This window comes from Stenotrophomonas sp. YJH_SMC_25 (assembly GCF_059369595.1).
In genome coordinates, this window is record NZ_JCAFSV010000002.1 from 1 (window position 1) to 56,172 (window position 56,172).

Genomic DNA, 56,172 nt, shown 5'->3' on the forward strand with positions numbered 1-56,172 from the left:
AAACGTCTGCAAGATGGACAATCATCCTTCCTGCAGGCGCCTTCACAAGATACCTGCGCATACTTTCAAAGATCGAGGGAAGTGGCCTCAGCGCCGTTCCCGTGTGCTGCGAAGTTTCCTTCGTAGCGAGCCGCCCATTATGCCAGACTTTTTCAGTCCGTCAACACCCTCGTTCGATCATCTCGTTCGGCGGTGGTGGGCGCCCTGTTGCCGCTGAAGCCCCTTGGTGGCGACCCCTGCGACGGGGGAGGAGAAGTATGTCCCTATTCCCATCGTTTGTGAAGGGGGTGTGGCGATTTTTTTCACCGGATGTTGCATCCGTTCATCCGTCGCGCTGCGGGAGGACCGCCCGAAGAGCAGCCAAGCGTGGGCTTGGCTCTACAAGAGCATAAGGAAGGGCCGGCTGCGCCGGCCCTTCCTTTGTCTCAGGCAGCGACCAGGCGTACGCGGGCGAAGGTGCGCTTGCCGACCTGCAACAGGCCTTCGAAGCCCGGCTGCAGCACCTGCTGGCCGTCTTCGACCACCTCACCGTCCACCTTGACCGCGCGCTCCTTGAGCTTGCGGTTGGCTTCGGAGTTGCTCGGGGTCAGGCCGGCCGCGGTCAGCAGCGCAGCAATACGCAGGCCTTCGACCGGGATCGCCACGTCCTGCAGCGGCAGCTGAGTGATATCGCCCTGCCCGGTCACCGCCGCTTCCCAGCCGGCGATCGCCTGCTCGGCCGCTGCGGCGTCGTGGAAGCGGGTCGCCAGTTCACGCGCCAGGCGCAGCTTGACCACGCGCGGGTTCAGGCCGCCATTGGCCACCTGCTCGCGCAGCTGCACGGCTTCGGCCTGGCTGATGTCGAAGGACAGCAGCTCGATCCAGCGCCACATCAGGGTGTCGTCCACCTTCATGGTCTTGGTGACGATGTCGATGGCCGGTTCGCTGATGCCAATGTAGTTGCCCAGCGACTTGGACATCTTGTTGACGCCGTCCAGGCCCTCCAGCAGCGGCATGGTCAGCACCACCTGCGGCTTCTGGCCGTGGTGCTCCTGCAGGCCACGGCCCATCAGCAGGTTGAACTTCTGGTCGGTACCGCCCAGCTCCACGTCGGCCTCCAGGGCCACGGAGTCGTAGCCCTGCACCAGCGGGTACAGGAACTCATGGATGGCGATGGACTGCTGGGCGGCGTAGCGCTTGGCGAAGTCGTCGCGCTCGAGCATGCGTGCCACGGTGTGCTGGCCGGCCAGGCGGATCATGTCGGCCGCGCCCATCTTGCCGAACCACTCCGAGTTGAAGCGGACTTCGGTACGGCTGCGGTCCAGCACCTTGAACACCTGCTCCTCATAGGTACGGGCGTTGGCCAGCACGTCCTCGCGGCTGAGCGGCTTGCGGGTGAGGCTCTTGCCGGACGGGTCGCCGATCATGCCGGTGAAGTCGCCGATCAGGAAAATGACCTGGTGGCCGAGGTCCTGGAACTGGCGCATCTTGTTCAGCAGCACCGTGTGGCCCAGGTGCAGGTCGGGCGCGGTGGGGTCGAAGCCGGCCTTGATCCGCAGCGGGCGGCCCTCCTGCAGGCGCGCACGCAGATCCTCGAGCTTGAGGATCTCGTCGGCACCACGGCCGATCTGGGCAAGGGCTTCTTCAATCGAGGACACGTGACTACTCCCGGCAACGCCGATTCTTGTGTGGGGTGTTAAAGCAAAGTTAACCCGATTGGCTTCACAAAAGCCAATGGGCACAAGGGTTTGACGCGGTTTTCTCAGGTGTCTATGGTAACCGGCGATCAGGCCCCCGCTCCCGGGCCACCAGGAAAAAACCGCCGATGCACAATTCCGAACAAGGGCGCGCACGCAAGCAGCGCTTCCAGGAACGCCTCCACGTCCTGCACGACAACGCCCTGCATCGGAAGCTCAGGCAACATCTTCCCGCCGCCTTCAACGAGCGCTGGACCCGGCGCCATTGGATGCATGCCAGCCTGTTCGCGACCATCGGCGCCCTGGTGGCGACGATCGTGCCGGGCTTCTCGCACACCATCGACGCCCCCTTTGCCGACAGCCATACCAGCCTGGCACTGCCGTTGCCGCCGCTGGCCATGGCCCGCCAGCAGCAGGTGCCCGGTGACAGCTGGCAGGTGCTGCGCGTGGAACGCGGCCAGACCCTGAGCGATCTGTTCGACAAGGCCGGTATCCCGGCGACCACCCTGCACCGGGTACTGGACCACCCGGGCGCGCGCGAGGCGCTGACCAAGCTTCGCCCGGGCGCCGAGATCGCCTTCGACATGCCGCTGTCCGGCGACCTGCGCAGCATCCGCTTCGACCGCGATGCCGACAACCGGGTGGAGCTGAGCCTGGCCGGTGACGACATCAAGGAGAAGGTGACCAAGCGCGAGACCTCCACGCGCACGGTGGTCACCAGTGGCGAGATCACCAGCTCGCTGTATGCCGCGGCCCGCCGCGCCGGGCTGTCGCCGTCGGCGATCGCGACGATGACCGACGACATCTTCAAGTACGACATCGACTTCTCGAAGGACCTGCAGCCGGGCGACCGCTTCAGCGTGGTGATGGATGAAACCTGGCGCGAAGGCGAGAAGGTGGACACCAGCAAGATTCTGGCGGCGACGTTCACCACCGGTGGCAAGACCTATTCCGGCTTCCGCTTCGACCGCAACGGCAAGTCCGAGTACTACGACATCAACGGCCGTTCGCTGAAGAAGAGCTTCATCCGCATGCCGATCCCGTTCGCGCGGCTGAGCTCGACCTTCGGTGCGCGCAAGCACCCCGTGCTGGGCAAGATGCGCATGCACAAGGGCGTGGACTACGCCGCGCGCACCGGCACCCCGATCATGGCCGCCGGCGACGCCCGCGTGCAGTTCGCCGGCGTGCAGCGCGGTTACGGCAACGTGGTGATCCTCGACCACGGCCGTGGCCACACCACCCTGTATGGGCACATGTCGCGCTTTGCGAACATCAAGACCGGCCAGCGGGTGGCCCAGGGCACGGTGATCGGTTATGTCGGCTCGACCGGCCTGGCCACCGGCCCGCACCTGCACTACGAATTCCGCGTCAACGGCGAGCACCGCAACCCGCTGACCGTGACCATGCCGCCGCCGGAGCCGCTGAAGGGCGCCGAGCTGGTCGCCTTCCGCGCGCAGACCGCGCCGGCGATGGCCCGCATCCAGGGCATGGAGAAGCTGATCTACGCCGATGCCAGCCCGGCACCGACCAGCCGCGACGAGGCCGCCCCCGAGGTGGCCAGCGCCAAGGACAAGAGCAGCGCCGGCCGCAAGCGCGGCTGAGCCCCTGCGTTGACGAAGAAGGACGCGGCAGCACAAGCTTGCCGCGTCCTTTTTTTATGCCCGCCATGAACACGACTGCCGACACTGACGCCCCCCTGTACCTTGGCCTGATGTCGGGCACCAGTGCCGACGGCATCGATGCCGCGCTGGTGCAGTTTCCTGCCGGCGGAGGCTGCCGTTTCGTGCACGGCCTGACCGCCCGCTGGGAGCCGGTGCTGCGTGCACGGCTGGTGGCGCTGGGCGAAGGTGGTCCACTGGATTCGCTGGAGGAGCTGGGCGAGCTGGACGCCCGGATCGCGATCAGCTTCGCCGGGGCCGCCAACCAGCTGCTGGCCGAGGCTGGCGTGGACCGCAGCCAGGTGCGCGCGATCGGCTCGCATGGGCAGACCGTGCGTCACCGGCCGCTGGCCGACCCCGCCTTCACCGTGCAGCTGGGCGACGGCAACCGCATCGCCGAGTTGACCGGGATCACCACGGTCTCCGACTTCCGCCGCCGCGACGTGGCGGCCGGGGGCCATGGTGCGCCACTGATGCCGGCCTTCCACCTGACCATGCTGGGCACGGCCGACGAAGACCGCGCCGTGCTCAATCTGGGCGGTATCGCCAACCTGACCCTGATTCCGCGCGAAGGTGCGGTACGTGGCTTCGATACCGGCCCGGCCAATGCGCTGATGGATGCCTGGTGCCAGCGCCACACCGGCCGGACCTTTGATGCCGACGGCGCGTACGCCGCCAGCGGCGCGGTGGACGAGGGCCTGCTGGCGGGCTGGCGCTCGGACCCGTGGTTCGCGCTGCCGCCGCCGAAGAGCACCGGCCGTGAGCAGTTCCACCTGGCCTGGGCCGAGGCGCACATGGCCGAGGGCCAGTACGCGGCGGCCGACGTGCAGGCGACCCTGCTGGAACTGACCGTGGCAACGGTGGCCGATGCGCTGCTGGCGCAGCAGCCGCAGACCCGCCGCCTGCTGGTCTGTGGCGGCGGGGTGCGCAACCGGCAGCTGATGAAGCGCCTGGCGGCGCGGCTGCCGGACGTGCAGGTGGAATCCAGCGCCGTGCACGGGCTGGACCCGGAGTACGTGGAGGCAATGGGCTTCGCATGGCTGGCGCAGCGGACGGTGGACGGGCTGGCCGGCAACCTGCCAAGCGTGACCGGAGCTAAGGGCCCGCGGATCCTGGGTGCGATCCACCTGGCGTGAGGTGGCGCCATCCACGCGTGGCGTGGATCTACCGGGCAGCCGGACGTGGACTCGTCTCTACAGCATTGCGGCGCGGCCGCTAATCGAAGCCCTGCCCTGCGGGCAAGGCCTGCAGGGCGGCAATGGCATCGGACAGGGCATCCACTTCCGGATCGCCGAAGCCGGAGCGGACTTCCAGTTCACTGCTGAACAGGCCCTGCTCCAGCAAGGCGGCACAGGTCTGTTCGTGGGTCAAGCCGCGGGCGACCGCGACGCGTTTGATACGTTCCAGCAGCAGCGGGTCCAGATCCCGCAGCACAACGTCGGCCATGCTCACTTCCCCGTTCGCAAGGCACCGCCCCCTCGGCGCGTCGGGGCGATGATCCCGCAGACCGGGCGGGCAGGCAATCAGGTCGAGCCGGCGGCCTGGCGACGGCGCTGCTGCAGGATCAGCAGGGCGCAGAGGATCACCACCGGGATCGCCACCAGCGCGGTACCGACGAAGAACAGCGCGTAGCCTTCCAGCAGCGTCCGGCCCTGTGCGAGCGTCTGTACCGACCACCCCGAGAGCCCCTTGAGCGCCTTGCCGGGCATCGCGTAGAACGAGCTGAGCAGCGCGTACTGGGTGGCGGTGTATCCGATGCTGGTCAGGCTCGACATATAGGCGATCAGCGCCGTTCCGGCGAAGCCGCTGGCGAAGTTGTCGATCGCCATGGCGACGGCGAAATGGGTTGTGTCCGGGCCGGAATAGGCCAGCCAGGCAAACGCCAGGTTGGAGGCCGGCCCCAGCACAGCGCCTACCATCAGCGCCGCCAGCACCCCCCAGCGGACCGAGACCAGGCCCGCTGCGGCAATACCGACGAAGGTCGCGACCAGCCCGACCGAGCCACGCACCGCGCCCACGGTGTCCTCGTCCAGGCCGAGATCGACGTAGAACGGGTTGGCCATCGGTCCCATGACGAAGTCGGCCATGCGATAGACGCTGATGGCCACCAGGATCAGGATCGCGCCGCTGCGATGCTCGCGGACGAAGGCGATGAACGGTCCCGCTACGGCGTCGAACAATCCGCGCGGTGTCCACAGCGAGGTCGCCTGCGCCTGCACGGCAGCCACTTCCCGCGCGGGTTCGCGGGCCATGACCACGGCCACCACGCCAAGCGCCATCAGCACGGCCATGATCTCGTAGGAAACCTGCCAGCCGACACGGGCCGCGATGATCAGGATCAGCGCATCGGTGACCAGCAATGCAGTGCGGTAGCCCAGTGCCGAGGATGAGGTCAGCAGTCCAAGCTGCTCGCTGTTGTCAGCACTTTCAATGCGCCAGGCATCGATGACGATGTCCTGGGTGGCCGAAGCAAACGCCACGATCACGGCCATCACGCCGAACACGACGATGTGCTGCCAGGCGATACCCAGGAACTGGATCTGGCCCCCCTTGGGCTGGACCAGCGCCATGCCGACCAGGCCCACCACCACAACCAGCTGCGACAGCAGCATCCAGCCACGGCGGCGGCCAAAGCGGCCGAACAGAGGCACGTCGGTCTTGTCGACGATCGGTGCCCACAGGAACTTCATGGTGTAGGCCAGCCCGACCCATGACAGGAAGCCGATCGTACTCAGCTCGATGCCTTCCTTGCGCATCCAGAAGCCGAGCGTGTTGCCCACCAGATAGATCGGCAGGCCGGAACTGAAGCCGAGCAGCAGCATCGCCAGCACCTTGCGCTGGCTCAGGTTGGACAACACCTGCTGCCACGGTCGGCGCGGCTTGGCAGCCTCGGTCACAGGTCGTAGTCCACGGTGAACGGGGCGTGGTCGGAGAAGCGCTCGTCGCGGTAGATCGAGCAGCTTCGCAGGCGGTCACGCAGGCCCGGGGTGATGAACTGGTAGTCGATGCGCCAACCGACATTGTTGGCACGGGCGGCGCCGCGGTTGCTCCACCAGGTGTAGTCCTCTCCGGTGGGGTTGAGCAGGCGGTAGGCATCGGCCCAGCCGCGACCGGCGGCGACATCGGTGGCCTGGCCGTGGTCGGCGCAGAGGGCGTTGAGCCAGTCGCGTTCCTCCGGCAGGCAGCCGGAATTCTTCTGGTTGGACTTCCAGTTCTTGATGTCCAGCGCCGAACGCACGATGTTCCAGTCGCCGCACAGCACGTAGTCGCGGCCGCTGCGCGCCCACTCCTCCAGGATCGGCCGCAGCCATTCCATCACTTCGAACTTGAAGCCCTGGCGCAGGTCGCCCGAGCTGCCGGACGGGATATAGAAGGAGACCACGCTGAGGTTGCCGTAGCGTGCCTCGATGTAGCGGCCTTCGTCGTCGAACGGGGCCCAGCCCAGCGACGTGATGACCTGGTCCGGCTCGCGCTTGCTGTAGATCGCCACGCCGCTGTAGCCCTTCTTGGTAATGGCGTCGCGGTAGAAGCAGTGGTGGCCGTCCGGGCGGAACATCGGGTCGCTCAGCTGGTCTTCCTGGGCCTTGGTTTCCTGGATGCACAGGACATCGGCATCCTGGGCACGGAACCAGTCGAGGAAGCCCTTGGTCGCGGCGGAACGGATGCCATTGGCGTTGAAACTGATGATGCGCATGCGGAAGACCTACGGCGGGAAACCGGGCAAGCATACCGGTTGACTGCAGGGCTGCGCAGTCCGCCGGGTGGGCCCGCCAGCGCCTTCACACGGGGCCGGACGAGCGCGAAACGCCCAGCTGGATTAGGATTTGTGCTCCAAATGAAGATGAATCGAGTTTTGATGAGCGACCACCGCCACCGTTTCCTGCAGTTGGCCCTGACCGCCGACGCCCTTCGCTTCGGCCAGTTCACCCTCAAGTCCGGCCGGCTGAGCCCCTATTTCTTCAACGCCGGGCGCTTCGACTCCGGCTCGCTGCTGTCCCAGCTCGGCGCGTGCTATGCCGATGCCATCGATGCCAGCGGGATCAAGTACGACGTGGTGTTCGGCCCGGCCTACAAGGGCATCCCGCTGGCCACCGCGATGGCCTGCGAGCTGGCCCAGCGCGGCCGCGACCTGCCGCTGTCGTTCAACCGCAAGGAAGCCAAGGACCATGGCGAGGGTGGCCAGCTGATCGGCGCCGACATGCAGGGCAAGCGCGTGCTGATCGTCGACGACGTGATCACCGCCGGTACGGCGATCCGCGAAGCGCTGGGCATCATCCGCGCCGCCGGTGGCACCCCGGCCGGCATCGTGGTGGCACTGGACCGCCAGGAGATCGCTTCGGAGACCGACCGCCGTTCTGCCGCGCAGTCGGTGGCCGAAGAAGCCGGTATCCCGGTGATCGCCGTGGCATCGCTGGCCGATCTGCTTGATTTCGCCTCCGGCAACCCGGAACTTGTGGGTTACCGGCAGCCGCTGGAAGCCTACCGGGCCCAGTACGGCGTTCGTTCGATCCGCTGACCGACCCAGGGGAAAGGTCATGTCCCGAGTTCCTGCTGTCCTCTTCGCCGGCCTGCTGCTGGTCGTGCCGTTCACCGTACCGGCGCAGTCGCGCGACAGCGGCAAGGCGGAAAAGAAGCTGTACTGCTGGAACGAGGGCAAGGAGCGGATCTGCAGTGATTCGCTGCCGGCCGACGCGGTCAACCATGCCCGCGAGGAATTCAATGCGAGCACGGGCCTGCGCAATGCGCAGGTCCAGCGCGCGTTGACCGACGAGGAGCGTGCCGCTGCCAGCACCGCTGCGCAGCAGCAACAGCTGGACCTGATGGCCGAGCAGACCCGCCAGCGCACCGAGCAGGCCATGTTGTCCACCTACGGCAGCGAGGCCGACCTGCGCCGGGTGTTTGCCGAGCGCCAGGAAGTGCTGGACAACAACCTGAAGACAGCCGAGTACAACGTCACCAGCCTGCGTGAGTCGCTGGTGGCGCTGCTGTCGGCGGCGGGAGACCGCGAGCTGGCCGGCGCCAAGGTGGCCGACAAGCAGGCCGAGGCGATCCGCAAGCGGCATGCGCAGCTGCAGGCGCAGCAGCGCCTGCAGGCCGGGCTGGTGCAGCAGCAGCAGGCGTTGAAGGCCGAGATCGACAGCACCCTGCAGCGCTATCGCGAGCTGAAGGGGCTGGTGCCGGCGGACGCTCCGGCGGGCTGACGGCGCTGACTCCGCCGGGCATGGCCCGGCGCTACCCCGGGCCTGGTTACGGGTTGGCCCACGGAATTTATGCACTCTTTACGCGTCGGCCCGGTCCGGCGCGTAGTGCGTTTATGGGGGGTAGGACGACGATGGCGGCCTGAGGTGGAGGGGTTCCACCAGGACGCTATTGCAATGTCCCCCTGGCTGTCGTTGTTGTGTGGCGTGCTGGTGCTGGTTGCCGCCGCCTATCTCCTTTATGTCGTGCTGCGGCCCGAGTCGTTCTGAGCGGAGCCGGCCATGACTGAGATGCTTGTGATTATTGCCGCCAGCCTGCTGCTGGCGTGGCCGCTGGGCCTGTACCTGGCGCGCGTGATGCGCGGCACGCCGATGAAGGTCGACGTGCTGTTCCACTGGATCGAGAAGCCGCTGTACAAGGTGCTTGGCGTCGATCCATCGCGCGCCATGTCCTGGCGCGGCTATGTGCTGGCCTTCGTGCTGAGCAACGTGGTGGTCGCGGTGCTGACCCAGGCGGTGTTCATGACCCAGGCCTGGTTGCCGTTGAACCCGGACCAGATCCCGAACATGCGCTGGGACACCGCGCTGCACACGATGATCTCGTTCCTGACCAACACCAACCAGCAGCACTATTCGGGCCAAGCGCAGCTGTCCTACTTCTCGCAGATGACCGGCATCACCGGCCTGCAGGTGGTGACGCCGATGATGGGCCTGGCGCTGGCGGTGGCGACGCTGCGCGCGTTGTTCTCGCGTGCGCCGCAGGCTGCGGCGGCCACCGGCAGCGGCGATGACCGCCAGGTGGCGGTGGGCAACTACTACGTGGACGTGGTGCGCCTGTGCGTGCGCTTCCTGCTGCCGCTGTGCCTGGTGTGGACGCTGGTGCTGACCAGTCAGGGCGTGCCGTCGACGATGGCCGGTGGGCCACAGGCCACGCCGATCGATGCCAGCGCTGGCATGGCCGAACAGAAACTGCCGTTGGGACCGGTGGCGGCGATGGTCGCGGCCAAGCAGCTGGGCGCCAACGGCGGCGGCTGGTATGGCCCGAACAGCAGCTTCCCGCTGGAGAACCCGACCCCGCTGTCGAACGCGCTGGAGATCGTCGGCATCCTGCTGGTGCCGATGGCGGTGATCTTCATGATCGGCGCGTTCACCGGCCGGCGCCGCTTCGGCGCCCTGGTGTTCAGCTGCATGCTGGGCATGTCGCTGCTGTCCACCGGCGCGATGATGTGGAGCGAAGGGCATAGCGCCAGCGCCGCCACCCCGCTGCTGATGGAAGGCAAGGAAGTGCGCTTCGGCGCCGATGGCACTGCGCTGTGGGCGGCGGTGACCACCCAGGTCTCCAACGGCTCGGTCAACGGCATGCACGATTCGCTGGCGCCGCTGAGTGGCGGCATCGCGATGGTCAACATGCTGGTCAGCGCGATCTGGGGCGGCATCGGTTGTGGCCTGCAGCAGTTCATCGTGTACCTGCTGCTGGGTGTGTTCCTGGCCGGGTTGATGACCGGGCGCACGCCGGAACTGTTCGGCCGCAAGCTGGAGACGCCACAGGTGCGCCTGCTGGCCCTGCTGGTGCTGCTGCAGCCGATCACCCTGCTGGTGTTCACCGCGATCACCCTGGCCGTGCCCGGCCTGGCGGGCACCTCCAATCCCGGCTTCCATGGCATCAGCCAGGTGTTCTACGAGTATGTCTCGGCCTATGCCAACAACGGTTCGGGCTTCGAAGGGCTGGGAGACGCCACGCTGTGGTGGAACCTGAGCTGCTCGCTGGTGCTGCTGCTGGGCCGCTTCCCGCTGCTGATCATCCCGCTGGTGGTGGCTGCACAGCTGGCTGCCAAGCGCCAGGCGCCGGAGTCTGCCGGCAGCCTGCAGATCGAAACGCCGACCTTCGCCCTGACCCTGGTCTCGGTGATCGTCATCCTGACCGTGCTGCAGTTCATGCCGGCGCTGGTACTCGGCCCGATCGCCGACCACCTGAGCCTGGGACTGCACTGAGGACACCGCAATGAGTACCCATGCAAGTTCAACCCGTAGTTCCCTCGCACCGCGCCCTGCCCTGCTGGATGGCGCAGGCCTGCGCCGTGCCCTGGTCGAGGCAGTGCGCAAGCTGTCGCCGATGCATCTGGTGCGCAGCCCGGTGATGGCGGTGGTGATGGCCGGCACGATCGTGGCCGCGATCGTCACCCTGACCGGCAATGCGCCGCTGGGCTTTGGCCTGGCGGTGACCGCGATCCTGCTGGTGACCGTGCTGTTCGGCAATTTCGCCGAAGCCGTGGCCGAAGCACGTGGCCGTGGCCAGGCCGCATCGCTGCGCCGCGCCCGCCAGGACCTGGTGGCGCGCCGCCTGGCCGCACCGCAGCCGGGTGCCGCGGAAACCCAGCTGCCAGCCGCCGAGCTGCGCCCGGGCGACCATGTGATCGTCAGCGCCGGTGAGCTGGTACCGGCCGATGGCGAGATCGTGCAGGGCCTGGCCACCATCAACGAAGCAGCGGTGACCGGCGAATCGGCACCGGTGCTGCGCGAGGCCGGTACCGACCGTTCCGGTGTGATCGGCGGAACCAAGGTGCTGTCCGACCAGATCATCGTGCGGGTGACCGCCGAGCCGGGCCACAGCTTCCTGGACCGGATGATCGCGCTGGTGGAAGGCGCCAACCGGCAGAAGACGCCGAACGAGATCGCACTGACCCTGCTGCTGGCGGCGATGACGCTGACCTTCCTGGTGGTGGTGGCGACGCTGCCGGCCATTGGCGCAGCGGTAGGCGTGCAGGTTGACCCGCTGCTGCTGATCGCGCTTCTGGTCTGCCTGATCCCGACCACCATCGGCGGCCTGCTGCCGGCCATCGGCATCGCCGGCATGAACCGCGCGTTGGCCGCCAACGTGCTGGCCAAGTCGGGCAAGGCGGTGGAAGTCGCGGGAGACGTGGACGTGCTGCTGCTGGACAAGACCGGCACCATCACCTACGGCGACCGCCAGGCCAGCCACTTCCATCCGTTGGCCGGTATCGATGCCAGCCAGCTGCGTGAAGCGGCGCTGTTGTCCTCGCTGGCCGACCCGACCCCGGAAGGCAAGTCGATCGTGCGCCTGGCGCGCGAACAGGGCTGCGCCACCGCCGAACCGGACCACGCCGAGTACCTGGCGTTCAGTGCGCAGACCCGCATGTCCGGCGTGGATCTTGAACATGGGCGGCAGATCCGCAAGGGTGCCGCCGATGCGATCCGTGCCCACGTACAGGCGCTGGGCGGCAATGTACCGGCTGAACTGGCCGGCCGCGTCGAGCAGGTCGCACGCAACGGTGCCACCCCGCTGGTGGTGGCCGAGGGCCGCCACGTGCTGGGCGTGATCGAACTGTCGGACGTGGTCAAGCACGGCATGCGCGAGAAGTTCGCGCAGCTGCGGGCGATGGGCATCCGCACGGTGATGATCACCGGCGACAACCCGCTGACCGCCGCCGCGATCGCTGCCGAAGCCGGTGTCGACGACTACATCGCCGAGGCGCGACCGGAAGACAAGCTGGCGCGCATCCGCCAGGAGCAGGCCGGTGGCCGCCTGGTGGCGATGGTCGGTGACGGTACCAACGACGCCCCGGCACTGGCCCAGGCCGACATCGGCCTGGCGATGAACTCCGGTACGCAGGCGGCGAAAGAGGCCGGCAACATGGTCGACCTCGATTCGGACCCGGCCAAGCTGCTGGCAGTGGTGGAAGTAGGCAAGCAGCAGCTGATCACCCGCGGCGCGCTGACCACCTTCTCGCTGGCAAACGACGTCTCCAAGTACTTCGCGATCCTGCCGGCGCTGTTCGCCGCGGCCGTTCCGACCATGGCTGCCTTGAACGTGATGCAGCTGTCGAGCCCGCGCAATGCGGTGCTGGCGGCGCTGATCTTCAACGCCCTGGTGATTCCCGCCCTGATCCCGCTCGCCCTGCGTGGCGTGCGCTTCCGCCCGGCCACCGCAACGGCGCTGCTGCGCCGGAACATGCTGGTGTACGGCCTCGGCGGCGTGCTGCTGCCGTTCGCAGCGATCAAGGTGATCGACCTCCTTCTTGTCCTGGTATTCGGCGCATGAACCGTTCTGCTTCCACCTCCACTTCCCTGTCCCGCGAACCGAAGGCCGAGGCCCGGGTGGCCAGCCTGCAGGACGGCGCCAGCTGGCGCCCGGCGATCGGCCTGGGCCTGGCCACCCTGCTGCTGGCCGGTGCGGTCTACGCCGGCATCGCCACCGGCTTCGCCGGCCTGGCCTACCCGACCCAGGCCGAGGGCAGCCTGCTGCGCGATGGCAGCGGTCAGGTGCGCGGCTCGGCGTGGCTGTCGCAGCCGTTCGCCGGTGACGGCTACTTCCAGGCACGTCCGTCGGCGGCCAACTACGACCCGATGGCGGCAGCCGGTTCCAACCTGGCGCGCAGCAACCCGGCGCTGGCCGAGCGTGTTGCCGCCAGCACCGCGGCGGTGGCCGCACGCGAAGGCGTTGCCCCGGCGCAGGTTCCTGCGGACCTGGTCACCCAGTCCGCCGGCGGCCTGGATCCTCAGCTGTCACCGGCTGCAGCGCAGTTGCAGGTAGCTCGCGTGGCGCGTGCCCGTGGCCTGCCGGTGGAACGCGTGCAGGCACTGGTGCAGGCGCATACCGAAGGTCGCCAGTGGGGCCTGTTCGGCCAGCCGCGGGTGAACGTGGTGACGCTGAACTTCGCGCTGGACCACGCGGCCAAGGCGCCGTGATGCCGGCCTGCACCGGCTGCGCGCACAATGGCACCCATGACTGATGCGCGTACCCGCCAGGCCGATGCCCTGGTCGAAGGCCTGCAACGCGAAGCCGGCGGCAAGCTGACCGTGTTCCTCGGCGCGGCGCCGGGCGTGGGCAAGACCTACGCCATGCTGACCCGCGCGCAGGAACAGCTGCGTCGCGGCGTCGACCTGGTGGTCGGGTTGGTGGAAACCCATGGCCGTGCCGATACCCAGGCGCTGCTGGAGGGGCTGCCACAGCTGCCGCTGAAGGACGTGGCCTACCACGGCCATGCCCTGCAGGAGATGGACCTGGATGCCGTGCTCGCACGGCATCCGGCCTTGGTGCTGGTGGACGAACTGGCCCATCGCAATGCACCCGGCAGCCGCCACGAACGGCGCTGGCAGGATGTGATGGAGCTGCTGGACGCCGGCATCGACGTCTGGACCACGATCAACATCCAGCATCTGGAAAGCCTCAATGACGTGGTGATGCGCATCACCGGCGTACGCGTGAGCGAGACCGTGCCGGATGGGGTGCTCGACCGCCTGCACGACATCGTGCTGGTCGACCTGCCGCCGCGCGAGCTGATCGCGCGCCTGCAGCAGGGCAAGGTCTATGTGCCCGAACAGGCCGCGCAGGCGCTGCAGGCGTTCTTCTCGCCGGCCAACCTCACCGCACTGCGCGAGCTGGCCATGCAGGAGGCCGCCGACCGCGTCGACAGCAGCCTGCGTGAAGCGCGCGCCGCGCGCGGCGAGAGCAACCTGCCACTGCGTCGTGGCGTGCTGGTGGCCATTGATGGCGGCGGTCAGAGCGAGTACCTGGTGCGGGTGGCGCGGCGCATCGCCGAACGCCGCGATGCGCCGTGGACGGTGGTGACCGTGCAGGGCCGACGCCAGGACGAGGCGACCCGGCGCGAGATCGATGCTGCGTTCGCCCTGGCACGCCGCCTCGGCGGCGACGCCGAACTGCTGCATGGATCGAGCATCGCCGATGCCCTGCTCGATCACGCCGCGCACAACGGCGTGTCGACCCTGGTGCTCGGCCGGACCCGCGAACGTCCACTGGCGCGGATGTTCAACCGCACCCTGACCCAGCAGCTGATCCAGCGCGGCGCGCATTACGAGATCACCATCATCAGCACCCCGCAGGCACGTGCGCGCTCGCGCCGCGAGGGCCTGCTGCCGCCGATGCGCGGCATCAGCTACGAACCGGTGCAGGCGCTGATCGCCACCGCGCTGGCCTGTGCGGTGGCATGGCTGGCCGAACGCTGGGTCGGCATGGCCGACCTGTCGATGGTGTTCATCGTGGCGGTGGTGCTGGTGGCCGCACGCACGCGCGCCAGCGTGGCGGTGATGGCGGCGATCCTGTGCTTCCTCGCCTACAACTTCCTGTTCATCGCACCGCGCTTCACCTTCGCCATCGGCGCGCGCCAGGGCGTGATCACCGTGTTCCTGTTCCTGGCCGCCGCGCTGGTGGCCGGACGCCTGGCCTCGCGCCTGCGCATGCAGGTGATTGCGCTGCGTGCGGCGAATCGACATGCGCGTGCGCGCCAGCAGCTGGGACGGCAGCTGGCCAGCGCGGCCGGCAACGGCGAGGTGGCGCAGGCGGGTCGGCATGCACTGGAACAGGCCATGGACGTTCCAGCGTGGCTACGGATCGGCGCCGATACCGCAACCGGTGGCCGCAGCCAGCCGGGCGATACCGACTTGGCCGCCGCCGATTGGGCACTGCGCCACGGCCAGCCGAGCGGGCGCTTCACCGACACCCTGGCCGGTGCGCAATGGTGGTTCCTGCCGCTGCTGGATGGCGAAGACCGCGCCATCGGCGTGGCGGGCCTTTACCTGCCCGGCGCACAGGCGCGCCTGCTGCCCGAGCAGCGGCAGCTGGCCGAGGCGATGGTCGATGACATCGCCCAGGCCGCGCTGCGCACGCGGCTGGTGGCCGAACTGGAGCAGGCCCACGTCAGCAACGAGACCGAGCGGCTGCGCTCGGCCCTGCTCTCTTCGGTGTCACACGACCTGCGCTCGCCGCTGGCGGCGATGATCGGTTCGGCCGACAGCCTGGCCAGCTACGGTGCGGCGATGGATACGGCTGATCGCCGTGCCCTGCTGGACACCATTCTGGTCGAAGGCGAGCGGCTGGACCGCTACATCCAGAACCTGCTGGACATGACCCGGCTCGGCCACGAAGGGTTGAAGATCAACCGCGACTGGATCGGCGTGGACGAGCTGATCGGCTCGGCGGCGCGGCGCCTGCAGCGCTACCAGCCCAAGGTGCGGCTGGAGCTGGATATTCCGGCCACGCTCGCGCCGATCTGGGTACACCCGGCGCTGGTTGAACAGGCGGTGTTCAACGTGATGGAAAACGCGGCCAAGTTCTCGCCACCCGATGCCGCCGTGCAGGTGCAGGCGCGCGAACTGGACGGACAGCTGCGCATCGATGTGATCGATGCCGGCCCCGGCATTCCCGATGACGAGCGCGCGCGCATCTTCGACATGTTCTACAGCGTCGAGCGCGGCGACCGTGGCCGCCACGGCACCGGCCTGGGCCTGACCATCTGCCAGGGCATGGTCGGTGCGCATGGCGGCAGCGTGCAGGCGCTGCCCGGACGCGACGGTCGCGGTACCCTGATCCGCATCACCCTGCCCCTGCTCAAGCCAGCCTCCCACGATGAGCCCGACTCCGATTGACGCCAGCGCGCCGGCCCCGCGCGTGCTGGTGATCGATGATGAAACCCAGATCCGCCGGTTCCTGGACATCAGCCTGCGCGCGCAGGGCTACCAGGTGCGGCAGGCGGCCACCGGCCAGGAAGGCCTGCAGCTGGCGGCCAGCGAGGACATGGACCTGGTGATCCTGGACATCGGCCTGCCGGACATGGAAGGCCATGAGGTGCTGGAGCAACTGCGGCAGTGGAGCCAGGTGCCGGTGATCATGCTGACCGTGCGTGCGGGTGAAGCCGAAAAGGTGCGCGCACTGGATACCGGCGCCAATGACTACGTGACCAAGCCGTTCGGCACCCAGGAGCTGATGGCGCGGGTGCGGGCGCTGCTGCGCACGCGCAGCGTGCCCAGCGACGGCACGCCACCGGTGTTCGACGATGGCCATCTGCATGTGGATCTCGTACGCCGCGAAGTGGCGCTGGATGGCGAGCCGGTGGCGCTGACCCGCAAGGAATACGCGCTGCTGTCGCTGCTGCTGCGCAATGCCGGGCGCGTGGTGACCCAGCCGCAGATCCTGCAGGAGATCTGGGGCCCGACCCACCAGCACGACACCCACTACCTGCGCATCCTGGTCGGCAAGCTGCGGCACAAGCTGGGCGACTCAGCGCTGGATTCGCGCTACCTGTTCACCGAGCCGGGCGTGGGATTGCGGTTCAAGGGGTAGTGCCGGCCGCTGGCCGGCAACTGCAGGGTGTGTGAGGTTCATGGGCTTGCCGGCCAACGGCCGGCACTACCCATTCTGCTGCAGCTTCCAAAGGGGTCAGAACCCCAGCGGGGTGTCGCCCAGCACCGGCTGCAGCTGGCTGCGGAAAAGCGCCTGGATGCGTTCCAGTGCCGCCTCGTCGTTGCCCTCGAAGCGCAGCACCAGCACCGGCGTAGTATTGGAAGCACGCACCAGGCCCCAGCCATCGGGGAAGTCCACGCGCAGGCCGTCGATGGTCGACAGGCGGCCGCCCACATACGGGTTGTCCGGCGACTGTGCCGCCGCCACCAGCAGCGCCACCAGCGCATGAGGCGTGCCTTCGGCCACCGGCACCTTCAGTTCCGGCGTGGCCACCATCTCCGGCAGCTCGGCCAGCACCTCGTCCGGGGTTTCCTCGCGCTGCGCCAGGATCTCCAGCAGTCGTGCGGCGGCATACAGGCCATCGTCGAAACCGAACCAGCGCTCCTTGAAGAAGAAGTGGCCGCTCATCTCGCCGGCCAGCTCGGCATCGGTCTCGCGCATCTTCGCCTTCATCAGCGAGTGCCCGGTCTTCCACATCAACGGGCTGCCACCATTGCGCAGCACGTGATCGGACAGCTTGCCGGTGCACTTCACGTCGTAGATCACCATCGCGCCGGGGTTGCGCATCAGCACGTCGGCGGCGAACAGCATCAGCAGGCGGTCGGCATAGATGATCCTGCCTTCGCCGGTGACCACGCCCAACCGGTCTCCGTCGCCATCGAAGGCGACGCCGAGGTCGGCGCCGAAGCGCTTGACCGTCTGCACCAGGTCTTCCAGGTTGGCCGGCTCGCTCGGGTCGGGATGATGGTTGGGGAAGGTACCGTCGACATCGCAGTACAGCGGGATGACTTCGGCGCCGATGGCTTCCAGCAGCTGTGGTGCAAGCGCACCGGCGACGCCGTTGCCGGCATCGGCCACGACCTTCAACGGGCGGTCCAGCTGCACGTCGTCGGCGATGCGCTGGATGTAGTCGGCACTGACATCGCGCTGCTGGTAATCGCCCGGCTCGGCCGCCTGCGCCAGGCGCCCCTCGACGATGCGCTGGTAGAGATCGGTGATGGCATCGCCTGACAGCGTCTCGCCGCCGATGACCACCTTGAAGCCGTTGTACTCGGGCGGGTTATGACTGCCGGTGACCGCCACGCAGGTGCCGGTGCGCAGGTGGAAGGCGGCGTAATAGACGACCGGGGTCGGTGCCAGGCCAATGTCGATCACCGCGCAACCGGTGCGACGCAAGCCTTCGGCCAATCCCGCAGCCAGTTCCGGGCCGGACAGGCGGCCATCACGGCCGATCACCACCTCGCGCAGACCCTGTTCCAGCGCCACGGTACCGATGGCCTGGCCGATCAGCGCGGCGGTCTTCGGCGTCAGTTCGCTGCCGACCACGCCACGGATGTCGTAGGCGCGGAAGATGCCGGCGGCCAGTTCCCCGGCAGGGACCGGTGGTGGCGGCGGCGCAGTGTCCGCGGCGCTGGCGGCGGCCACCGGTGGCGGCGCCATCTGCAGGCTCTCGCTCAGGGTCGGGCCATGATCCGCTTCCGCCACGGCCGCACGGCGCGGCAAAGGCAGCGACTTCGGCAGCCGGCCGCGACCCACCACCAGCAGCACGGCGATGAACGCCAGCAGCAGCGCGACGATGGCACTGGCCAGCGAACCCAGGCCCAGCGGACCCGCTTCGACATTCGGTACGGCGGCCACCAGCCGCAACGGCGTGCCCGGAACCGGGCGCGCCAGCGCTTCGGCGCTCTCGGCCAGGCCAGCGTCGCCCTGGGCAACGAGGTCATGCGTGCCTTGGCGCAGGCCCAGGAAACCGGTGGACGGGGCGCTCACCTGGTCCAGCGGCGAGGTCAGCCGCAGCAATGGCTGGCGCACGTAGAGCACTGCCGGGCCAAGGCTGCCCAGCTGCACCGGAGCCGCCAGACCCAGGCGATTGCCACCTGCATCGCGGACCACGCGCAGGCCAGGCTTGCCCTCGGCCAGCGCTTGTTCCAGCAGGGCCAGGCGTGCGTAGCCGAAGGTGGCCGGGTCGGCATAGGCCGTGGCCAGATCGGCGGTCAGCACGTCAGCCTGCTCCACGCCGGTCCAGCTCTCGCGCACGGCCAGCGCCGCTGCCGCGGCGTCGCCGGCCTGCAGTGCCTGCTGCACGCGTTCGTTCTTCAACTGCTGCTGCAGCTGCTTCAGCTGGCCGGCTGCGGCCTCCTGCAAGCCCTGCACGGCCTGGTCACGCGCTTCTTCCAGCGCCTGGCCGTTGGCCTCCTGCCGCCATTGCTGCACCGCGCTCCATCCGAACCAGCCGGCCAGCAGGACCAGCAGCACCCCCAGTAGTGGCGCACTGCGTCCCAACGACCGTTCCCGCTGCCCTTCCCCGATGCCGCTCATCAATGTCCCCCGTCAACGCACCCCGGTATGGCCGAATCCACCCGTTCCCCGCACGCTGTCGGTGAAGGTATCCACCACCTGCAGGCTGACGCGGGCAATCGGCACGACCACCAGCTGCGCGATGCGATCGCCCGGCTCGATGGTGAAGGCCTCGCGGCCACGGTTCCAGACGCTGATCAGCAACGGGCCCTGGTAATCGGCGTCGATCAGGCCGGTGCCGTTGCCGAGCACGATGCCGTGGCGATGGCCCAGCCCGGAACGCGGCAGGATCACCGCGCACAGGTGCGGATCAGCGATATGGATGGCCAGGCCGCTGGGCACCAGCGCGGTGTCGCCCGGCTGCAGGGTCAGCGCGGTATCCAGCGCCGCGCGCAGGTCCATGCCGGCGCTGGCTTCGGTGGCGTAGGCGGGCAGCGGCCAGCTGTCGCCGAAACGCGGATCAAGCAGCTTGACCTGCAGCGGTTGGGAAGTGGAAGCCTGGGTCATGCCTGGAGTCTCCGCGCGATCAGCGCCAGCAGTTGTTCGGCCAGCTCGCGCTTGGAGGTGGCCGGGAATATCTGTTCACCGTCCTGCCAGAAGGCCGTGGCGGCATTGTTGTCGCTCTCGAAACCGCCGCCACTGATGCCGACCTGGTTGGCGATCACCAGGTCCAGGCGCTTGTCGACCAGCTTGCCACGCGCATATTTCTCCACGTCGTGGGTCTCGGCGGCGAAGCCGACCACCAGCTTCAGCGACTGCGTCTGTGCAGCGACTTCGGCGAGGATGTCCGGCGTGCGCACCAGCTCGATCACCAGCGACTGGCTGTCGGCGGTCTTCTTCAGCTTCTGCGGCGCGACCTGGCGTGGCGTGTAGTCGGACACTGCGGCAGCACCGATATAGATGTCGGCCGGCAACGACTTCAGCACGGCATCGCGCATCTGCGCGGCCGAGCGCACGTCCACGCGCTGCACGCCGGCTGGCGTCGGCAGCTGTACCGGACCGCTGACCAGCACCACCTGGGCGCCCATCGTCGCGGCGGCCGCGGCCAGGGCAAAGCCCATCTTGCCGCTGCTGCGGTTGCCGACGTAACGCACCGGATCGATGTCTTCATAGGTCGGGCCGGCGCTGATCAGCAGGCGAAGGCCCTGCAGCGCGCGGGTTTCCGGTGCGACAACCGCCGCTGCAGCACTGCCATTGGCAGCCAGCGCGGCAACGATGTCGCCCGGTTCGGCCAGACGGCCGGGACCGGATTCGCCTTCGGCCAGCGGACCGTCGACCGGGCCGATCACCTGCGCGCCGCGCTGGCGCAGCAGGGCGATGTTGGCCTGGGTGGCCGGATGCAGCCACATGCGGTGGTTCATCGCCGGGCAGATCGTCAGCGGCGCGGTACTGGCCAGGCACACGGTGCTGACCAGATCATCGGCGTGGCCCTGGGCCAGCCGGGCCAGCAGATCGGCGGTACCCGGGGCGACCACGATGCGGTCGGCCCAGCGGGCCAGCTCGATGTGGCCCATGGCCTGTTCGGCGGCGCTGTCCCACAGCGTGGTGCGGGTGGGTTGCCCGGACAGGGCCTGGAAACTGAGCGGAGTGACGAACTGCTGTGCTCCGGCGGTCATCGCCACCTGCACCTGGGCACCGGCGTCGCGCAGGCGCCGCACCAGTTCCAGGGCCTTGTAGGCCGCGATCCCGCCTCCGACGCACAACAGCAGTTTCTGACCTTCCAGCGCGCGGGCCGGCGCGGGGGAAGCGTTGGGGGAGTCAGCCACCTGGAATTCCTGTGCAAACGAGGGCGCTAGCTTACCCGATGGTCGGTAATGTCCCGGTGCAGGGCGCACATAGCGGGCGGCTATCAGCAGATGGAGTCCGTCTCCGTTGACCCGGGATTCACCCGGTACCAGTTTCGGACCTTTCCTATACCTCTACGGGTCTGCGCTTTTGCAGAATCAGGCATTGGCTGCCGCCCGCCGTGGCCTGTTCGACCTTCGAGGAGCCGCGTGCATCCGCGCATCATCATCGCCGACGACCATCCCGTGGTCCTGCATGGCATCCGTATCGTGCTGCAGACCTACCTGATGGACATCGTCGGCAGTGCGCGCGACGGCGCCCAGCTGCTGGAGCTGGTGGATCACCACGACTGCGATGCGGTGCTGACCGACCTGTCGATGCCGGGTGCCGGTCCGGACGGTCCGGAGCTGATCGACGCGCTGCGCATGCGCCGCCCTGGCCTGCCGGTGGTGGTGCTGACCGGCGCCCGCCATCCCGGCCTGCTGGACAGCCTGCTGCGGGAGGGTATCAGTGGCCTGGTCGACAAGTGCGCCGATTTCGCCGAACTGCCCCACGCGCTGAACGCCGCGCTGGCCGGGCAGGTATTCGTTTCCCAGCAGCTGCGCCACCACCTGCAGGCGCGCGACCTGCTGTTTCCGCGTCAGCCGGCGCCGTTGTCGGCACGCGAACAGGAAGTGCTGGAGCTGCTGGCAGCCGGCCTCAGCGTGAACGAAGTCGCCGAACGCTGCGGGCGCAGCCCGAAGACCATCAGCCGGCAGAAGGCCGAAGCCAAGCGCAAGCTGGGCCTGCAGAACAACCAGGAACTGTTCGACTACCTGCAGACCCGGCGCGGCTGAGGCAACCTCCGACCCCAGTCCGCGGCATGCCCCGATGGGAGCCACCGCAAGGTCTGGCGATGATGGGCCATGCCCATCCATGACTGGCCCGAACAGGAACGCCCCCGCGAGAAGCTGATCGCGCGCGGGCCCACGGCACTTTCCGACGCCGAACTGCTGGCCCTGTTTCTCGGCTCCGGGTTCGGTGGCCGCGATGCCGTGCAGACCGCGCGCGACCTGCTGCAGGCGCACGGCCCGTTGAGGGTACTGCTCGACCGCCCCGCCGCCGAGCTCGCCCGCCTGCCCGGGCTCGGCCCGGCACGCAGTTGCACGCTTGCTGCCGGGCTGGAACTGGCCCATCGCTACCTGGCGGCCGAGCTGGAGCACGGCGAGGCGGTTGGCAACAATCCGGCGGCGGTCGGCCGCTACCTGCAGCACCGGCTGCGTGGCCAGGCCCGCGAGGTCTTCATGGCCCTGTTCCTGGACAACCGCCACCGCCTGATCGCCTGTGAAGAGCTGTTCCACGGCACCATCAACGCCGCACCGGTCTACCCCCGCGAAGTGGTGCGGCGCGCCCTGCTGCACAACGCGGCGGCGGTGATCCTCAGCCACAACCACCCTTCCGGCGACCCGGAACCCTCCAGTGCCGATACCCGCATCACCGACGAACTGCAGCAGGCGCTGGCGATGGTGGACGTGCGCCTGCTGGACCACTTCGTGGTCGGCGAGGGCCGTCCCGTTTCATTTGCTGAACGGGGCCTGCTATCCCCGCCCCAGCCGCGGCTGTTCGGCTGAGCGCGGCCCTTCAGGCGCCATCTGTCGCCCCCACAGGCATGTTCTGGTCAGCGTGGGCGCGGGTATCTGCGCTAAAATGGGCGATTCCGCCGCTCATTCTCACAGCAGGCCTCGTGAAAAATCTCCTCCGCGCCCTGATCAGCCAAGGCATCGAAGCCTTGCGCGCCAATGGCACCCTGCCCGCCGACTCCCTGCCGCCGGACTTCGTGGTCGAGCGCCCGAAGACCCGCGACCACGGTGACTTCGCCACCAACGCCGCGATGCTGCTGGCCAAGGCCGCGCGCAGCAATCCGCGCGCACTGGCGCAGGCGCTGGTCGAGGCGCTGCCGCGCAGCGAGGACGTGAGCAAGGTCGAGATCGCCGGCCCCGGCTTCATCAACTTCCACCTGGCCCCGGCCGCGTACCAGCGCGAAGCCGCGTCGGTCATCAAGGAAGCCCACGACTACGGCCGCAACCTGTCCGGCAATGGCCGCACGGTGGGCGTGGAGTACGTGTCGGCCAACCCGACCGGCCCGCTGCATGTCGGCCATGGCCGCGCGGCGGCGATCGGCGACTGCGTGGCGCGCGTGCTCGATGCCAACGGCTGGAACGCCAAGCGTGAGTTCTACTACAACGACGCCGGCGTGCAGATCGAGAACCTGGCGCTGTCCACCCAGGCACGGATCAAGGGCATCGCGCCGGACCAGGACGGCTGGCCGGAAGGTGGCTACCGCGGCGAGTACATCGTCGACGTCGCACGCGCCTACATGGCCGGCGCCAGCGTCGACCTGGAAGGCAGCACCGTGGTCGGCGCCAAGGACCCGGACGACATGCAGGCGATCCGCCGCTTCGCCGTGGCCTACCTGCGCAACGAGCAGAACCTGGACCTGGCCGCGTTCGGCGTCGACTTCGACATCTATTTCCTGGAAAGCTCGCTGTACGCCGACGGCAAGGTAGCCGAAGCGGTGGCCAAGCTGCAGGCGTCGGGTCATACCTATGAAGAAGGTGGCGCGCTGTGGCTGCGCAGCACCGACTTCGGTGACGACAAGGACCGCGTGATGCGCAAGTCCGACGGCACCTTCACCTACTTCGTGCCCGACGTGGCCTACCACCTGTCCAAGTGGCAGCGCGGCTACGAGCGCGCGATCACCGAGCTGGGCGCCGACCACCACGGCTCGCTGGCCCGCGTGCGCGCCGGCCTGCAGGCGATGGAAGTGGGCATCCCGCAGGGCTGGCCGGAATACGTGCTGCACCAGATGGTCACCGTCATGCGCGGCGGCGAGGAAGTGAAGCTGTCCAAGCGTGCCGGCAGCTACTTCACCCTGCGCGACCTGATCGAGGAAGCCGGCCGCGATGCCACCCGCTGGTTCCTGATCGCGCGCAAGCCCGATTCGCAGCTGACCTTCGACATCGACCTGGCCCGCCAGCAGAGCAACGACAACCCGGTGTTCTACGTGCAGTACGCGCATGCCCGCGTCTGCAGCCTGCTGCGCCAGGCGCAGGAGAAGGGCCTGGTGTACGAGCAGGGCAACGGCCTGGCCAACCTCGGCCGCCTGGCCGACGACGCCTCGCTGCTGCTGATGAACGAGATCTCGCGCTATCCGGAAGTGGTGGAAGCGGCCGGCGTGGCGCTGGAACCACATCTGGTGGCGCAGTACCTGCGTGAATTGGCGCACGCGTTCCACACGTGGTATCACGGGACGCCGGTGCTGGTGGAAGATGCCGCCGATCGCAACGCCAAACTGACCCTGGCCTGCGCGGCGCGCCAGGTACTGGCCAATGGCCTCGAACTCCTGGGCGTCAGCGCCCCGGAAAAAATGTAAGCATCAGGAGACGCAGTACACATGGCAGCACGACGCGGCAAAAGCCAGGCACGACGCAACAGCGGCAGCCAGGGCACCCCCGGATGGGTGTGGCTGGTGGCCGGTGTAGCGATCGCGGCCGTGGTGTTCCTGGCGGCGCCGAACCTGTTCAAGGGCGAGGGCGATGGCTTCCTGCGCGCCGGTCCGCAGCCGAACCCGAACGCGCAGCCGGCCCCGGTCGCCGATGCCGACAGCGATGTCGGTACCCAGCCGGCCGCGCAGCCGGTTGCGCCGAAGCAGGCCGAACCGGAAAAGCCGGCCGCCACCCAGTACGACTTCTACACCCTGCTGCCGGGCAAGGAAGTCGAGATGTCCGACGCCGAACTGGCCGCCAGTGCGCGTGCCGAAGACCAGCGCCGGGCCAAGGCCGAAGCGCAGCGCGCGCAGGCGGCACTGGAAGGCAAGCCGGTTCCGCCGGCGACCACGACCGCACCGGCACCGGCGGCCACCGCCAGCGTGTCCAGCACCGCGCAGGTGACCGCCACCAGCCGTCCGCTGCCGGCACCGCTGAGTGAACGTCCGGCTGCGGCAACGCCGCCGGCCAGCACGGCCTCGACCAGCACCGCCGCCGCCACGCCGGCGGCGCGCGCGGGAACCGCAACGGCAACGGCGGGTACCCCGGCCACTGCCGCACCGGCGGCCGCCGACAACGCCCGCTATATCCTGCAGGCAGGCGCCTTCGGCGCCTCCGGCGATGCCGAAGCAACCAAGGCCAAGCTGGCGATGATGGGACTTGCGGCGCGCGTGGAGTCAGCACAGATCAACGGCAAGACCGTGTACCGCGTGCGCATGGGGCCGTATGGCAGCGCCGGTGAACTGTCCGAAGCCAAGCAGAAGCTGGATGGCACCGGCCTGCAGGCGATGGCGATCAAGGCCCAGTAAGCCTGCCGCTGTGAATGAAAAAGCCGGGCATTGCCCGGCTTTTTCTTGTTTCTGCAGAGTCGAGCCATGCTCGACTCTACAAACGGCGGTCAGCCTTCGCGGGCGACCTGGAAACCGGCGAAGGACTGGCTCACCGGCATCAGTTCCAGGCGATTGATGTTCAGGTGCGGCGGCAGGCTGGCCACCCAGAAGATCTGTTCGGCGATGTCTTCGGCGGTCATCGGGTTGGCGCCGTTGTAGAGCTTGTCCGACGCCGCCTGGTCGCCGTGGGTACGCACCACGGTGAACTCGGTTTCAGCCATGCCTGGCTCGATCGTGGTCACGCGCACGCCGGTACCGTGCAGGTCCGAACGCAGGCCCAGCGAGAACTGGCTGACGAAAGCCTTGGTGCCACCGTAGGCGTTGCCACCCGGGTACGGATAGACGCCGGCCACCGACGAAATATTGATGATCGCGCCCTTGCGCTCCACCAGCTGCGGCAGCAGGCGGTGGGTCAGGGTCACCAGCGCAGTGATGTTGGTGTCGATCATCGTGGTCCAGTCCGACAACTTGGCGCTCTGTGCCGGCGCGGTGCCCTGCGCCAGGCCGGCGTTGTTGACCAGCAGATCGATCTCGCCAAAGGCCGGCGGCAGTGCCAGCAGCGCCGCTTCCATCGCAACCGGATCGCGGATGTCGAAGGCGGCGGCATGCACCACGTCCTTGCCGTAGCGATCGACCAGCGGCTGCAGGCGTTCGCCGCGGCGGCCCGTGGCGATCACTTTCCAGCCGGCCTGGGCGAAGCGGTGGACGGCGGCGGCGCCGAAGCCGGACGTGGCGCCGGTAATCAGGACAGTGCGGGTCATCAGGCAACTCCAGGGGGAAAAACCGGACGCCCATTCTGGCATTCCCGGCCCGTCCTGAGTTGCCCGCCGTCCTGCCGTCCCCCCGGCTCAGCGCACGCGGAATACCCGGGCCTTGGGCAGGTCTTCGTCGACCTGCAGGAACCAGCGCCCGGCAATTCCTGGAACAACGGCGATCTGCGGCGACTGCAGCACCTTGCGCAGCTTCATCTGCCCCTTCATCACCTGCCATTGCTGGCCGTTATCAAGGGTGAACAGCGTGCCGGGTTGCCAGTCTGCGACCTCTCCGACCACGCGTGCATTGACCGGTCCTTCTTCCAGGCCCAGATGCATTGCTGCCGGTGCCGGCACATTGGCAGGCAGCGGCGCAGCGGCGGGGGCCACCGCTGCCGGCCCGGTGGCCGCGCGCTCTGCCTCGCGCAGTACCCGGTTCAGCGCCTGCAACTGCGTTGGACTGAGCCCGACCTCGGCCAGTTGGGATGCACTCAGGCGGCGCTCGACGGGTACGAAGCGGTCCTGGGCGAAGGCAGCGAAGCTGCTGGCGAGCAGCAGTGCGGAAAACAGATACCGGCGCATGCAAGGGTCTCAGCGAACGAGTGCCCACGATGCTGCAGTTCGATGACAGTCCGGTGACACGCCAGGGGCCGGTACAATGGGCCATGATCAACAACGATGTCCTGCGCAGCGTGCGCTATTCCCTGGACCTGGGCGACCACCACGTGGTGACCCTGTGCCAGATGGCCGACCCGGCCTTCGCCGTGGATCCCGAACAGGTGAAGGCCTGGCTGCGCCGCGAGGACGAAGCCGGTTTCGAAGCGATGAGCGACAGCGCGCTGGCGCACTTCCTCGATGGCCTGATCGTGCACCTACGCGGTCGCGACGAGAGCCAGCCGCAGCGCGCGGTGGAAACCCGCATCGACAACAACCTGGTGCTGAAGAAGCTGCGCGTGGCGTTCCAGCTGCGCGACGTCGATCTGATGGAGATCTTCGCCAGCGCCGGTTTCAACGTCTCCAAGTCGGAAGTCGGTGCGCTGTTCCGCCAGCCCGGGCACACCAACTACCGGCGTTGCCTGGACCAGATGCTGCGCAACTTCCTCAAGGGCCTGAGCCTGCGCCTGCGCGGCTGAGCACGGCCTCGACGAACGCCCGCGCCGCCGGTGTCGGCAGCCGCTGCCAGACCAGGTGCACGCGGCGGGTCGGGGTTGGCTGCAGCGGAATCCGCACCACGCCCTGGAAGCCTTCGGCGATCAGCGCCGGCACGATGCCAACCGCCAGACCATGGCGGACGAAGCGCTCCACCAGTTCCATCAGGTTGACCTCGAAACGCACCGTGTGCGGCAGGCCAGCGGCGACGAAAGCATCGTCGGTCTGCCGCCGTGCACCGGTGCCGCGCGGGAAGTCGACCAGCGCCTCGTCCTGCAATTCGGTCAATGGCAGCCGCTTGCGCCTAGCCAGCCGATGCGAGGGGGCCAGCACCGCCACCAGGTCTTCTTCCTGCAGCATCTGGTGGCAGACCCCGTCCAGGCCGGCCGAGGGCGCCAACCCCACCAGTGCAACATCCAGGTCACGCGACTGCACCTGCGCGATCAGGTCCTCGCTCTTGTCCACCCGCAACTGGAATTCCACCTGCGGGTGCGCCTGCTGGAACGCGGCCAGCATCGCCACCACATCGATATCGGTCAGCGAGGAGATCTGCCCGATCGCCAGCAGCCCGCGCACCTCGCCACTCACCGCGGCCACATCGGCGCGCAGGTGGCGCAGGCTGACCAGCACCTGGCGTGCGTGCACCAGCAGCGCCTCACCCGCTGCCGTCGCCCGCACCTGCCGCGGCAGGCGCTCGAACAGCGGCGTGCCCAGTTCCTGCTCCAGGTAGGCAATCTGATGGCTCAACGCGGACTGCACCACATGGCAGCGTTCGGCGGCACGGGTGAAATTGCCCTCCTCGGCCAGGGCAACGGCAAACTCGAGCTGCTTGAGATTCATCCAACTATCTCGTTTCCAGATGGCATGGATGATGATGATTCATTTCCATCATGGCCGCAGCAGGTGGACACTGTGCCCCCGCTTCCTGGAACACCGCGTGAGCCCGTCCCTCCCCCCCTTGCACCGCTGGCAGGTGCTGCTGATGTCGGTGGCTACCGGCGTGGCCGTGGCCAGCAACTACTATGCGCAGCCACTGCTGCACACCATCGCCGACGCCTTCGGCGTACCGTTCGGCCAGGTCGGCATGGTCGTTACCGCCGCGCAGCTGAGCTATGCCGCCGGCTTGATCCTGCTGGTGCCGCTGGGTGACCTGTTCGAACGCCGCCGCCTGATCGTGGTGATGAGCCTGCTGTCGGCCGGCGGACTGGTGATCAGTGCCTGCGCACCGTCACTGACCTGGTTGCTGGTCGGCACCGCCATCACCGGCCTGTTCTCCGTGGTCGCCCAGGTGCTGGTGCCGTTCGCGGCCACGCTGGCCGCGCCGGAACATCGCGGTCGCGTGGTCGGCACGCTGATGAGTGGCCTGCTGCTGGGCATCCTGCTGGCGCGCACCGTGGCCGGCCTGCTTTCCAGCCTGGGCGACTGGCGCCTGGTGTATGCGATCGCCGCTGCCACCCTGGTGCTGACCGCACTGGCATTGCAGCGCGGTCTGCCGCGATTCCACCACAGCGCCGGCTTGGGCTATTTCGCATTGCTGCGCTCGATCGGCGTGCTGTTCGTGCAGGAACCGGTGCTGCGCCAGCGTACGCTGCTGGGCGCCTGCAGCTTCGCCATGTTCGCAATCTTCTGGACCCCGCTCGCGTTCCTGCTGGCACAGCCGCCGTATGCCTACAGCGACGCCACCATCGGGCTGTTCGGGCTGGTCGGCGCGGCCGGCACGCTGGCGGCCGGCCTGGCTGGCCGCATGTCCGACCGTGGCCAGACCGGGCGCGCCACCGCCATTGCACTGCTGCTGTTGCTGCTGTCGTGGCTGCCATTGGGGCTGTCGGCACACTCGCTGCTGGCGCTGCTGGTGGGCGTGGTGGTGCTGGACCTGGCCGCGCAGCTGTTGCACGTCAGCAACCAGAACCTGATCTACGCACTGCAACCGGCGGCACGCAACCGCCTCAATGCCGGCTACATGACCGGCTATTTCATCGGCGGTTCGCTGGGTTCGCTGCTGTCTGCGCAGGTCTACCAGCGCTTCGGCTGGACCGGCGTCTGCGTGGCCGGCGCTGCCGTGGCTGCGCTGGCCCTGCTGCTGTGGCTGCCCGGCGCGCTGCGCGCGCGCCAGGCGTCGCTGGCCGACTAGAAGCTGCCCTGCAGCGCCAGCTCCCATCGCCCACCGGCGTTGCCGGGGAACAGGCGCTTGGCTGCGTTGTCCGTGTCATGCACGGTGGCGCGCAGTTCCCATGCCGGGGTCAGCGAGGCGATGGCACTGAGCTGCCCATGCAGGTAGTCCGGGCCCTGGGCGGTGGCCAGCCAGTACTGGCCCACCGCTGCTTCCAGGCGGAGGCGTTCGTGCAACGGCACACGCACACCCAGCTGGGCATAGGTACCGCGATGGCCACCGGCCAACGCATCGTTGGAATGGGCGACCTGCAGCCAGGCGCGCTGCTTCCAGGTCACCGTGGTGTTGAGCTCGGTCCAGTCCAGCGCGCGGCCGGTGCCCGGGTACACGTAACGGGTCAGGTTGGCATCCAGGCTCCAGTCCGGTGCCAGTGCGCCGGACCAGCCCGCCACCAGGTCGAACTCGCTGCGCGCGCCATTGTCCGGCTTGAACGAAACGTTGGACCCCCACACGCTGGCGTACCAGCCCGCTGGGATCGAGACCTTCGCGCCGGCCTGCGCCGCCGGGTCGCCGTCGCTCTGCGAGCTGCCGCGCCATACGTAGTCACTGGTCAACGCCGCACTGCCACTGACCTGCACCTGTGCCTGCGCGCTGCCGATCCCGAGCAGCCCTGCCAGGGCGGCCACCAGCGCCGCCATCATCCCCTTGCTGTTCACTGCACTGTGTTCCTCGTCGAAGGCGGTCACGCCGCCGGGAACGCAGTGTCGAGGCGGGGGCCGTAACGGATCGAGGGTGCTGCCGGGCCCGTGGCGCAAATTCGGCGTAAATCCCGTGGACTGCGGCCAATGCCAGCAGCGCGGTATCATGGCGCCCTGTTTCCAGGAACCAACCGCGTGGACGCCATCCTGACTCCGGTATCGATCGGCGAGCTGATCGACAAGATCACCATTCTCGAGATCAAGGCCGAGCGCATCGGCGATGCCGCCAAGCTGGCCAACGTCCGCACCGAGCTGGACGGCCTGCTGCCGTTGCTGCAGCAGCTGCTGCACGCACAACCGGCACTGGCCGCGCTGAAGCAGCAGCTGAAGATGATCAACGAGCGCATGTGGGACATCCAGGACCAGCTGCGCGACAAGGAAGCGGCCCAGGTGTTCGACGATGCCTTCATCCAGCTGGCACGCGGTGTCTATGGCACCAATGGCGAGCGCGTGCAGGTGAAGAACGAGATCAACCGCGTGGCCGGTTCGGCCCTGGTCGAAGAAAAGCAGTACCAGGGCGAGTAACCCCGCCTCAATCAGCGTCGATCAGATGGCGGAAGCGGAACAGCTCGCCATCGTTGCGGATGCCCAGCTTGCGGTAAGCCGCTCGCTTCTGCGTGCTGATGGTGCTGGCCGCACGCCCGCTGCGGCGTGCCATCTCGCCGGTGCTGCAGCCACGCAGCACCCACTGCAGGACAGCGCGCTCGCGCGTACTCAACCGTGGTGAACGCATGGACTGCTGGCGCTGCCGGCGGGACTGGTTCAACTGTGCACGCAGCTCCGGCGGCACGAAGCGCCCGCCGCGGGCAACCACGCTCACCGCGCGCAGCAGCATCTGCGGCGCGCAGGCCTTGGACAGGAATCCGCGCGCACCGGCCTGCAGGGCCAAGGACACAACACCCGCGTTGCAGTGTGCGGACAGCACCAGGATCGGCACTGCCGGCCAATGTCGTGATACGTGCCGCAGCAGTTCCAGGCCTTCCCCGCTGTCACCGATCGGCAAGGCGTCAACCAGCAGCAGATCGATCGCAGCTGCCTGCTGCTGCAGGCGCTGCAGCAGATCACCGCTGTGGCCGTAGCTTCCATCGACCTGCAGGCCCGTCTGCCGGGCCAGCAGTTCCTGCACGCCATGCCGCAACAGTGGATGCGGATCCAGCAGCAACAAGCGGCAGGGAGAATCGCGGGGCGAGGGAAACGCGGGCATCGTTGCATTCCTGCAGGACAGGCCACTCACCCTAGGGCGCAGCCGACGCCTGCGGAATCCAATTCGTTGCAATGCCGCCCGTCCACCTCAACACGGTCAGGTAGCGTTTGCCCAGCCGGAAACGCAACAGGCCCGGCATGGGCCGGGCCTGTCGAGGCATCTTCAGCGCGCAGGCGCGCCGAGGAAGCAATTACCAGCTGAAGCGCGGGCCGACGGTGTATTCCTTGTCGCCGTGGCGGTTCATCTTCAGCTCGCCATTCAGGCCCCAGTTCTGGTTCAGCTTGACCTGACCACCCAGGCGGCCGTACCACTGGCCGTCGATGTCGACGCCGTGCTTCTTGGCGTAGTCTTCGTAGCCGACCATGCCGTAGACCTCGGCGTGGGCACCGAAGGCGGTGCGGATACCGGCTTCAGCGCTGTAGCCGTTGAAGTCCAGGCCGTGCTTGCGATCGAACTTCTGGTAGGCAACGCGGGCAACGAAGTCGGTCGACGGAGCGATTTCGACGTTGTAGCCGGCACCGACCTTCCACTGGTCAACCTTGATGTTGGTGTGGTCGACTTCCTGACGGCTGTATTCACCGAACGCGTGGAAGTTCGGCAGGAAGCCGTAGGAACCCTTGACGCCCCAGCCGTCAGCCTTGATGCCATCGACGTCGGTCTTGGCGTAGTCGGCCTCAGCGTAGTTGTACGACAGGTTCTCAGCAGCCGAAGCGGTGAACGGCAGGGCAGCGGCCAGGGCCAGAGCAATCAGCGAATTCTTCATGGGGGTACACCTTTACTTTCTTATGGTGTGCAGCAGCGCCAGGGCGCCATCGCATCGGGAATGTAAATTCTCCGTTATTCGCCACAACGCTCCCTGAAAACAGTGGTCTTCGCATTGCTGAATTTTTGGGCTTGATTCAGGCTCCGTCTGGCATACGCGCGCGGCGCGCGTGCATCTGTAATCCTTCGACGATTGCAACAGGAGGTTGCCTTGCTCGTTTCCGATCCGCTGCGGACGTGTGTCCGCGCCGCTGTCTTTGCTTGCATTGCCCTCTCGTCGCCACACACTGCACGTGCGCTGCAGGCGACCGACTACCAGCGCGCCGAACGCGTGCATGACAGTCATCTGCGCGGCGCGCTGCGCAATGCTTCGGTCCTGCCCCACTGGCTGGCCGATGGACGATTCTGGTATGAGCGCGAAGACACTCAGGGCCGGCGCCAGGCGGTACTGGTCGATCCGGTCCAGGCGACACGCCAGACCCTGTTCGAACCCACTGCGCTGGACGCTGCGGTTGCGCCGCTCGGTGCCGGCGGGCCACGCCTGCGCCTGGCCAGCGTGCAGCAGGCGGACGATGGCCTGCGCCTGCGGTTCAGCGGAGAAGTGCCCGTCGATTGCCAATGGCCGCGCTGGCAATGCGCACGTTCGCCGGATGCGCGGCCGCCGGCCGATGCACTGCCTTCGCCCGTAGGCGATGCGTGGCTGCAGGTGCGCGACAACAACCTGTGGCTGCAGTCGCCTGGCACGGCGCCACGGGCACTGACCCACGGCGGAGAAGCCGGTAATGGCTATGGCGTGCTGCCGGACTTCGCCCTGCGCGGTATTCCACGCCGTCAGGGCCGGATGCCGGTGCGGCCGTTCGCGGTTGGCTGGTCTGCGGACGGGCGCTACGTGGCCGGCATCCGCTACGACGAACGCGCGCTGCAGGACTACCCCTATCTGGAAAGCAGCCCGACCCACAGCGCGCGGCCGCGCGTGCATGCCGTGAAGCTGGGGGTGCTGGGCGATGCACAGCAGGTGCGCGACACCCTGTTTGTGGTGGATACCCGCAGCGGCAGGCAGCATGACATCGCGCTGCCCGAGGGCTGGAACACGCTCAGTGAGGCCGGCATCCTGGGTTGGGACGGCGATCGGTTGTATGCCGTGATCGCGCACTTCGGCACGCCGCGCAGGCTGCGCCTGGTGGAGATCGATGCCAACAGCGGTGCATTGCGCACGGTTCTGGAAGAAGCCAGCGACACTCGCCTGCAGCTCAACGTGTATTCCTACAACCGGCCAGCGGTGGCCATCCTGCCCGGGCAGGACACCGCCGTGTGGTTCTCGCAGCGCGATGGTTGGGGCCATCTGTACCGGGTGCGCCTGTCCGACGGCAAAGTGCTGCGCCAGCTCACCCGCGGCCACTGGGCGGTGCGCGACCTGCTGGGTGTGGACGCTGCCGGTGGCTGGGCGTACTTCAGCGCCGGTGGCGTCGACGCGGGCGATCCTTACGTGCGCGGCCTGTACCGGGTATCGCTGCAGGGAGGGCCGGTCCAGCGCCTGGCCGCCGATGGCTACGACCACATGGCCGATGCCGGTACCGGCGCGCTGTTCGGCGGGCGCGCACCCCAGGCGCTGTCGCCCAGTGGTGGCTATCTGGTGGATACCGTTTCCCGTCTCGACCAGCCACCACGCACCGTGCTGCGGGCCAGCGATGACGGTCGCGAGCTGCTGTTGCTGGAAGCGGCGGACAACCGGGCAGTGCTTGCTGCGGGGTGGCGCCCACCGCAGCGCGAACGTCTGCTGGCCGCCGACGGGCGCACGCCGATCTTCGCCACCGTCTACCTGCCCCGCGACTATCGCGATGACGGCAGCTTCCCGGTAATCGATGCGATGTACGGCGGCGCCTTCATCAGCAATGCCCCGGTGACCTACGCCGAAGCGGTGTCCGCGCTGAATCCGGTGTCACGCGCCAGCCTGGCCGAGCTTGGCTTCGTGGTGGCCAGCATCGATGCGCGCGGCACCGGCGGCCGCGACAAGGCCTTCCATGACAGCAGCTTCCTGCACGGCGCCGATGTGCAGCTGGATGATCATGTGGCCGCGCTGCGCCAGCTGGGCGAACGCTACCCGGGCATCGACCTGCGGCGGGTCGGCATCTACGGGCATTCGTTCGGCGGTTACAGCGCGGCGCGGGCATTGCTGCGCTACCCGGCGTTCTACAAGGTGGGCGTGGCCTCGGCCGGCAGTCACAATTTCCAGGGCATGTACGGCGGCGCCCTGCACGGCATGGACCGGCTGTTCGGTGGCGTGCTGCCAGCCACGGCCATGACCGATGGCGTGCCGGCGCCCTTTGCCGGGCTCGACAATGCAGCGCTGGCCGACAACCTGCGCGGGCATCTGATGCTGGTCTATGGCGAGCTGGACGAAAACGCACCGCCGGCGCTGACCCTGCAGCTGGCCGCCGCCCTGAACAAGGCCCAGCGCAGCTACGACCTGCTGTACCTGGCCCGGCAGGACCACGAGCTGTTCCGCAACGACGCCACCTACACGACCCGCATGTGGGACTACTTCGTACGCCACCTGGCCGGCCAGCAGCCACCGGATACGGTGCTGGCACCGCTGCCCGGTGGCCCGGGCTGAACGGGCGCCCAGAGGATGTCGATCCCCGACGCTCTGGTTCGTCGTGTACTTGAAGGCCGTGCACGCGGCACGGTCCATCCGGAGGCAGGCAATGAGCTACATCGATGGTTTCGTCCTGGCGGTGCCCACCGCCAACAAAGAGAAGTTCCTCGCCCATGCACGCACAGGGGATCCCGTTTTCATCGAGTACGGCGCGCTGCGCGTGGTCGAGTGCTGGGGTGACGACGTACCGCACGGCAAGACCACCGACTTTTTCGGCGCGGTGAAAGCCACGCCGGATGAGACGGTGGTGTTTTCCTGGATCGAATGGCCGGACAAGCCGACCCGCGACGCGGGCATGAAGAAGATGATGGAAGACCCAAGGTTTGATCCGGCGACGAATCCGATGCCGTTCGACGGCGCGCGGATGATCTACGGTGGCTTCGTGCCGATCTACGAACTGACCCGCTGAACCGGGCGGACGTGCTCAGCGCGCGTCCGTTTCATCGCTGGCGGAGGCATGGCCGGCGCCCAGTGCGGCGCCGGCGCCGAGGCCCACACCGCCCATGCCGGCCCCCATTCCGCCACCGCCGCCACCGCCGCCTCCACCCGCACGACCGCCCTTGGCGTCGCCGTCGTTGCGGCCCTTGCCACTGGCACTGCCCGGCCGGGTCGGCCCCTGCGGCGGTATCTGCAGGTCGGCCGGAATCGGCGCCAGGTCCAGCGCTTCGCGCACGAAGTCGCGCAGCGAGACCACCAGTTCGTGGGTATGCACCGGTCGCCCCTGTGCAAGATCGTTGGCAGCGCGCGCAGCCAACCGCACCTGTTCGTCGGTGCCCAGCAGCAGGATGTCCGACAGCGCCGCTTCAACGGCATCGCGGATGCGGCGCGCGCGATCCGAGCGGGGTTCGGCGATGCCTTCGGCATCTTCGCGCTGGCGCAGGTCGCGGCGATGGCTGGGATCCACGCCCAGTTCGCCGGTGAACGACCCACCCAGGGTCTTGTAGGCCGCCATCAGCGTGCGCAGCCGTTCGTTGATCTGCCGGTTCTCGCGCTCGCGGCGCTGTTGCAGGGTCTGCATCACCAGCAGGCGGATGCCCACGCCCAGCAGGGTGATCAGGACCAGGCCGGCCAAGGTGGACAGCACGCCCTGCCAGGAACTGAAGTCGATACCGCGCATGCCCGGGGCTCCGGCGGAAAGAACCTGCATCTTGCCCCGGACAGTGTCCCGGAAACGCGAAAGGCCCCACCACCCGATGGGTGGCAGGGCCTTCGGTCACGGCGCGATTACTTGCGCTTGGCGGCCTTGCGCACGGCCTTCTTGGCCGGAGCCTTCTTGGCGGCGACCTTCTTCAGCGGGGCAGCCTTCTTGGCAACCGTCTTGCGGGTAGCGGCAACCTTCTTGCCAACTGCCTTCTTGGCAACGGCGGTCTTCTTGCCGACAACCTTCCTGGCAGCAGCGGTCTTCTTGCCGACGGCCTTCTTGGCGACGGCAGCCTTCTTGCCGACAACCTTCTTGGCGGCGGCGGTCTTCTTGGTGGCGACCTTCCTGGTGGCGGCAACCTTCTTGCCGACAACCTTCTTCGCAGCCACGGCCTTCTTGCCAGCGACCTTCTTGGCGGCGACGGTCTTCTTGGCCACAGCCTTCTTGGCGGTGGCGACCTTCTTGCCGACCACCTTCTTGGCGGCCGCGGTCTTCTTGGCAACGGCGGCCTTCTTGGTGGCAGCCTTCTTCACGGTGGCGACCTTCTTGCCGGCAGCCTTGGTGGCGGCCTTGGTGGTCTTCTTGGCAGCGGCGGCCTTCTTGGTCACAGCCTTGCCTGCAGCGGCCTTCTTCTTGGCCACTTCCTTCTTCAGGGCAGCGGCTTCGGCCTTGGCGTTCTTCTTGGCCGCTTCCAGCTTCTTCTTGGCGTTGGCAACAGTCTTGCCGACCGACTTGGCAGCCTTTTCGGCCTTCTTGGCAACGGTCTTCTCGACCTTGGCCACGGCCTTCTTGGCCTTGGCAACGCGGGTACCGGCAGCCTTGGTGGCGCGCTTGACGGTCTTCTTGACCGACTTCACTGCGTCTTCGGCAGCGTGGGCGATGGTCTCGCCAACGTTGGTGGCGGTTTCTTTGACGTTCTCGACAGCGTCGGTCACGACCGACACACCATTACCGTTGCTCATGTTGCCCTCCTGGGGGCCTTAAGTATCAAAACGGGGCGATGCTATACCGACATTGACGATCGTGGAACGGGGCATGCGCCACCAATCGCATCTGCTGCGACGGCGATGGTGTAGTCGACCATCCCTGCAGGCACACCGTGTTTACAGGAAACCCCTTTTTTTCAGTGCTGCGCCGCATGATCCGCGTCGTGACAGGCATTGGTTGTGTGCACCCGCCCGGATGCCGCGGCAGGCATGCAATATGGCGCGTCGCGGCACCGGGATGCGCAGAACTGCGCAAGTATCGTCCTGTATCCGCACGACCTGCGGCTGACGTCCGCACACTGCCGGGCGCCGCCTCCGCTTTCATCACCGGCCCAGCGCCGGTCGTCGCGATCCGCGTTCCCGGCGCGCGGTTTTCATGGCGCATTTATCCAGATCGCGACACACTCATTCAGCTTGTTTTACCGTAGAGCCGAACCGCCCCCATTCCCGCCAGCGAACCGACTCCCATGCGACCGCTACCTACCCTGCTCACGCTCGCAATCGCCGCCGCCTTCGGTGGCTTCGTTGCCACCGGCATCAACGCCCACCTGGACAACCGTGCCGATGCCGCACCGCTTCCAGCGGTGGTGCCGACCATGGCGGCACTGCCAGCCGCAGTGGCCGGGCAGCAGGTTCCGTCACTGGCACCGATGCTGGAGAAGGCGATGCCGGCCGTGGTCAGCGTCAACACCAAGCAGGTGGTGCGCGTACGCAATCCCTTCTTCAACGACCCGTTCTTCCGCCGCCTGTTCCCGGACATCCCGCAGGAACGCATCAACGAATCGCTGGGCTCGGGCGTGATCATCGACGCCAGGGAGGGCCTGGTGCTGACCAACCACCATGTCATCGACAACGCCGATGACGTACAGGTGACACTGGCCGACGGGCGCACGGTCAAGGCCGAATTCCTCGGCTCGGACCGCGATACCGACATCGCGCTGATCCGCATTCCGGCGCAGAACCTGACCGACATCAAGCTCGGCAACAGCGACCAGCTGCGGGTGGGCGACTTCGTGGTGGCCATCGGCAATCCGTTCGGCTTCAGCCAGACGGTCACTTCGGGCATCGTCTCGGCGGTGGGCCGCAGCGGCATCCGCGGGCTGGGCTACCAGAACTTCATCCAGACCGACGCGTCGATCAACCCGGGCAACTCGGGTGGCGCGCTGGTCGACCTGCAGGGCCAACTGGTCGGCATCAACACTGCCAGCTTCAACCCGCAGGGCAGCATGGCCGGCAACATCGGCCTGGGCCTGGCGATTCCCTCGAACCTGGCGCGCAGCGTGGTCGACCAGCTGGTCAAGCACGGCGTGGTGGTGCGCGGCACGCTGGGCGTGGAAAGCCAGAACCTGACCGCGCAGATCGCGCAGGGCCTGGGCCTGGGCGAAACCCGCGGTGCGCTGATCACCCGCGTGCTGGCCGGTTCGGCCGCCGCCGCCGCCGGCCTGAAGCCGGGCGACGTGGTGGTGTCGGCCAATGGCCAGCGCGTGGACAGCGCCGAAGCCCTGCACAACGTGGAAGGCCTGGCGGCGGTCGGCAGCCCGATGACGCTGGACGTACGCCGCGAAGGCAAGCCGCTGCAGATCAAGGCGACGTTGAAGGAACAAGCACGCGCGGTCACCGGCGACAGCCTGGACCCGCGCCTGGGCGGGGCCACCTTCGTCGACCTGCCCGAGTCGCTGCGCCAGTCAGGCGCCAGCGGCGTGCTGGTCAGCGAGGTCAAGCGCGGCAGCCGCGCCGCCAGCAACGGCCTGCAGCAGGGCGACATCATCACCGATGCCACCGTCGGTGAATTCGCCGACCTGGCCAGCTGGCGCGCCAACTTCCAGCAGCGCCCGCCGACGCTGGTGCTGCGCGTGCTGCGCAACAATGGCCAGCAGCAGGGCCAGCTCGTGATGCGCTGATCGCCCTGCCGTAACACCCCCTATACCCCGGCAATGTTATTGCTGTCAGTCCAGGTCGGCACCGCCGACTCCCGTTCCCCCATCGCAACAGGAGTGATTCGATGAGCCCCACCAATACCGAGAACCTGAAGGAACACCTGGGTGAAGCCGGTTCCCACCTGAAGCAGGCCGCTACGGCCGCCGGCGGTGCGATCAAGGGTGCAACCGGTGCAGCGACCGACGAGCTTCGCATCGGCAAGGCCAACGTCAAGGCTGAATTGTCCGACAGTGCACTGTCCGGCCTGGCCGCCGCCGAGTTCGGCGGTGCCGCCGCCAAGGAACAGGTCGATGCGCTGATGGACAAGGGCAAGGACCTGATCGACAGCGCCGCCGAACTGATCCGCGAACGTCCGCTGGCCTCGTTCGGCGTCGCCTTCGCAGCCGGCTGGATCATCGCCAAGCTGGCCCGCGGCAGCAGCGACAAGTAAGCCGCAGCGTGAGCGAAGACAACACGCAAGCGCCTGACCCGGCGGCCACCCCGCCGCTGGATGAGAGCATCCGCCAGGTCGGCGCGGCCGGTCGTGCCGCTGCCGATTCGGCCAAGCACACGCTGCGTTCACTGCGCCGGCTGGCCTCGGCCGACTTCGCGCTGGCGCGCAGCGCATTCGGTCGCGCGCTGGCCTGGGCCGGCGTGGCGATCGTGTTTGGTGCATCGGCGTGGCTGCTGATGGCCGCCACCCTCATCGCGCTGCTGCAGAGCTGGGGCCTGAGTTGGCTGCAGGCCCTGCTGATCACCTCGCTGCTGAGCCTGGCCGTCACCGGCTATGCGATCTGGCGGGTGTCCTACTTCTTCCACCACACCGGCATGCACGCCACCCGGCGTCAGCTGTCACGCCTGGGCCTGTTTGACGAACCCAGCGAAGACGACCCTGATGCCGGCGTGCAGCTGCCCGAGGGCAAGCCATGAAGTTCGGCGCGCTGCAGCGGCGGGTAAAACGCTGCGAACAGGTGGTGACCGTGCGCCTGGGCGAGACACAGGACCACTGGTCCACCCTCGGCCAGGTATGGCGACAGGGCTGGTCGCCGTTGCGCATCGTGGTGGTCGGCCTGGCCGGTGGCTTCATCGCCGGCAAGCTGGAGGTGCCGGGCAAGGTCAACGGTGCCCGCTGGCTGCAGATGGTCGGTTCGGTCTCGAACCTGTTCGCCAGTGCGCAGGCGGCGTTCGCCACGGCGATGGCGGCGCAGGCTGCGGCCACCGCCGACGATGCGGCCGAAGAAGCCGACGATGCCAGCGAGCAGGCACAGGCAGCGGCCTCCGCTGCCGGAGCACGGCCGCCACCGGCACCACGCTCCGTACCGGAGCCAGAACCGGACCTGCGCGGACCGCGTCCGGCCGAAGCGGCCACCGAGCTGTCCGAACGTTGATCCATGGAATCCGCCGCGCCGATCGCGGCCGGCGGATAATGCGCTCCCCTTTCCGGTTGATGCGTCGATGAGCGAGTCCCTCCTGTCCCCACCACCGGCCGGCCCCGACGAGCCAGAGGCCGCGCTGCCACCACCGTCGCGCCCGCGCGGGCCGATGTCGCTGGTGGTGCTGGCGACCCTGGCGGTGGGCTACACGCTGTGGGCCGCGCAGGACATCATCCTGCCGGTGCTGCTGGCGATGTTCTTCGCCCTGGTCGGCAACCCGATCCTGCGCCTGCTGCAGAAGCTGTGGATTCCGCGCGCGCTGGGCGCACTGTTGATCCTCGGCGCCGGCCTGGGCGTGACCGGTTCGCTCGCCGTGCAGCTGATCGGCCCGGCGATGGAATGGGCGCAGGAAGCCCCACAGCAGCTGCGCAAGGTCGCCCGCCAGGTGCAGGACCTGACCAAGCCGGTGCAGCAGGCCAACCAGGCGGCGGAAAACTTCGCCCGTGTGGCCGGTGGTGACAGCAACCACAAGGTGCAGGTGATCCGTACCCAGCTGGACGACCCGTACCGCATGCTGACCCGTGCACCGCGGCTGGCTGCCTCGGTGTTGGCCGTGGTGCTGCTGACGCTGTTCTTCATGATCTACGGGCAGAGCCTGCAGCGCGCGGCGATCGCCCTGTTCCCCAACCGCCAGCAGCAGCGCTTCACCACGGACATCCTGCGTTCGATCGAACGCGAGGTCTCGCGTTACGTGCTGACCATCAGCGTCATCAACACTCTGGTCGGGCTGGTGTTCGCCGGCGTGCTGATGCTGCTCGGTATCGGCCTGCAGGAAGCGCTGCTGTGGGGCACGGTGGCCGCGCTGCTGAATTTTGCGCCGTATGTGGGTCCGTTGATCGGCGTGGCGCTGATGCTGTTGATGGGCTTCGTCGAGTTCCGCGACCCGCTGCAGGCCCTGCTGCCAGCGGCCGCCTACCTGGGCCTGCACACGCTGGAAGGGCAGATGGTGACCCCGATCGTGCTGGGCCGTCGGATGAAGCTGTCGCCGCTGGTGCTGATCCTGGCGCTGATGGTGTTCGGCTGGGCCTGGGGCATGATCGGGCTGCTGCTGGCGGTGCCGCTGCTGGTGTGCATCAAGCTGGTGCTGGCACGCCTGGACGGCATGCAGGGCTGGGCACGCCTGCTGGAGTGACGGCATCAACAACGGATGGACGCAGGTGGCGGAACCAGAAACAGGGACGAAGTGGCAGACTATGGCGCCCTACCCGGATGGATCCGCTCGGATGAACTCTCTCGCCACGCGTTGCCTTGCCTTGGCCTGCATTGCCGCTCCCGCGTTCGCCGCGACACCGCCGACTGCCGATCAGGCGCGCACCCAGCTTGCTGAGGCGGTTACCTGCAAGCGGCACCTCACGCCCATACAGTTCGACGCCATGGCCCGGATGCTGACACCGGCCCCGGCAAGGGTGCAGGACGGCGAATCCAGCGGCGAGTTCCGGCTGACCACGCCCTTGATGGTGCTGGGCCAGCCCGTGAACCGGCTGCAGTCCTATGACGGCGACAGCGGCGAGGATGGCATCGACAGTTTCACCGCGTACTTCAGCTCGGCCAGTGTGGAACAGGTCGCGGCACTGGCGAAGATGTCCGACCCGGTAGCAGGCACCTACACGAAGGAAGTTGGCCGGCACAACCTGGACGTGCAGCAGTTCGACGGCCAGACCACCATCGCCTGCTCGTACAACCTGCGCTGACCCGGCCCAGCCACAGTGCCCACCCGCCCGCCGCGTCGCATGAAAGCCCGCGCGGGCAGGGGTAGAATGGCGGGGTGAATTTCCCCGTCCAAGCCATCACCCTCGACCTTGACGACACGCTCTGGCCGTTCGCTCCGATCGGCGCCCGCATCGAACAGGTCCTGCACGCCTGGATGTGCGAACACAGCCCCGCTACCGCCGCGATGTATCCGGTGGAGGCGATGCGCGAACTGCGCGAGCGGCTGTACCACGCCCATCCGCACCTCCACCACGACCTGAGTGCGCTGCGCCGGCTGACCCTGCACGAAGCACTGCACACCAGCGGTGCCAGCCTCGATCTGCTGGAGCCTGCGTATGAAGTGTTCTACGCCGCGCGCAACCAGGTGGAGTGCTATCCCGATGCGATCGACGCGCTGGCGCGCATTGCCGCACGGGTACCGGTGGCGGCGCTGAGCAACGGCAACGCCGACCTGGAGCGGATCGGACTGGCCCATCATTTCGCCTTCCAGCTGGGTTCGCGCGAACACGGCGCGGCCAAGCCCGAAGCCAGCATCTTCCATGCCGCGTGCACCCGCCTGGGTGTGGCACCGGCACAGGTGCTGCACGTCGGCGATCATGCCGACATGGACGTGGCCGGGGCGATTGCCGCCGGCCTGCGCGGCTGCTGGATCAACCGCGACGCAGCCACCTGGACCCATCCGCAGCTGCAGCCGGACCTGCAGTTCGACACCCTTACCGGCCTGGCCGACTGGTTGGATGCCAACCTCGACGCCGCCGCACCCCGGAGTACCTGACGCATGAGCGAGATCACTGGTTTCACCGCCGACACCGCTGCGGCGCTGCCGTTGTACGTGCTGGACCGCGAGCAGTTCGCCGCCTGGAAGGACAGCCAGCCGGCTGCCACCCAGGCGTGGTTGGCATCGCAGGGCTTCAACGCCGGCGCCCACAGCGTGGCACTGCTGCCGGGCGCCGATGGCCTGGCCGGTGCCTTGATGGGCGTGGGTGATCGTGCCGATGCCTACAGCTATGCGCATGCGCCGCACGCGCTGCCGGAAGGCAGCGTCTGGCAGCTGGCCAATGAACTGCCGGCCGCCGAACTGGCGCTGCTGCAGCTGGGCTGGGGCCTGGGCAGCTACCGCTTTGACCGCTATCGCAAGCGCAACCGCGCACCGGCGCAGCTGGTGGCCTCGCCGACCGGCGAAGTGGCCGACCTGATCGCCGCCAGCCTGCGCGTGCGCGACTGGGTCAACACCCCGACCGAAGACATGGGCCCGCAGCAGCTGGAAGACGCCGCGCGCGCGCTGGCCGATGCACATGGTGCGCAGGTCGAGGCGATTACCGGCGACGAACTGCTGAAGCAGAATTTCCCGGCCATCCACGCCGTGGGCCGCGCTTCGCACCGTGCGCCGCGCCTGGTCGTGCTGCGCTGGGGCAGGGAAACCGACCCGGCGCTGGTGCTGGTGGGCAAGGGCGTGTGCTTCGATACCGGCGGGCTGGACATCAAGCCGGCCGACGGCATGCGCAACATGAAGAAGGACATGGGCGGCGCCGCGCACGCACTGGCCCTGGCCGGCCTGGTGATGGCGCGCGGGCTGCCGGTGCGCCTGACCCTGCTGGTGCCGGCAGTGGAAAACGCGATCGGCCCCGATGCGTTCCGTCCGGGCGAGGTCATCGCCACCCGCAAGGGCCTGAGCGTGGAGATCGACAACACCGACGCCGAGGGCCGCGTGATCCTGTGCGACGCATTGACCTTCGCCGGTGAGCAGAAACCGGACCTGGTGCTGGACTTCGCCACCCTCACCGGTGCCGCGCGCATCGCCCTGGGCCCGGACCTGCCGGCACTGTTCAGCAACGACGACACGGTGGCCCAGCAGTGGCTGCAGGCCGGTGACGCGACCCGCGACCCGGTCTGGCGCATGCCGCTGTGGCGCCCCTACCTGCGCTACCTGAGCAGCGGCATCGCCGACCTGGCCAACGCCGGTTCGCGCATGGCCGGCTCGGTTACCGCCGCGCTGTACCTGGAACGCTTCCTGGAAGACGGCCAGCGCTGGGCGCATCTGGACGTGTATGCCTGGAACGACGGCGAGCGCCCGGGCCGTCCGGCCGGTGGCGAAGCGCTGGCGCTGCGCTCGGCGTGGGCGATGCTGAAGCAGCGCTACAGCTGATCGGGTGGGTGCCGACCGTTGGTCGGCACGCCGTCCCCGGAAAATCTGACGAAAAATTGAATTTCGGCCCCGGCCGGGTTCTGCGAGGATGTGTGGGTCGACCACCCACACGCTCCGTGAAGGCAGGACTCCGGCCATGTCGCTCTTCCGCTACACCCGCGCTGGCCAGACGCCGGGCGCGCCACGCAAGCATTCACCCCTGCTCTGGATCGCACTGATCGCACTCATTCTGGGTGCGGTCGCGCTGGCCTTCGCCTGGCTGGCCGGCTGGATTGGCGGCCGCCTGACCGCGCAGCGCTTTACCGACACCATCGAAGCCACCGGCCCGGCACATCCCGGGTTCCGCCGGGCGCACAGCAAGGGCATCTGCGTGAGCGGCTGGTTCGAACCCAGTGCACAGGCCCCTACCCTGTCCAGTGCACGGGTGTTCTCGCAGCGCCGCGTGCCGGTGATGGGCCGCCTGTCGATCGGCGGTGGTGATCCCTACGGTGCCGACAACACCGCGCGCGTACGCAGCCTGGCGGTGCAGATGGTCAGCGATGATGGCCAGGAATGGCGCATGGCGATGAACAGCTTCCCGTTCTTCGCCGTGCCCGATGCCGAGGCGTTCTACGAGCAGACGCGCGCCTCCATTCCCGACCCGACCACCGGCAAGCCCGACCCGCAGAAGATGGCCGCGGTGCTGGCGAAATACCCCAGTGCACAGGCGTTCCAGCAGTGGGCCAGGACGGCACCTTGGACCAGCAGCTGGGCTGACACCACCTTCAACAGCGTCAACAGCTTCTGGTTCACCAACGCGCAGGGCCAGAAGCGCGCGGTGCGCTGGCGCTGGCAGCCGCAGGCGCCGGTGGTGGAGATGGATGCGGAAACGCGCAAGCAGGCCAGCGTCGATTTCCTCAGCCAGGAACTGCAGCAGCGCCTGGCCAGCGGCCCGGTGCGCTGGAGCCTGGTCGTCACTACCGCCGAGCCTCGCGATGCCATCGATGATCCGTCGGTACCGTGGCCCGAATCGCGTGATCAGGTGGTGGCCGGCGTACTCAGCCTGGCCCGCATGCAGTCGCAGGAAAAAGGCGCGTGCGGCCAGATCAACTTCGATCCGCTGATTCTGCCCAGCGGCGTGCGCGGCAGTGACGATCCGATCCTGGCCGCACGCTCTGCGGTGTACTCGCAATCCTTCAACCGCCGCGAGCGCGAGCGCGCCAGCGGCAACGTCGAGCAACCGAAGGAGGCCGCGCGATGAACACCCATAACGGCCACTTCAACCTGCTGGCGCGGGTGCTGCACTGGACCATGGCGCTGATGATCATCGCCATGCTGTTCATCGGCGTGACCATGGTCGCCTCGCTGCACCTGCGGCCGATGCTGATCGACCTGCACCGACCACTGGGCATCGCGATTCTGCTGCTGGTGCTGCTGCGCCTGTACAACCGGCTGCGCCATCGCCCACCGGCGCTGCCTGCCGACCTGCCGGTCTGGCAGGGGGTGGCGGCCAAGGCCTCGCACTGGATGCTGTACGCGCTGATGCTGGCGATGCCGTTGATCGGCTGGGCGATGCTGTCGGCCGGCGGTTACCCGATCGTGCTGTGGGGTGGCCTGCACCTGCCGCCGATCGTGCCGCACACCCCGGCGTTGTATGCCGCGCTGCGCAATGCGCACAGCTTGTTGGCGTATGTGTTGTTCGCCACGGTGCTGATGCATGTGGGGGCGGCGCTGTTCCATTTGTGGGTGCGGCGGGATGGCGTGTTCCAGGCGATGGCGCGCGGGAAGGATTGATCGGGTTCGCCGGGTGTTCCCGGCGGATTGTTTCCGCGACTGCGGAGGGGTGTCACTTTCTTTGCGCGCAAAGAAAGTAACCAAAGAAACGCTCCGCCGGCCGCGAGCCGGCGTGCTTCGCACGCCGGTGCCCTGCGCTCCTCGGTCCGTCGAGGGACGGCGCGGGAACTCGCTGCGCTCAGACACCCGCACCTCTTCGCCCTCGCCGGACCTCCGGTGCTCGGCTCGCTTGAAGGCGGACTGGAAGGTCAAGATCAAGAGCAACAGCATCCACGCATGGCGTGGATCTACTGGGTGCAGCTGTGGCTTTTGACGTTGGGTCCGCCTTCTAGCGAGCCGAGCATCGCAGGGGAATCAGGGGCGTAGAGGCGCCGGTGTTTGAGCGAAGCGAGTTCGGCGCCGTCCCCTGATTCCCCGAGAAGCGCAGGGAACCGTCGCGTAGCGACGGCTCGCGCTCTGGCGGCGTGTTTCTTTGGTTACTTTCTTTGCACGAGCAAAGAAAGTGACACCTCTCCGCAGGCGCGGTAACAATCCGCCGGGCAGCGCCCGGCGCTACCAGTGCGTCGGCGCACGCCCCTACAACCATCCCTTCTGCCGCGCCAGCCGGTACGCCTCGATCCGGTTGGCCACGCCCAGCTTGCCGATGCACTCGGACAGGTAATTGCGCACCGTGCCATGCGACAACCCCAGCTGCTCGGCAATCTCGCTGGCGGTACGGCCCTCGCCCGCCAGCCGCAGCACGCGGCGTTCGCGGTCGGTCAGCGGGTCGGCCTGCGACCAGGCATCCAGTGCCAGCTGTGGGTCGATCGCGCGGATGCCCTGTTTCACCTTGCGCAGGGCATCGGCCAGGTTCTCGGCCGGTGCGTCCTTCAGCAGGTAGCCCAGCACGCCCGCTTCCAGCGCGCGGCGCAGGAAGCCGGCACGGGCGAAGGTGGTCACGATCACGACCTTGATCGGCAACTCGTGGCGGGCGATGCGCTGGGCCAGTTCCAGCCCGGACAGGCCAGGCATTTCGATGTCAGTGACCAGAATGTCCGGCTGCAGCTGCTGCAGCATGCGCCACGCCGCCTCGCCGTCGGCAGCGCTGCCCAGCACCTCGATGTCCGGCTCCAGGCCCAGCAGCGCCGACAATGCACCGCGCACCATCGCCTGGTCTTCGGCCAGCAGGATGCGGATCATGCGGCACCATCCCGTGCCAATGACGCTGGCGACAGCGGCGTGGTCGCGGCCACCAGTGGCACGCGCACGGTCACTACCGTGCCTTCTCCGCGCGACGACTGCAGTGACAACTGGCCGCCCAGCGCCATCGCCCGTTCGCGCATGCCACACAATCCGTTGCCCTCGGCCTGTACGCCACCGCGGCCGTCATCGCGTATCTGCATCACCAACTGTCGTTCCTCAAGCATGAAATCCACCTGCACCCGGGTCGCCTGTGCGTGGCGCACGATGTTGGTCGCAGCCTCGCGCAGCACCAGCGCCAGCCCACGTTCCACGTCGACCGGCATCGGCGGCGGCGGTGTGTACTGCAGGTGTACCTGCTGGCATTCCAGCAGCAGCCGCGCCGAGGCCAGCTCGCCGGCCAGGTCGCTGGCGCGGATGCCGGTCACCGCACTGCGCACCTGGGCCAGCGCCTCGCGGGCGATCGCTTCGGCTTCGCCGATCTCCTGCCGCGCGCGCGCGCCATCACGGTCGTACAGCTTGCGCGCCAGCTCCAGCTTCAGCGTGATCAGCGACAGCGTGTGGCCCAGCAGGTCATGCAGATCGCGGCCGATGCGCTCGCGCTCGGCGGTAGTGGCCAGCCGCCGCACCTCGTCCTGGGACAGCTGCAGGGCAACGTCCCGTTGATGGCTCAAGGCCTCCACGTTCACCACCAGGCCGACGATGAACGACACGGCCGGCATCCACACCATGGCTTGCCACGGATAACCGACGTAGAGCGCAGCGCCGCAGAACAACAGGTTCAGGCCGGTGAGCTGCAACAGGTACACCCACCAGCCGCCACGGCTGCTCATGCGGATCATCACGCAACCGAACACGAAGTAGCTCAGTCCCGACGGATACCACGGCAGCAGCACCAGGGCCATCAGGATCATGCCCAGCGCATAGCGCCATGCGTGGTGCCGTGGCGCCAGCATCACCTTCGCATAGAGCAGCAGGAACAGCGGATAGCTGGCCACGGTCAGCAGCAGCCAGCGCACCGTGAAGCCATTGCCAAGCACCGGGGTGAGGAAGATCCAGACCGACCACAGCAGGTGGATCGCACCACTCCAGGGCGACTTGCCACGCCTCAGCAGATCGGCCACCGCCGAATCCGGTGCGGGGCGCAGCAGGGACGCAAGCCAGCTCGACGACACGGAAGAATCCAGGCGGGAATGATCGCTGCCGATCATGCCAGTTCAGCCGATCCGGCGCAGGCGGCGGCGCGCCAGCAGCAGCGCCACCACCGTGACCGCCAGCAGCACCAGCAGGTGGCCAGCCATGCTGCCCACCGACGGCAGCCCGACCACCGGCAGCGCCAGCTGCGCCAGATGCCAGGTTGGCCACAGCGGTGCCATCATCGAGAACACCTTGGGCAGCGCCGACAACGGCAGCCACAGGCCCGACAGCAGGGCCAGCGGCAGGTAGACCAGGTTGACCATCGCCGGCGCCGCGCTGGCACTGACATGACTGCCGATCAGCAGGCCGATCGCGCCCAGCGGCAGCGCTGCCAGGCCCGCCACCGCCAGCAGCTGCAGCATCTGCACTGCCTGCAGCTGCACGCCACCCAGCGCGCGCGCCACCCCGATCAACAGGGCGGCTACCAGCAACGCGAACATCACCGCCATCACCAGTCGCGCCAGCAACGGTGCCGCCGCCGGCATCGGCAGCGCTCGCTTGAGGGTCAGCAGGCCGCCTTCACGGTCCAGCGCCAGCTGCACGCCGAAGCCGAACAGGGCCGGGGCCATCGCACCGAACACGCAGTAGGTGGCCAGCAGGTAGAGCGGTGCATGGCCGCGGCCCAACAGCACGCCGAACAACAGGTAGAACAGCACCGGGAACAGCAGCGAAGGCACCGCGAAGGCGGGTGTACGCCAGGCGCGGCGCAGCTCGGCCACCAGTTCAGCGCCGTACGGGCGCAAGGCCTGACGCCACGCCGATACCGGCGCGGGTGTAGTGCCGGTACGGGTCATCGTGTTCATGCGGCCTCCCGGGTCATGTCGAGGAAAGCGTCGGCCAGTGCCGCGCCCTGTACTTCCAGCTCACGCAGCTGTGCATCGGCGGCCAGCAGACGCGCCACCACCGGCTCGGCCGGGCTCGCCAGCAACTGCAGATGCTCGCCGTCACGCTGCACCTGCTGCACGCCCGGCCATTGCTGTACGTCTTCAACAGTCAGCACGCTGCGGCAGCGGATGCGGCGCGGCCGATCGACCAGGCGCAGCTCGCTCAACGGTGCGTCGGCCAGCACCCGGCCCTGCTCCAGCACCAGCACCTGCCGCGCCAGCGCTTCGGCCTCTTCCAGATAGTGGGTGGTCAGCAGCACGCCGCAGCCTTCGGCCACCAGCTGCCGGATCGCCTGCCACATCACCTGCCGCGCCTGGATGTCCAGGCCGGTGGTGGGCTCGTCCAGGAACAGCACGCGCGGGCGGCCACACAGCGCGATGGCGAACTGCACCGCGCGCTGCTGGCCACCGGACAGCTGACCGTAGCGACGGCCTGCCAGTGCCTGCAGGCCTGCGCGCTGCAGCACCTCCTGCAGCGGCATCGGGTCCGGATAGCAGGCGCTGGCCTGCGCCACCAGTTCGTCCACCTGCAGCATCGGCGGCAGGCTGGTGCTCTGCAGCATCACGCCCAGGCCGAGGCGGCTGCTGCGCTGCTGCGGGTCGCCACCGAGCAGCTCGACCTGGCCGGCATCGGCGCGGCGCAGGCCCAACAGCACGCTGATCGCGGTACTCTTGCCGGCACCGTTGCGGCCCAGCAATGCCAGCACCTGGCCAGCGCGGACCTGCAGGTCGATGCCCTGCAGGGCGGTATGGTCGCGGTAGCGCACCTGCACCTGCTGCAGGCGGGCCAGCGACGGGGCGATCGGATCCATGGGCGGTACCGGTAGCGGGGACGTTGCCATCCTGTGCCGCCGTGGTCACATTTCGCAGTTGCCGCCGTCAGTGTCATCGGATGACAGCTGTCACTGCCGTCATCGCTGTGCCTGCCTTCATGCTGTGCCGCACGCTCCACCGCCGGAACCGCCGCCGTCCGCGCTTCCGGCCATACCCGCCCGAACGCCTGTGATGGAACGAATGAACGCTTCTGCCGAGCTGTTGAAGGAACTCCGTATCGACCGCAAGTCGCCGCCGCCCGCCTCCGGTGGTGGCAGCAATGGCGGTGGCCGTCGTTGGCTGTGGATCGCGATCATCGTGGTCGTGCTGCTGATCGCCGCTGCCGTGGCCTTCCTGTTCGGCCGCGCGCCGGCCGTGGAAGTGGAAACCGCGCCCGCAGTGGCCATCCAGCAGGGCAGCGCCAGCAGTTCGGTGCTCGATGCCAGTGGCTACGTGGTCGCCCGGCGCATGGCCACGGTCTCGGCCAAGATCACCGGCAAGGTGCGCGAGGTGATGATCGAGGAAGGCATGCGGGTCGAAGCCGGCCAGGTGATGGCCACCCTGGATCCGATCGATGCCGATGCGCAGCGCAGCCTGTATGCCTCGCAGTTGCAGGCCGCGCGCAGCCAGGTGGCCGGGCTGGAGGCACAGCAGAAGCAGGCCGCCGCCGAAGCCAGCCGCCTGCAGGCGCTGGTCGGCCAGCAACTGGTGTCACGTTCGCAGTACGACCAGGCCGTGGCCCAGCGCGACAGCCTGCGTGCGCAGCTGGAAACGGCCCAGCGCAACGTCAAGGTCGCCAACGACCAGCTGGCCATTGCCGATCTGGGCGTGGACAACAACATCGTGCGCGCGCCGTTCTCCGGCGTGGTCACCGCCAAGGCCGCGCAGCCGGGCGAAATCGTTTCGCCGCTGTCGGCGGGCGGTGGTTTCACCCGCACCGGCATCGGCACCATCGTCGACATGGACTCGCTGGAGATCGAAGTCGAGGTCGGCGAGGCCTTCATCGGCCGCGTGCAACCGAAGATGCCGGTGGAAGCCACGCTCAACGCCTATCCGGAGTGGAAGATTCCGGGCGAGGTCATCGCCATCATCCCCACTGCCGACCGCGGCAAGGCCACGGTGAAGGTGCGCGTGGCGCTGAAGGTGAAGGACCCGCGCATCGTGCCGGAGATGGGCGTGCGGGTCAGCTTCCTGGAGCAGGCGCAGCCGCAGGCGGCCGCCAAACCGCAGGGCGTGCGCGTGCCGGCTGGCGCGGTGGTCCAGCGCGAGGGCGCCTCGGTGACCTTCGTACTGGGCGACCAGAGCCGCGTGCAGCAGCGCACGGTCGAGGCCGGCCAGGCGATGGGCAAGGACCGCCAGATCCTCAAGGGCGTCAGCGCGGGTGAGTCGGTGGTGGTGAACCCGCCGGACACCCTGCGCGATGGCGCCAAGGTGCAACAGAAACAAGCGCAGTAACGGCCTGGCGCCCATGGGCGCCGCCGGCAACACCGCTCGACGCACGCCTGCGGCCACCGCTGGTGCGCTTCCCCGTTTCCCGCCTTCCGTGGAGAACCACCCATGTCGACCCTGGTTTCACTGCGCAACATCACCAAGACCTACCAGCGTGGCCCCGAGAAAGTGCAGGTGCTGCACGGCATCGACCTGGACATCGCCAGCGGCGACTTCGTCGCGCTGATGGGCCCGTCCGGCTCGGGCAAGACCACCCTGCTCAACCTGATCGGCGGCCTGGACAACCCCAGCGGCGGCGAGATCAGCATCGAAGGCGAGCGCATCGACCAGATGAGCGGCGGCCAGCTGTCGACCTGGCGCAGCCACCACGTCGGCTTCGTGTTCCAGTTCTACAACCTGATGCCGATGCTGACCGCGCAGAAGAACGTGGAGCTGCCGCTGCTGCTGACCCATCTCAATGCCGCGCAGCGCCGCCGCAATGCCGAGATCGCGCTGACCCTGGTCGGCCTGGCCGACCGCCGCAGCCATCGCCCCAATGAACTGTCCGGCGGCCAGCAGCAGCGCGTGGCGATCGCGCGGGCGATCGTCTCCGACCCGACCTTCCTGATCTGCGACGAACCCACCGGCGACCTCGACCGCCAGTCCGCCGAGGAGATCCTCGGCCTGCTGCAGCAGCTCAACCGCGAACACGGCAAGACCATCATCATGGTCACCCATGACCCGAAGGCCGCCGAGTACGCCACGCACACGGTGCACCTGGACAAGGGCGAGCTGGCCGACGCGCCGCTGGCCCACTGACGGAGGCCACGGCGATGAAATACTTCTCGTTGGTGTGGGCGCAGCTGTTCCGCAGCCGCACGCGCACCCTGTTGACCCTGCTGTCGGTGGTGGCCGCGTTCCTGCTGTTCGGCATGCTCGACTCGGTGCGCGTGGCGTTCTCGTCCGGCGGCAGCGTGGAAGGCGCCAACCGCCTGGTGGTGGCCTCGCGGCTGTCGATCACCCAGTCGCTGCCGATCCGCCTGGAAACCCAGATCCGCCAGGTGGCCGGCGTGCGCGACGTGGCCTACGGCATGTGGTTCGGCGGCATCTACCAGGATCCAAAGAACTTCTTCCCGAACTTCTCGGTGTCGCCCAACTACTTCGATGTCTACCGCGAACTGCAGATCGATCCGGCCCAGCTGGAGGACTGGAAGCAGACCCGCACCGGCGCCATCGTCGGCGAATCGCTGGCCAAGCAGTTCGGCTGGAAGATCGGCGACACCATCCCGTTACAGGCCACGATCTTCCCGCGCGGCGGCAGCAACGACTGGCCGCTGGAACTGAAGGGCATCTACCGTTCCAAGGACCGAGCGCTGGCGGCCAACGAAGAACGCCAGTTGATGATGAACTGGAAGTACTTCGATGAATCCAACGACTACATCAAGAACCAGGTGAGCTGGTACACGGTGACGCTGGACAACCCGGATCATTCCTCGCGGGTAGCGCAGGCCATTGATGCAATCTCGGCCAACTCCGACCACGAGACCAAGACCCAGACCGAGTCGGCGTTCCAGCAGGCCTTCGTCAAGCAGTTCGCCGACATCGGCATGATCGTCACTTCAATCATGGGCGCGGTGTTCTTCACCCTGCTGCTGCTGACCGGCAACACCATGGCGCAGGCGGTGCGCGAGCGCGTGCCGGAGCTGGCCACGCTGAAGACGCTGGGCTTCAAGGACAGCACCGTGCTGACCCTGGTGATGGTGGAGTCGGTGCTGCTGATCGGCCTGGGCGGCCTGATCGGCATGGGCCTGGCCGCACTGATCCTGCCGGCGATCGGCCCGAAGAGCATGGGCATGCTGCCGCCACACGTACCGACGCCGACCTGGCTGATGGGGCTGGGCCTGATCGTGGTGATCGGCATCATCGTCGGGTTGTTGCCGGCGCTGCGTGCCAAGCGCCTGAAGATCGTCGACGCACTGGCCGGCCGCTGAGGAGGACACCGACATGTTCAAGAGCAAACTCAAGAAATGGCTGGGCAACGGCCTGACGGTGCTGCTGCTGGTGATCGGCCTGGTGCTGTGGATCAGCCTGCCGTGGGTCGGCGTGCTGGCCGTGGCCGTGCTGGTGGCACTGTGGCTGCTGCTGACCCGTGGCGGACGGTTGGCGCTGGCCGCCACCCGCATCGGCGTGGCCAGCCTGCCGCAGCGCTGGGGCGCGTCCTCGGTGATCGTGGTCGGCATCGCCGGCGTGGTCGGCGTGCTGGTGGCGATGCTGGCGATGGGCGAAGGCTTCCAGGCCACGCTCAACAACACCGGCGACGACACCACCGCCATCGTGCTGCGCGGCGGCTCGCAGGCCGAGACCAACTCGGTGATCACCCGCGAGCAGGTGCCGACGTTGTCCACCCTGCCCGGCATCAGCCGCGATGGCGAAGGCCGGCCGCTGCTGTCGCCGGAGCTGTCGCAGGTGGTCAACCTGGTGTCGAAGTCCGACGGCACCGACGTCAACGCGCAGTTCCGCGGCGTTGGTCCGCAGGCCTGGGCCGTGCATGACAAGGTCAAGATCATCGAAGGCCGCAAGTTCGCAGCCGGCCTGCGCGAGATCGTGGTCGGCCAGGGTGCCAAGGGCCAGTTCCGCGACATGGACGTGGGCAGGACGCTGACCCTGGGCAACCAGACCTGGACCGTGGTCGGCGTGTTCGCCACCGGCGATGCGCACGATTCGGAGCTGTGGACCGACGCCGATACGCTGGCCACCACCTACCAGCGCAGCGCCTGGCAGTCGATCAGCGTGCGTACCGATGGCAAGGCCGGCTTCGAGCAGTTCAAGGCAGCGGTCGCCGCCGACCCGCGCCTGAAACTGGACGTGGAAACCACCCGTGTCTACTACAGCAAGCAGGGCGGCGGGCTGACCAAGCTGATCGACATCCTCGGCAAGGTGATCGGCACGATCATGGCGGTGGGTGCAGTGTTCGGCGCACTCAACACCATGTACGCGGCCGTGGCCACCCGTGCGCGCGAGATCGCCACCATGCGCGCGATCGGCTTCCGCGGCCTGCCGGTGGTGACGGCGGTGATGCTGGAGACCATGCTGCTGGCGTTGCTGGGTGGCCTTCTGGGGTGTGCGGTGGCGTGGCTGCTGTTCAATGGCTACAGCGTGTCCACCATAGGCAGCAACTTCAGCGCGGTAGTGTTCAAGTTCCATGTGTCGCCGGAACTGCTGTGGACCGGACTGAAATGGGCGCTGGGCATCGGCCTGGTCGGCGGCCTGTTCCCGGCGCTGCGCGCGGCCCGTTTGCCGATCACCACGGCGTTGCGAGAAACCTGAGCATCACGCAGCGGTGGACTGCGCATCACGCAGGGGACGGAGCGAAGGCTCCGTCCCTTTTATTTTGCGCGTCATCCACGCTTGGTGGTGAGCCAGGACGTCCAGTAGATCCACGCCATGCGTGGATGGATGCCGGCGCACGCGCACGGCTACAGATTGCGGGAAATACGCCGCTATCGATGCCTCTGCCCATCGAAAGCGCAACGCGCGTGACGTTGCGCACATCCCATCTGTGGATTGTTGGTTGCGATTCATTTTCGCGCACATCCGCAGCGCAGAGGCAAACAGTTACGAATGGAAACATTCTAGAATCGCCCCCCCACGTTGGTTTGCAGCACCCCACGCGTCCATAGAACGGGCGCTTGTTTTTCCTGAAACACGAGATTTCACGGATGTCCCTGAAAACCAATCCGCTGCGCAACGCGATCGTCATCGCGCTGGCCGCCAGCTGCACCACCCCCGCCTTCGCACAGAGCGCCGGCGATACCCCGACCAACCTCGATCGCATCGAGATCACCGGCTCGCGCATCCGCCAGGCCAGTGTCGAGACCGCACAGCCGGTCGTCGCGCTCAGCCGCGCCGAGATCGAGAAGAAGGGTTACATCAACGTCGCCGACATCCTGCAGGACGTCACCGCCGCCGGCGCACCGAGCCTGAGCCGCTCGTCGTCGCTGAGTTCTTCGCGCGACTTCGGCGGCACGTACGTCAGCCTGCGCAACCTCGGCCCGGAGCGCAGCCTGGTGCTGATCGACGGCCGCCGCATGGGCGTCAGCGCCGGTGGCTACTCCGACCTGGCTTCGATTCCCTCGGCGATTGTCGAGCGCGTGGAAGTGCTCACCGATGGCGCGTCCGCGCTGTACGGCTCGGACGCCATCGCCGGTGTGGTCAACATCATCACCCGCAAGAACTTCGACGGTGGCGAAGCCAGCGTCTACGTCGGCCAGTACGGTGAGGGTGACGGCCAGAAGCGCTCCTACAGCGCCACCTTCGGCAAGACCTTCGACCGCGGCTGGTTCAGCGTCGGCGCCGAGCGCACCAAGGAAGACGAGATTCTCGGCAGCGAGCGCGAGTTCAGCCGTTACCCGGGTGGCCCGCGCCATCCCGACGACGTCAAGGCACTGAACCAGACCACGCAGTGGGGCAGCGTCACCGTCGACGGCAAGTCGCTGACCGTGGGCCCGGGCGGCGACCCGAGCCAGAAGGGCAATTTCCACACGCCCAATCCGGCCGATGGTGCCAACACCAAGACCAACATGAGCCTGCTGAGCGGCCTGGAGCGCACTTCGGTGTTCGCCAACGGTGGCTTCTCGATCACCGATGACCTGCGCATCGTGGCCGACGCGCTGTACAGCAAGCGCGAGTCGACCAAGCACCTGGCCGGCTACCCCTACTCGGTGTCCACCGCACAGGCGCGCAACGGTTCCCGTGCTGCCCTGTCCAAGGACAGCGCGTTCAACCACTGGGGCCAGGACGTGCTGTTCTCGCACCGCACCGAAGAAATGCCGCGTGCGACCGAGAACAACCTGGACACCAAGCGCGCCAGCATCGGCCTGGAAGGCAGCTTCGAAACCGGTTCGCGTTACTGGGACTGGAACGTCAG

The 56,172-nt window shown here is 67.8% G+C and carries 53 protein-coding genes (1 of these 53 only partly in view); 34 read left to right on the forward strand and 19 right to left on the reverse strand.

From position 1 onward, the window contains the following. Nucleotides 1-425 precede the first annotated feature (425 nt). The gene (gene tyrS, locus AC5P7E_RS02975; RefSeq protein ID WP_005407778.1) at nt 426-1,637 is read right to left on the reverse strand and encodes a tyrosine--tRNA ligase; all 1,212 of its coding nucleotides are present in this window, start codon (nt 1,635-1,637) and stop codon (nt 426-428) included. A 167-nt stretch (nt 1,638-1,804) separates the two neighbouring features. Here tyrS and AC5P7E_RS02980 point away from each other — a divergent pair, with 167 nt between their 5' ends. Then, nucleotides 1,805-3,277 (forward strand): M23 family metallopeptidase, encoded by a 1,473-nt coding sequence (locus AC5P7E_RS02980; protein WP_111118142.1) that lies wholly within the window; start codon nt 1,805-1,807, stop codon nt 3,275-3,277. A 65-nt stretch (nt 3,278-3,342) separates the two neighbouring features. Then, nucleotides 3,343-4,470 carry an anhydro-N-acetylmuramic acid kinase gene (locus AC5P7E_RS02985; protein ID WP_114618816.1) on the forward strand — a complete coding sequence of 376 codons (1,128 nt, stop codon included), beginning with the start codon at nt 3,343-3,345 and terminating at the stop codon, nt 4,468-4,470. A gap of 79 nt (nt 4,471-4,549) precedes the next feature. Here the strand turns inward: AC5P7E_RS02985 and AC5P7E_RS02990 are convergent, their stop codons facing one another. The 3 genes from AC5P7E_RS02990 to AC5P7E_RS03000 form a co-directional block, all read right to left on the reverse strand. Continuing rightward, nucleotides 4,550-4,780 carry a hypothetical protein gene (locus AC5P7E_RS02990; RefSeq protein WP_114618813.1) on the reverse strand — a complete coding sequence of 77 codons (231 nt, stop codon included), beginning with the start codon at nt 4,778-4,780 and terminating at the stop codon, nt 4,550-4,552. Between the two features lie 77 nt (nt 4,781-4,857). After that, nucleotides 4,858-6,231: an AmpG family muropeptide MFS transporter gene (locus AC5P7E_RS02995; protein ID WP_005412009.1), complete on the reverse strand. Its 1,374-nt coding sequence runs from the start codon at nt 6,229-6,231 to the stop codon at nt 4,858-4,860. Beyond that, a complete protein-coding gene (locus AC5P7E_RS03000) occupies nt 6,228-7,028 on the reverse strand; it encodes an exodeoxyribonuclease III (protein ID WP_024956358.1) in 801 nt (266 codons plus the stop codon). The genes AC5P7E_RS02995 and AC5P7E_RS03000 overlap by 4 nt, the downstream gene beginning before the upstream one ends. A 162-nt stretch (nt 7,029-7,190) precedes the next feature. On the opposite strand from AC5P7E_RS03000, the gene pyrE reads away from it, so the two are divergent. The 8 genes from pyrE (at nt 7,191) to AC5P7E_RS03040 (ending at nt 16,630) form a co-directional block, all read left to right on the forward strand. Beyond that, the gene (gene pyrE / locus AC5P7E_RS03005) at nt 7,191-7,850 is read left to right on the forward strand and encodes an orotate phosphoribosyltransferase (protein ID WP_005407772.1); all 660 of its coding nucleotides are present in this window, start codon (nt 7,191-7,193) and stop codon (nt 7,848-7,850) included. 19 nt (nt 7,851-7,869) lie between these two features. Further along, nucleotides 7,870-8,535, forward strand: a complete 666-nt coding sequence (locus AC5P7E_RS03010) for a hypothetical protein (RefSeq protein ID WP_005407771.1) — start codon at nt 7,870-7,872, stop codon at nt 8,533-8,535. 174 nt (nt 8,536-8,709) lie between these two features. Further along, nucleotides 8,710-8,802 carry a potassium-transporting ATPase subunit F gene (locus tag AC5P7E_RS03015; protein WP_005407770.1) on the forward strand — a complete coding sequence of 31 codons (93 nt, stop codon included), beginning with the start codon at nt 8,710-8,712 and terminating at the stop codon, nt 8,800-8,802. A gap of 12 nt (nt 8,803-8,814) precedes the next feature. Next, nucleotides 8,815-10,524, forward strand: coding sequence for a potassium-transporting ATPase subunit KdpA (gene kdpA / locus AC5P7E_RS03020; protein ID WP_099473509.1), 1,710 nt, complete (start codon nt 8,815-8,817; stop codon nt 10,522-10,524). Nucleotides 10,525-10,534: 10 nt separating this feature from the next. Next, the gene (gene kdpB / locus AC5P7E_RS03025; protein ID WP_043035171.1) at nt 10,535-12,592 is read left to right on the forward strand and encodes a potassium-transporting ATPase subunit KdpB; all 2,058 of its coding nucleotides are present in this window, start codon (nt 10,535-10,537) and stop codon (nt 12,590-12,592) included. After that, nucleotides 12,589-13,239 (forward strand): potassium-transporting ATPase subunit KdpC, encoded by a 651-nt coding sequence (kdpC, locus tag AC5P7E_RS03030; protein WP_043035172.1) that lies wholly within the window; start codon nt 12,589-12,591, stop codon nt 13,237-13,239. The genes kdpB and kdpC overlap by 4 nt, the downstream gene beginning before the upstream one ends. A 36-nt stretch (nt 13,240-13,275) precedes the next feature. Next, the gene (locus AC5P7E_RS03035) at nt 13,276-15,936 is read left to right on the forward strand and encodes an ATP-binding protein (protein ID WP_114618812.1); all 2,661 of its coding nucleotides are present in this window, start codon (nt 13,276-13,278) and stop codon (nt 15,934-15,936) included. Beyond that, nucleotides 15,917-16,630, forward strand: a complete 714-nt coding sequence (locus tag AC5P7E_RS03040) for a response regulator transcription factor (protein ID WP_005412001.1) — start codon at nt 15,917-15,919, stop codon at nt 16,628-16,630. Before AC5P7E_RS03035 ends, AC5P7E_RS03040 begins: the two co-directional genes overlap by 20 nt. 96 nt (nt 16,631-16,726) lie before the next feature. On the opposite strand, the gene AC5P7E_RS03045 is transcribed toward AC5P7E_RS03040, so the two are convergent. From AC5P7E_RS03045 to coaBC, 3 genes are read right to left on the reverse strand one after another with little or no spacing between them, the layout of a single operon-like run. After that, nucleotides 16,727-19,069: a phosphomannomutase/phosphoglucomutase gene (locus AC5P7E_RS03045; RefSeq protein WP_099523319.1), complete on the reverse strand. Its 2,343-nt coding sequence runs from the start codon at nt 19,067-19,069 to the stop codon at nt 16,727-16,729. Between the two features lie 12 nt (nt 19,070-19,081). Beyond that, on the reverse strand, nt 19,082-19,555 hold the full coding sequence (gene dut / locus AC5P7E_RS03050; RefSeq protein ID WP_005407763.1) for a dUTP diphosphatase: 474 nt from the start codon (nt 19,553-19,555) through the stop codon (nt 19,082-19,084). Beyond that, nucleotides 19,552-20,814, reverse strand: a complete 1,263-nt coding sequence (gene coaBC / locus AC5P7E_RS03055; protein WP_005407762.1) for a bifunctional phosphopantothenoylcysteine decarboxylase/phosphopantothenate--cysteine ligase CoaBC — start codon at nt 20,812-20,814, stop codon at nt 19,552-19,554. Before coaBC ends, dut begins: the two co-directional genes overlap by 4 nt. 228 nt (nt 20,815-21,042) lie before the next feature. Here coaBC and AC5P7E_RS03060 point away from each other — a divergent pair, with 228 nt between their 5' ends. From AC5P7E_RS03060 to AC5P7E_RS03075, 4 genes are all read left to right on the forward strand, one after another. Further along, nucleotides 21,043-21,669 (forward strand): response regulator, encoded by a 627-nt coding sequence (locus AC5P7E_RS03060; protein ID WP_033834997.1) that lies wholly within the window; start codon nt 21,043-21,045, stop codon nt 21,667-21,669. A 69-nt stretch (nt 21,670-21,738) separates the two neighbouring features. After that, nucleotides 21,739-22,443, forward strand: a complete 705-nt coding sequence (radC, locus tag AC5P7E_RS03065; protein WP_005407759.1) for a RadC family protein — start codon at nt 21,739-21,741, stop codon at nt 22,441-22,443. Between the two features lie 113 nt (nt 22,444-22,556). Continuing rightward, nucleotides 22,557-24,245 carry an arginine--tRNA ligase gene (gene argS, locus AC5P7E_RS03070; protein ID WP_005407758.1) on the forward strand — a complete coding sequence of 563 codons (1,689 nt, stop codon included), beginning with the start codon at nt 22,557-22,559 and terminating at the stop codon, nt 24,243-24,245. Nucleotides 24,246-24,266: 21 nt separating this feature from the next. Further along, entirely contained in the window at nt 24,267-25,166 is a 900-nt protein-coding gene (locus AC5P7E_RS03075; RefSeq protein ID WP_099523321.1) for an SPOR domain-containing protein, read from the forward strand. An 89-nt stretch (nt 25,167-25,255) separates the two neighbouring features. Here the strand turns inward: AC5P7E_RS03075 and AC5P7E_RS03080 are convergent, their stop codons facing one another. Both AC5P7E_RS03080 and AC5P7E_RS03085 read right to left on the reverse strand, forming a co-directional pair. Beyond that, a complete protein-coding gene (locus AC5P7E_RS03080; RefSeq protein WP_005411994.1) occupies nt 25,256-26,008 on the reverse strand; it encodes an SDR family NAD(P)-dependent oxidoreductase in 753 nt (250 codons plus the stop codon). An 87-nt stretch (nt 26,009-26,095) separates the two neighbouring features. Then, on the reverse strand, nt 26,096-26,581 hold the full coding sequence (locus AC5P7E_RS03085; RefSeq protein ID WP_099523323.1) for a hypothetical protein: 486 nt from the start codon (nt 26,579-26,581) through the stop codon (nt 26,096-26,098). A gap of 83 nt (nt 26,582-26,664) precedes the next feature. On the opposite strand from AC5P7E_RS03085, the gene AC5P7E_RS03090 reads away from it, so the two are divergent. After that, a complete protein-coding gene (locus tag AC5P7E_RS03090; protein ID WP_005411992.1) occupies nt 26,665-27,132 on the forward strand; it encodes a YehS family protein in 468 nt (155 codons plus the stop codon). On the opposite strand, the gene AC5P7E_RS03095 is transcribed toward AC5P7E_RS03090, so the two are convergent. Further along, nucleotides 27,101-27,988, reverse strand: coding sequence for a LysR family transcriptional regulator (locus tag AC5P7E_RS03095; protein WP_005407753.1), 888 nt, complete (start codon nt 27,986-27,988; stop codon nt 27,101-27,103). The two genes, AC5P7E_RS03090 and AC5P7E_RS03095, sit on opposite strands and share 32 nt — an antisense overlap. A gap of 142 nt (nt 27,989-28,130) precedes the next feature. On the opposite strand from AC5P7E_RS03095, the gene AC5P7E_RS03100 reads away from it, so the two are divergent. Then, nucleotides 28,131-29,279, forward strand: a complete 1,149-nt coding sequence (locus AC5P7E_RS03100; RefSeq protein ID WP_219625406.1) for an MFS transporter — start codon at nt 28,131-28,133, stop codon at nt 29,277-29,279. On the opposite strand, the gene AC5P7E_RS03105 is transcribed toward AC5P7E_RS03100, so the two are convergent. Next, on the reverse strand, nt 29,276-29,974 hold the full coding sequence (locus AC5P7E_RS03105) for a TorF family putative porin (protein ID WP_032965519.1): 699 nt from the start codon (nt 29,972-29,974) through the stop codon (nt 29,276-29,278). The two genes, AC5P7E_RS03100 and AC5P7E_RS03105, sit on opposite strands and share 4 nt — an antisense overlap. A 129-nt stretch (nt 29,975-30,103) precedes the next feature. On the opposite strand from AC5P7E_RS03105, the gene AC5P7E_RS03110 reads away from it, so the two are divergent. Further along, the gene (locus tag AC5P7E_RS03110; protein WP_219627478.1) at nt 30,104-30,541 is read left to right on the forward strand and encodes a DUF6165 family protein; all 438 of its coding nucleotides are present in this window, start codon (nt 30,104-30,106) and stop codon (nt 30,539-30,541) included. 7 nt (nt 30,542-30,548) lie between these two features. Here the strand turns inward: AC5P7E_RS03110 and AC5P7E_RS03115 are convergent, their stop codons facing one another. Then, a complete protein-coding gene (locus AC5P7E_RS03115) occupies nt 30,549-31,220 on the reverse strand; it encodes a response regulator transcription factor (protein ID WP_099484858.1) in 672 nt (223 codons plus the stop codon). A gap of 190 nt (nt 31,221-31,410) precedes the next feature. Next, nucleotides 31,411-31,983 carry an OmpO family porin gene (locus AC5P7E_RS03120; RefSeq protein ID WP_005407747.1) on the reverse strand — a complete coding sequence of 191 codons (573 nt, stop codon included), beginning with the start codon at nt 31,981-31,983 and terminating at the stop codon, nt 31,411-31,413. A 210-nt stretch (nt 31,984-32,193) separates the two neighbouring features. Here AC5P7E_RS03120 and AC5P7E_RS03125 point away from each other — a divergent pair, with 210 nt between their 5' ends. Both AC5P7E_RS03125 and AC5P7E_RS03130 read left to right on the forward strand, forming a co-directional pair. Next, entirely contained in the window at nt 32,194-34,596 is a 2,403-nt protein-coding gene (locus AC5P7E_RS03125) for a S9 family peptidase (protein WP_114618811.1), read from the forward strand. Between the two features lie 91 nt (nt 34,597-34,687). After that, nucleotides 34,688-35,047, forward strand: a complete 360-nt coding sequence (locus tag AC5P7E_RS03130) for a DUF1428 domain-containing protein (RefSeq protein ID WP_005407745.1) — start codon at nt 34,688-34,690, stop codon at nt 35,045-35,047. Between the two features lie 15 nt (nt 35,048-35,062). On the opposite strand, the gene AC5P7E_RS03135 is transcribed toward AC5P7E_RS03130, so the two are convergent. Both AC5P7E_RS03135 and AC5P7E_RS03140 read right to left on the reverse strand, forming a co-directional pair. Continuing rightward, the gene (locus tag AC5P7E_RS03135; RefSeq protein WP_099475415.1) at nt 35,063-35,755 is read right to left on the reverse strand and encodes a hypothetical protein; all 693 of its coding nucleotides are present in this window, start codon (nt 35,753-35,755) and stop codon (nt 35,063-35,065) included. Between the two features lie 107 nt (nt 35,756-35,862). After that, the gene (locus AC5P7E_RS03140) at nt 35,863-36,741 is read right to left on the reverse strand and encodes a histone (protein WP_099474125.1); all 879 of its coding nucleotides are present in this window, start codon (nt 36,739-36,741) and stop codon (nt 35,863-35,865) included. A gap of 491 nt (nt 36,742-37,232) precedes the next feature. Here AC5P7E_RS03140 and AC5P7E_RS03145 point away from each other — a divergent pair, with 491 nt between their 5' ends. From AC5P7E_RS03145 to AC5P7E_RS03190, 10 genes are all read left to right on the forward strand, one after another. Next, entirely contained in the window at nt 37,233-38,666 is a 1,434-nt protein-coding gene (locus AC5P7E_RS03145; protein ID WP_012478904.1) for a Do family serine endopeptidase, read from the forward strand. Nucleotides 38,667-38,767: 101 nt separating this feature from the next. Next, nucleotides 38,768-39,133 (forward strand): hypothetical protein, encoded by a 366-nt coding sequence (locus tag AC5P7E_RS03150; RefSeq protein ID WP_004153835.1) that lies wholly within the window; start codon nt 38,768-38,770, stop codon nt 39,131-39,133. A gap of 8 nt (nt 39,134-39,141) precedes the next feature. Further along, nucleotides 39,142-39,612 (forward strand): phage holin family protein, encoded by a 471-nt coding sequence (locus AC5P7E_RS03155; RefSeq protein WP_005407741.1) that lies wholly within the window; start codon nt 39,142-39,144, stop codon nt 39,610-39,612. Beyond that, complete coding sequence (locus tag AC5P7E_RS03160) at nt 39,609-40,070, forward strand: protein sip-5 (protein ID WP_114618810.1); 462 nt, start codon at nt 39,609-39,611, stop codon at nt 40,068-40,070. Before AC5P7E_RS03155 ends, AC5P7E_RS03160 begins: the two co-directional genes overlap by 4 nt. A 67-nt stretch (nt 40,071-40,137) precedes the next feature. Next, nucleotides 40,138-41,247 (forward strand): AI-2E family transporter, encoded by a 1,110-nt coding sequence (locus tag AC5P7E_RS03165; RefSeq protein ID WP_005411982.1) that lies wholly within the window; start codon nt 40,138-40,140, stop codon nt 41,245-41,247. 91 nt (nt 41,248-41,338) lie between these two features. Continuing rightward, nucleotides 41,339-41,806 carry a hypothetical protein gene (locus tag AC5P7E_RS03170; RefSeq protein WP_005407738.1) on the forward strand — a complete coding sequence of 156 codons (468 nt, stop codon included), beginning with the start codon at nt 41,339-41,341 and terminating at the stop codon, nt 41,804-41,806. Between the two features lie 74 nt (nt 41,807-41,880). After that, a complete protein-coding gene (locus AC5P7E_RS03175; RefSeq protein WP_049441851.1) occupies nt 41,881-42,600 on the forward strand; it encodes an HAD family hydrolase in 720 nt (239 codons plus the stop codon). Between the two features lie 3 nt (nt 42,601-42,603). Further along, nucleotides 42,604-43,971 (forward strand): leucyl aminopeptidase family protein, encoded by a 1,368-nt coding sequence (locus AC5P7E_RS03180; protein ID WP_111193398.1) that lies wholly within the window; start codon nt 42,604-42,606, stop codon nt 43,969-43,971. 136 nt (nt 43,972-44,107) lie between these two features. Beyond that, entirely contained in the window at nt 44,108-45,211 is a 1,104-nt protein-coding gene (locus AC5P7E_RS03185; RefSeq protein WP_114618809.1) for a catalase family peroxidase, read from the forward strand. Next, nucleotides 45,208-45,744 carry a cytochrome b gene (locus AC5P7E_RS03190; protein ID WP_114618808.1) on the forward strand — a complete coding sequence of 179 codons (537 nt, stop codon included), beginning with the start codon at nt 45,208-45,210 and terminating at the stop codon, nt 45,742-45,744. The genes AC5P7E_RS03185 and AC5P7E_RS03190 overlap by 4 nt, the downstream gene beginning before the upstream one ends. 576 nt (nt 45,745-46,320) lie before the next feature. On the opposite strand, the gene AC5P7E_RS03195 is transcribed toward AC5P7E_RS03190, so the two are convergent. The 4 genes from AC5P7E_RS03195 to AC5P7E_RS03210 are packed head-to-tail and all read right to left on the reverse strand — an operon-like array spanning nt 46,321 to nt 49,816. After that, the gene (locus AC5P7E_RS03195; protein ID WP_005407733.1) at nt 46,321-46,923 is read right to left on the reverse strand and encodes a response regulator transcription factor; all 603 of its coding nucleotides are present in this window, start codon (nt 46,921-46,923) and stop codon (nt 46,321-46,323) included. After that, on the reverse strand, nt 46,920-48,134 hold the full coding sequence (locus AC5P7E_RS03200; RefSeq protein WP_062605992.1) for a sensor histidine kinase: 1,215 nt from the start codon (nt 48,132-48,134) through the stop codon (nt 46,920-46,922). The genes AC5P7E_RS03195 and AC5P7E_RS03200 overlap by 4 nt, the downstream gene beginning before the upstream one ends. Before the next feature lie 6 nt (nt 48,135-48,140). Continuing rightward, nucleotides 48,141-48,923, reverse strand: coding sequence for an ABC transporter permease (locus tag AC5P7E_RS03205; RefSeq protein WP_099497937.1), 783 nt, complete (start codon nt 48,921-48,923; stop codon nt 48,141-48,143). Beyond that, a complete protein-coding gene (locus AC5P7E_RS03210; RefSeq protein ID WP_099497936.1) occupies nt 48,920-49,816 on the reverse strand; it encodes an ABC transporter ATP-binding protein in 897 nt (298 codons plus the stop codon). The genes AC5P7E_RS03205 and AC5P7E_RS03210 overlap by 4 nt, the downstream gene beginning before the upstream one ends. A 202-nt stretch (nt 49,817-50,018) precedes the next feature. Here AC5P7E_RS03210 and AC5P7E_RS03215 point away from each other — a divergent pair, with 202 nt between their 5' ends. The 5 genes from AC5P7E_RS03215 to AC5P7E_RS03235 all read left to right on the forward strand — a co-directional run. Next, entirely contained in the window at nt 50,019-51,272 is a 1,254-nt protein-coding gene (locus AC5P7E_RS03215) for an efflux RND transporter periplasmic adaptor subunit (protein WP_099497935.1), read from the forward strand. Between the two features lie 102 nt (nt 51,273-51,374). Then, entirely contained in the window at nt 51,375-52,064 is a 690-nt protein-coding gene (locus tag AC5P7E_RS03220) for an ABC transporter ATP-binding protein (protein WP_004137569.1), read from the forward strand. A gap of 14 nt (nt 52,065-52,078) precedes the next feature. Continuing rightward, complete coding sequence (locus AC5P7E_RS03225; RefSeq protein ID WP_005407727.1) at nt 52,079-53,236, forward strand: ABC transporter permease; 1,158 nt, start codon at nt 52,079-52,081, stop codon at nt 53,234-53,236. Between the two features lie 13 nt (nt 53,237-53,249). Then, entirely contained in the window at nt 53,250-54,572 is a 1,323-nt protein-coding gene (locus tag AC5P7E_RS03230) for an ABC transporter permease (RefSeq protein WP_088436368.1), read from the forward strand. A gap of 392 nt (nt 54,573-54,964) precedes the next feature. Next, nucleotides 54,965-56,172, forward strand: partial view of a TonB-dependent receptor plug domain-containing protein gene (locus AC5P7E_RS03235; RefSeq protein ID WP_005407725.1) — the beginning only. It continues 1,651 nt past the right edge of the window; the window shows 1,208 of its 2,859 coding nt (coding positions 1-1,208); it begins with the start codon at nt 54,965-54,967; its stop codon lies off the right edge, out of view.

Coding starts and splice junctions, on each gene's coding strand:
- AC5P7E_RS03130 (WP_005407745.1), top strand. CDS start 34,688: ATGAGCTACATCGATGGTTTCGTCCTGGCGGTGCCCACCGCCAACAAA.
- AC5P7E_RS03115 (WP_099484858.1), bottom strand. CDS start 31,220: ATGCCCGCGTTTCCCTCGCCCCGCGATTCTCCCTGCCGCTTGTTGCTG.
- AC5P7E_RS03075 (WP_099523321.1), top strand. CDS start 24,267: ATGGCAGCACGACGCGGCAAAAGCCAGGCACGACGCAACAGCGGCAGC.
- AC5P7E_RS03220 (WP_004137569.1), top strand. CDS start 51,375: ATGTCGACCCTGGTTTCACTGCGCAACATCACCAAGACCTACCAGCGT.
- AC5P7E_RS03100 (WP_219625406.1), top strand. CDS start 28,131: ATGTCGGTGGCTACCGGCGTGGCCGTGGCCAGCAACTACTATGCGCAG.
- AC5P7E_RS03140 (WP_099474125.1), bottom strand. CDS start 36,741: ATGAGCAACGGTAATGGTGTGTCGGTCGTGACCGACGCTGTCGAGAAC.
- AC5P7E_RS02980 (WP_111118142.1), top strand. CDS start 1,805: ATGCACAATTCCGAACAAGGGCGCGCACGCAAGCAGCGCTTCCAGGAA.
- AC5P7E_RS03230 (WP_088436368.1), top strand. CDS start 53,250: ATGTTCAAGAGCAAACTCAAGAAATGGCTGGGCAACGGCCTGACGGTG.
- AC5P7E_RS03210 (WP_099497936.1), bottom strand. CDS start 49,816: ATGGATCCGATCGCCCCGTCGCTGGCCCGCCTGCAGCAGGTGCAGGTG.
- AC5P7E_RS03040 (WP_005412001.1), top strand. CDS start 15,917: ATGAGCCCGACTCCGATTGACGCCAGCGCGCCGGCCCCGCGCGTGCTG.
- AC5P7E_RS03095 (WP_005407753.1), bottom strand. CDS start 27,988: ATGAATCTCAAGCAGCTCGAGTTTGCCGTTGCCCTGGCCGAGGAGGGC.
- AC5P7E_RS03010 (WP_005407771.1), top strand. CDS start 7,870: ATGTCCCGAGTTCCTGCTGTCCTCTTCGCCGGCCTGCTGCTGGTCGTG.
- AC5P7E_RS03090 (WP_005411992.1), top strand. CDS start 26,665: ATGATCAACAACGATGTCCTGCGCAGCGTGCGCTATTCCCTGGACCTG.
- AC5P7E_RS03080 (WP_005411994.1), bottom strand. CDS start 26,008: ATGACCCGCACTGTCCTGATTACCGGCGCCACGTCCGGCTTCGGCGCC.
- AC5P7E_RS03160 (WP_114618810.1), top strand. CDS start 39,609: ATGAAGTTCGGCGCGCTGCAGCGGCGGGTAAAACGCTGCGAACAGGTG.
- AC5P7E_RS03035 (WP_114618812.1), top strand. CDS start 13,276: ATGACTGATGCGCGTACCCGCCAGGCCGATGCCCTGGTCGAAGGCCTG.
- AC5P7E_RS03045 (WP_099523319.1), bottom strand. CDS start 19,069: ATGAGCGGCATCGGGGAAGGGCAGCGGGAACGGTCGTTGGGACGCAGT.
- AC5P7E_RS03085 (WP_099523323.1), bottom strand. CDS start 26,581: ATGCGCCGGTATCTGTTTTCCGCACTGCTGCTCGCCAGCAGCTTCGCT.
- AC5P7E_RS02985 (WP_114618816.1), top strand. CDS start 3,343: ATGAACACGACTGCCGACACTGACGCCCCCCTGTACCTTGGCCTGATG.
- AC5P7E_RS03180 (WP_111193398.1), top strand. CDS start 42,604: ATGAGCGAGATCACTGGTTTCACCGCCGACACCGCTGCGGCGCTGCCG.
- kdpB (WP_043035171.1), top strand. CDS start 10,535: ATGAGTACCCATGCAAGTTCAACCCGTAGTTCCCTCGCACCGCGCCCT.
- AC5P7E_RS03135 (WP_099475415.1), bottom strand. CDS start 35,755: ATGCGCGGTATCGACTTCAGTTCCTGGCAGGGCGTGCTGTCCACCTTG.
- AC5P7E_RS03120 (WP_005407747.1), bottom strand. CDS start 31,983: ATGAAGAATTCGCTGATTGCTCTGGCCCTGGCCGCTGCCCTGCCGTTC.
- AC5P7E_RS03185 (WP_114618809.1), top strand. CDS start 44,108: ATGTCGCTCTTCCGCTACACCCGCGCTGGCCAGACGCCGGGCGCGCCA.
- AC5P7E_RS03225 (WP_005407727.1), top strand. CDS start 52,079: ATGAAATACTTCTCGTTGGTGTGGGCGCAGCTGTTCCGCAGCCGCACG.
- pyrE (WP_005407772.1), top strand. CDS start 7,191: ATGAGCGACCACCGCCACCGTTTCCTGCAGTTGGCCCTGACCGCCGAC.
- AC5P7E_RS03110 (WP_219627478.1), top strand. CDS start 30,104: ATGCCAGCAGCGCGGTATCATGGCGCCCTGTTTCCAGGAACCAACCGC.
- AC5P7E_RS03145 (WP_012478904.1), top strand. CDS start 37,233: ATGCGACCGCTACCTACCCTGCTCACGCTCGCAATCGCCGCCGCCTTC.
- dut (WP_005407763.1), bottom strand. CDS start 19,555: ATGACCCAGGCTTCCACTTCCCAACCGCTGCAGGTCAAGCTGCTTGAT.
- AC5P7E_RS03165 (WP_005411982.1), top strand. CDS start 40,138: ATGAGCGAGTCCCTCCTGTCCCCACCACCGGCCGGCCCCGACGAGCCA.
- kdpA (WP_099473509.1), top strand. CDS start 8,815: ATGACTGAGATGCTTGTGATTATTGCCGCCAGCCTGCTGCTGGCGTGG.
- AC5P7E_RS03195 (WP_005407733.1), bottom strand. CDS start 46,923: ATGATCCGCATCCTGCTGGCCGAAGACCAGGCGATGGTGCGCGGTGCA.
- AC5P7E_RS03190 (WP_114618808.1), top strand. CDS start 45,208: ATGAACACCCATAACGGCCACTTCAACCTGCTGGCGCGGGTGCTGCAC.
- AC5P7E_RS03170 (WP_005407738.1), top strand. CDS start 41,339: ATGAACTCTCTCGCCACGCGTTGCCTTGCCTTGGCCTGCATTGCCGCT.
- AC5P7E_RS03200 (WP_062605992.1), bottom strand. CDS start 48,134: ATGATCGGCAGCGATCATTCCCGCCTGGATTCTTCCGTGTCGTCGAGC.
- AC5P7E_RS02990 (WP_114618813.1), bottom strand. CDS start 4,780: ATGGCCGACGTTGTGCTGCGGGATCTGGACCCGCTGCTGCTGGAACGT.
- AC5P7E_RS03015 (WP_005407770.1), top strand. CDS start 8,710: ATGTCCCCCTGGCTGTCGTTGTTGTGTGGCGTGCTGGTGCTGGTTGCC.
- AC5P7E_RS03150 (WP_004153835.1), top strand. CDS start 38,768: ATGAGCCCCACCAATACCGAGAACCTGAAGGAACACCTGGGTGAAGCC.
- radC (WP_005407759.1), top strand. CDS start 21,739: ATGCCCATCCATGACTGGCCCGAACAGGAACGCCCCCGCGAGAAGCTG.
- kdpC (WP_043035172.1), top strand. CDS start 12,589: ATGAACCGTTCTGCTTCCACCTCCACTTCCCTGTCCCGCGAACCGAAG.
- AC5P7E_RS03000 (WP_024956358.1), bottom strand. CDS start 7,028: ATGCGCATCATCAGTTTCAACGCCAATGGCATCCGTTCCGCCGCGACC.
- AC5P7E_RS03205 (WP_099497937.1), bottom strand. CDS start 48,923: ATGAACACGATGACCCGTACCGGCACTACACCCGCGCCGGTATCGGCG.
- AC5P7E_RS03215 (WP_099497935.1), top strand. CDS start 50,019: ATGAACGCTTCTGCCGAGCTGTTGAAGGAACTCCGTATCGACCGCAAG.